General features: G+C 71.6%; 55 protein-coding genes, 5 tRNA genes, 1 other RNA gene and 3 pseudogenes (2 of these 64 only partly in view). 33 read left to right on the plus strand and 31 right to left on the minus strand.

From position 1 onward, the window contains the following. The 8 genes from purF to purS form a co-directional block, all read right to left on the minus strand. Positions 1 to 1121: the 5' portion of an amidophosphoribosyltransferase gene (gene purF, locus FDO69_RS07395; protein WP_104778954.1), read on the minus strand. The gene continues 409 nt to the left of window position 1, outside the view; 1121 of the gene's 1530 nt are visible here — the first part of the coding sequence; its start codon is at positions 1119 to 1121; its stop codon lies off the left edge, out of view. A 63-nt stretch (positions 1122 to 1184) separates the two neighbouring features. Beyond that, complete coding sequence (locus tag FDO69_RS07400) at positions 1185 to 1958, minus strand: META domain-containing protein (protein WP_104778955.1); 774 nt, start codon at positions 1956 to 1958, stop codon at positions 1185 to 1187. 37 nt (positions 1959 to 1995) lie between these two features. Beyond that, positions 1996 to 2793 carry a maleylpyruvate isomerase family mycothiol-dependent enzyme gene (locus FDO69_RS07405; protein WP_104778956.1) on the minus strand — a complete coding sequence of 266 codons (798 nt, stop codon included), beginning with the start codon at positions 2791 to 2793 and terminating at the stop codon, positions 1996 to 1998. 5 nt (positions 2794 to 2798) lie between these two features. Further along, positions 2799 to 3635, minus strand: a complete 837-nt coding sequence (locus FDO69_RS07410; protein ID WP_104778957.1) for a M23 family metallopeptidase — start codon at positions 3633 to 3635, stop codon at positions 2799 to 2801. Positions 3636 to 3651: 16 nt separating this feature from the next. Continuing rightward, positions 3652 to 4152 carry an ArsR/SmtB family transcription factor gene (locus FDO69_RS07415; RefSeq protein WP_104778958.1) on the minus strand — a complete coding sequence of 167 codons (501 nt, stop codon included), beginning with the start codon at positions 4150 to 4152 and terminating at the stop codon, positions 3652 to 3654. Positions 4153 to 4277: 125 nt separating this feature from the next. Continuing rightward, on the minus strand, positions 4278 to 6536 hold the full coding sequence (gene purL / locus FDO69_RS07420; RefSeq protein ID WP_104778959.1) for a phosphoribosylformylglycinamidine synthase subunit PurL: 2259 nt from the start codon (positions 6534 to 6536) through the stop codon (positions 4278 to 4280). Then, positions 6533 to 7213 (minus strand): phosphoribosylformylglycinamidine synthase subunit PurQ, encoded by a 681-nt coding sequence (gene purQ, locus FDO69_RS07425; protein WP_104778960.1) that lies wholly within the window; start codon positions 7211 to 7213, stop codon positions 6533 to 6535. The genes purL and purQ overlap by 4 nt, the downstream gene beginning before the upstream one ends. Beyond that, positions 7210 to 7473 carry a phosphoribosylformylglycinamidine synthase subunit PurS gene (purS, locus tag FDO69_RS07430; RefSeq protein ID WP_053669986.1) on the minus strand — a complete coding sequence of 88 codons (264 nt, stop codon included), beginning with the start codon at positions 7471 to 7473 and terminating at the stop codon, positions 7210 to 7212. The genes purQ and purS overlap by 4 nt, the downstream gene beginning before the upstream one ends. Positions 7474 to 7740: 267 nt before the next feature. On the opposite strand from purS, the gene FDO69_RS07435 reads away from it, so the two are divergent. The 8 genes from FDO69_RS07435 (at position 7741) to FDO69_RS07470 (ending at position 12500) form a co-directional block, all read left to right on the plus strand. Beyond that, positions 7741 to 8058, plus strand: a complete 318-nt coding sequence (locus FDO69_RS07435) for a histone-like nucleoid-structuring protein Lsr2 (protein ID WP_104779267.1) — start codon at positions 7741 to 7743, stop codon at positions 8056 to 8058. Between the two features lie 134 nt (positions 8059 to 8192). Further along, a tRNA-Gly gene (locus tag FDO69_RS07440) sits at positions 8193 to 8264 on the plus strand. 81 nt (positions 8265 to 8345) lie between these two features. After that, positions 8346 to 8418 (plus strand) — tRNA-Gly (locus FDO69_RS07445). A 138-nt stretch (positions 8419 to 8556) separates the two neighbouring features. Further along, positions 8557 to 9528 (plus strand): ABC transporter ATP-binding protein, encoded by a 972-nt coding sequence (locus FDO69_RS07450; protein ID WP_104778961.1) that lies wholly within the window; start codon positions 8557 to 8559, stop codon positions 9526 to 9528. Then, the gene (locus FDO69_RS07455) at positions 9525 to 10328 is read left to right on the plus strand and encodes an ABC transporter permease (RefSeq protein ID WP_104778962.1); all 804 of its coding nucleotides are present in this window, start codon (positions 9525 to 9527) and stop codon (positions 10326 to 10328) included. The genes FDO69_RS07450 and FDO69_RS07455 overlap by 4 nt, the downstream gene beginning before the upstream one ends. A 173-nt stretch (positions 10329 to 10501) precedes the next feature. Beyond that, a complete protein-coding gene (locus tag FDO69_RS07460; RefSeq protein WP_104778963.1) occupies positions 10502 to 11785 on the plus strand; it encodes a sensor histidine kinase in 1284 nt (427 codons plus the stop codon). After that, on the plus strand, positions 11782 to 12402 hold the full coding sequence (locus tag FDO69_RS07465; protein ID WP_104778964.1) for a response regulator transcription factor: 621 nt from the start codon (positions 11782 to 11784) through the stop codon (positions 12400 to 12402). Before FDO69_RS07460 ends, FDO69_RS07465 begins: the two co-directional genes overlap by 4 nt. A gap of 22 nt (positions 12403 to 12424) precedes the next feature. Beyond that, a tRNA-Gly gene (locus FDO69_RS07470) sits at positions 12425 to 12500 on the plus strand. Positions 12501 to 12582: 82 nt separating this feature from the next. Here the strand turns inward: FDO69_RS07470 and FDO69_RS07475 are convergent. The 6 genes from FDO69_RS07475 to ffs form a co-directional block, all read right to left on the minus strand. Further along, positions 12583 to 13482: a phosphoribosylaminoimidazolesuccinocarboxamide synthase gene (locus tag FDO69_RS07475; RefSeq protein WP_104778965.1), complete on the minus strand. Its 900-nt coding sequence runs from the start codon at positions 13480 to 13482 to the stop codon at positions 12583 to 12585. A gap of 69 nt (positions 13483 to 13551) precedes the next feature. Continuing rightward, positions 13552 to 15030, minus strand: coding sequence for a N,N-dimethylformamidase beta subunit family domain-containing protein (locus tag FDO69_RS07480; protein ID WP_104778966.1), 1479 nt, complete (start codon positions 15028 to 15030; stop codon positions 13552 to 13554). Between the two features lie 342 nt (positions 15031 to 15372). Beyond that, positions 15373 to 17430: a hypothetical protein gene (locus tag FDO69_RS07485; RefSeq protein WP_104778967.1), complete on the minus strand. Its 2058-nt coding sequence runs from the start codon at positions 17428 to 17430 to the stop codon at positions 15373 to 15375. 443 nt (positions 17431 to 17873) lie between these two features. Further along, positions 17874 to 19124: a phosphoribosylamine--glycine ligase gene (gene purD, locus FDO69_RS07490; protein ID WP_104778968.1), complete on the minus strand. Its 1251-nt coding sequence runs from the start codon at positions 19122 to 19124 to the stop codon at positions 17874 to 17876. 389 nt (positions 19125 to 19513) lie between these two features. Beyond that, positions 19514 to 22093, minus strand: coding sequence for a DNA polymerase III subunit gamma and tau (locus FDO69_RS07495; RefSeq protein WP_104778969.1), 2580 nt, complete (start codon positions 22091 to 22093; stop codon positions 19514 to 19516). Between the two features lie 129 nt (positions 22094 to 22222). Continuing rightward, positions 22223 to 22317, minus strand: an RNA gene (gene ffs, locus FDO69_RS07500) — signal recognition particle sRNA small type. 73 nt (positions 22318 to 22390) lie between these two features. On the opposite strand from ffs, the gene FDO69_RS07505 reads away from it, so the two are divergent. Next, positions 22391 to 22478 (plus strand) — tRNA-Ser (locus tag FDO69_RS07505). Between the two features lie 104 nt (positions 22479 to 22582). On the opposite strand, the pseudogene FDO69_RS41805 reads toward FDO69_RS07505, so the two are convergent. Next, positions 22583 to 22723: pseudogene (locus FDO69_RS41805) on the minus strand (site-specific integrase); the annotation flags it as partial. Between the two features lie 317 nt (positions 22724 to 23040). Here FDO69_RS41805 and FDO69_RS07520 point away from each other — a divergent pair. From FDO69_RS07520 to FDO69_RS07540, 5 genes are all read left to right on the plus strand, one after another. Then, on the plus strand, positions 23041 to 25467 hold the full coding sequence (locus FDO69_RS07520; RefSeq protein ID WP_104778970.1) for a helicase-associated domain-containing protein: 2427 nt from the start codon (positions 23041 to 23043) through the stop codon (positions 25465 to 25467). 92 nt (positions 25468 to 25559) lie between these two features. Then, positions 25560 to 25775 (plus strand): type II toxin-antitoxin system VapB family antitoxin, encoded by a 216-nt coding sequence (locus FDO69_RS07525; RefSeq protein ID WP_104778971.1) that lies wholly within the window; start codon positions 25560 to 25562, stop codon positions 25773 to 25775. Next, positions 25772 to 26194: a PIN domain nuclease gene (locus FDO69_RS07530; protein ID WP_053752750.1), complete on the plus strand. Its 423-nt coding sequence runs from the start codon at positions 25772 to 25774 to the stop codon at positions 26192 to 26194. Before FDO69_RS07525 ends, FDO69_RS07530 begins: the two co-directional genes overlap by 4 nt. A 343-nt stretch (positions 26195 to 26537) precedes the next feature. Then, the gene (locus tag FDO69_RS07535; protein WP_234387867.1) at positions 26538 to 26879 is read left to right on the plus strand and encodes a hypothetical protein; all 342 of its coding nucleotides are present in this window, start codon (positions 26538 to 26540) and stop codon (positions 26877 to 26879) included. 197 nt (positions 26880 to 27076) lie between these two features. Next, the gene (locus FDO69_RS07540; RefSeq protein WP_478131761.1) at positions 27077 to 27475 is read left to right on the plus strand and encodes an SCO4651 family lipoprotein; all 399 of its coding nucleotides are present in this window, start codon (positions 27077 to 27079) and stop codon (positions 27473 to 27475) included. A 66-nt stretch (positions 27476 to 27541) separates the two neighbouring features. Here FDO69_RS07540 and FDO69_RS07545 read toward each other — a convergent pair whose 3' ends face one another. The 6 genes from FDO69_RS07545 to FDO69_RS07570 all read right to left on the minus strand — a co-directional run bounded on the left by FDO69_RS07545 (position 27542) and on the right by FDO69_RS07570 (position 31645). Continuing rightward, on the minus strand, positions 27542 to 28249 hold the full coding sequence (locus FDO69_RS07545; RefSeq protein WP_324826348.1) for a restriction endonuclease: 708 nt from the start codon (positions 28247 to 28249) through the stop codon (positions 27542 to 27544). A gap of 148 nt (positions 28250 to 28397) precedes the next feature. Then, positions 28398 to 29396 (minus strand): type I glyceraldehyde-3-phosphate dehydrogenase, encoded by a 999-nt coding sequence (gene gap / locus FDO69_RS07550; RefSeq protein WP_104778973.1) that lies wholly within the window; start codon positions 29394 to 29396, stop codon positions 28398 to 28400. A gap of 134 nt (positions 29397 to 29530) precedes the next feature. Then, complete coding sequence (locus tag FDO69_RS07555) at positions 29531 to 30487, minus strand: GlxA family transcriptional regulator (RefSeq protein WP_104778974.1); 957 nt, start codon at positions 30485 to 30487, stop codon at positions 29531 to 29533. 209 nt (positions 30488 to 30696) lie between these two features. Further along, positions 30697 to 31077, minus strand: coding sequence for an amphi-Trp domain-containing protein (locus tag FDO69_RS07560; protein ID WP_104778975.1), 381 nt, complete (start codon positions 31075 to 31077; stop codon positions 30697 to 30699). Positions 31078 to 31142: 65 nt separating this feature from the next. Then, positions 31143 to 31367, minus strand: coding sequence for a hypothetical protein (locus tag FDO69_RS07565; protein ID WP_104778976.1), 225 nt, complete (start codon positions 31365 to 31367; stop codon positions 31143 to 31145). A 44-nt stretch (positions 31368 to 31411) separates the two neighbouring features. Further along, complete coding sequence (locus FDO69_RS07570) at positions 31412 to 31645, minus strand: hypothetical protein (protein WP_104778977.1); 234 nt, start codon at positions 31643 to 31645, stop codon at positions 31412 to 31414. 123 nt (positions 31646 to 31768) lie between these two features. Here FDO69_RS07570 and FDO69_RS07575 point away from each other — a divergent pair, with 123 nt between their 5' ends. Further along, on the plus strand, positions 31769 to 31990 hold the full coding sequence (locus tag FDO69_RS07575) for a hypothetical protein (protein ID WP_104778978.1): 222 nt from the start codon (positions 31769 to 31771) through the stop codon (positions 31988 to 31990). A gap of 448 nt (positions 31991 to 32438) precedes the next feature. Here the strand turns inward: FDO69_RS07575 and FDO69_RS07585 are convergent, their stop codons facing one another. Genes FDO69_RS07585 through FDO69_RS07595 form a run of 3 tightly spaced genes read right to left on the minus strand, consistent with a single transcriptional unit; the run spans position 32439 to position 35889 of the window. Next, complete coding sequence (locus FDO69_RS07585) at positions 32439 to 32924, minus strand: MSMEG_6728 family protein (protein WP_104778980.1); 486 nt, start codon at positions 32922 to 32924, stop codon at positions 32439 to 32441. 21 nt (positions 32925 to 32945) lie between these two features. Next, a complete protein-coding gene (locus tag FDO69_RS07590) occupies positions 32946 to 33395 on the minus strand; it encodes a DUF4383 domain-containing protein (RefSeq protein WP_104778981.1) in 450 nt (149 codons plus the stop codon). 13 nt (positions 33396 to 33408) lie between these two features. Next, entirely contained in the window at positions 33409 to 35889 is a 2481-nt protein-coding gene (locus FDO69_RS07595; RefSeq protein WP_104778982.1) for a SpoIIE family protein phosphatase, read from the minus strand. 149 nt (positions 35890 to 36038) lie between these two features. Here FDO69_RS07595 and FDO69_RS07600 point away from each other — a divergent pair, with 149 nt between their 5' ends. After that, on the plus strand, positions 36039 to 36953 hold the full coding sequence (locus FDO69_RS07600; protein ID WP_104778983.1) for a DUF72 domain-containing protein: 915 nt from the start codon (positions 36039 to 36041) through the stop codon (positions 36951 to 36953). Between the two features lie 101 nt (positions 36954 to 37054). On the opposite strand, the gene FDO69_RS07605 is transcribed toward FDO69_RS07600, so the two are convergent. The 4 genes from FDO69_RS07605 to FDO69_RS07620 all read right to left on the minus strand — a co-directional run bounded on the left by FDO69_RS07605 (position 37055) and on the right by FDO69_RS07620 (position 42224). Next, positions 37055 to 38863, minus strand: a complete 1809-nt coding sequence (locus FDO69_RS07605; RefSeq protein ID WP_104779269.1) for a copper resistance CopC/CopD family protein — start codon at positions 38861 to 38863, stop codon at positions 37055 to 37057. Positions 38864 to 39044: 181 nt separating this feature from the next. Then, the gene (locus FDO69_RS07610) at positions 39045 to 39524 is read right to left on the minus strand and encodes a cupin domain-containing protein (protein ID WP_104778984.1); all 480 of its coding nucleotides are present in this window, start codon (positions 39522 to 39524) and stop codon (positions 39045 to 39047) included. Then, a complete protein-coding gene (locus FDO69_RS07615; protein ID WP_104778985.1) occupies positions 39521 to 40129 on the minus strand; it encodes a GNAT family N-acetyltransferase in 609 nt (202 codons plus the stop codon). Before FDO69_RS07615 ends, FDO69_RS07610 begins: the two co-directional genes overlap by 4 nt. Then, positions 40122 to 42224, minus strand: a complete 2103-nt coding sequence (locus tag FDO69_RS07620) for a penicillin acylase family protein (protein WP_104778986.1) — start codon at positions 42222 to 42224, stop codon at positions 40122 to 40124. Before FDO69_RS07620 ends, FDO69_RS07615 begins: the two co-directional genes overlap by 8 nt. Before the next feature lie 81 nt (positions 42225 to 42305). Here FDO69_RS07620 and FDO69_RS07625 point away from each other — a divergent pair, with 81 nt between their 5' ends. The 4 genes from FDO69_RS07625 (at position 42306) to FDO69_RS41080 (ending at position 45005) form a co-directional block, all read left to right on the plus strand. Beyond that, positions 42306 to 43028, plus strand: a complete 723-nt coding sequence (locus FDO69_RS07625; protein ID WP_104778987.1) for a siderophore-interacting protein — start codon at positions 42306 to 42308, stop codon at positions 43026 to 43028. A gap of 356 nt (positions 43029 to 43384) precedes the next feature. After that, positions 43385 to 43978 carry an HhH-GPD-type base excision DNA repair protein gene (locus FDO69_RS07630; RefSeq protein ID WP_104778988.1) on the plus strand — a complete coding sequence of 198 codons (594 nt, stop codon included), beginning with the start codon at positions 43385 to 43387 and terminating at the stop codon, positions 43976 to 43978. Between the two features lie 464 nt (positions 43979 to 44442). Then, positions 44443 to 44781, plus strand: a complete 339-nt coding sequence (locus FDO69_RS07635; RefSeq protein WP_104778989.1) for a hypothetical protein — start codon at positions 44443 to 44445, stop codon at positions 44779 to 44781. Positions 44782 to 44867: 86 nt separating this feature from the next. Further along, positions 44868 to 45005: a hypothetical protein gene (locus FDO69_RS41080; RefSeq protein ID WP_159030595.1), complete on the plus strand. Its 138-nt coding sequence runs from the start codon at positions 44868 to 44870 to the stop codon at positions 45003 to 45005. Between the two features lie 119 nt (positions 45006 to 45124). Here the strand turns inward: FDO69_RS41080 and FDO69_RS07645 are convergent. Further along, positions 45125 to 45453: pseudogene (locus FDO69_RS07645) on the minus strand (helicase HerA-like domain-containing protein); the annotation flags it as partial. A gap of 223 nt (positions 45454 to 45676) precedes the next feature. Between FDO69_RS07645 and FDO69_RS07650 the strand changes: the two are divergent. Both FDO69_RS07650 and FDO69_RS07655 read left to right on the plus strand, forming a co-directional pair. Continuing rightward, positions 45677 to 45973 (plus strand): type II toxin-antitoxin system VapB family antitoxin, encoded by a 297-nt coding sequence (locus FDO69_RS07650; RefSeq protein WP_003999914.1) that lies wholly within the window; start codon positions 45677 to 45679, stop codon positions 45971 to 45973. A 121-nt stretch (positions 45974 to 46094) separates the two neighbouring features. Further along, a complete protein-coding gene (locus FDO69_RS07655; protein ID WP_104778991.1) occupies positions 46095 to 46712 on the plus strand; it encodes a LytR C-terminal domain-containing protein in 618 nt (205 codons plus the stop codon). 24 nt (positions 46713 to 46736) lie between these two features. Here the strand turns inward: FDO69_RS07655 and upp are convergent, their stop codons facing one another. Continuing rightward, positions 46737 to 47372, minus strand: a complete 636-nt coding sequence (upp, locus tag FDO69_RS07660; RefSeq protein ID WP_104778992.1) for a uracil phosphoribosyltransferase — start codon at positions 47370 to 47372, stop codon at positions 46737 to 46739. Between the two features lie 132 nt (positions 47373 to 47504). Between upp and FDO69_RS07665 the strand changes: the two genes are divergently transcribed. The 5 genes from FDO69_RS07665 to FDO69_RS07685 all read left to right on the plus strand — a co-directional run bounded on the left by FDO69_RS07665 (position 47505) and on the right by FDO69_RS07685 (position 50017). Continuing rightward, a complete protein-coding gene (locus tag FDO69_RS07665) occupies positions 47505 to 47738 on the plus strand; it encodes a hypothetical protein (protein ID WP_167526541.1) in 234 nt (77 codons plus the stop codon). Between the two features lie 276 nt (positions 47739 to 48014). Continuing rightward, the gene (locus tag FDO69_RS07670; RefSeq protein WP_104778993.1) at positions 48015 to 48572 is read left to right on the plus strand and encodes a tRNA adenosine deaminase-associated protein; all 558 of its coding nucleotides are present in this window, start codon (positions 48015 to 48017) and stop codon (positions 48570 to 48572) included. A gap of 56 nt (positions 48573 to 48628) precedes the next feature. Beyond that, positions 48629 to 49060, plus strand: coding sequence for a tRNA adenosine(34) deaminase TadA (tadA, locus tag FDO69_RS07675; protein WP_104778994.1), 432 nt, complete (start codon positions 48629 to 48631; stop codon positions 49058 to 49060). A gap of 45 nt (positions 49061 to 49105) precedes the next feature. Continuing rightward, positions 49106 to 49190: transfer RNA gene (locus FDO69_RS07680), tRNA-Ser, on the plus strand. 137 nt (positions 49191 to 49327) lie between these two features. Further along, entirely contained in the window at positions 49328 to 50017 is a 690-nt protein-coding gene (locus FDO69_RS07685) for a TIGR02391 family protein (protein WP_234387868.1), read from the plus strand. Between the two features lie 41 nt (positions 50018 to 50058). Here the strand turns inward: FDO69_RS07685 and FDO69_RS07690 are convergent. Continuing rightward, positions 50059 to 50313 (minus strand): annotated as a pseudogene (locus FDO69_RS07690) (tyrosine-type recombinase/integrase); the annotation flags it as partial. Here FDO69_RS07690 and FDO69_RS07695 point away from each other — a divergent pair. The 6 genes from FDO69_RS07695 to FDO69_RS07720 form a co-directional block, all read left to right on the plus strand. Next, positions 50313 to 50708, plus strand: a complete 396-nt coding sequence (locus FDO69_RS07695; protein ID WP_104778996.1) for a P-loop nucleotide/nucleoside kinase family protein — start codon at positions 50313 to 50315, stop codon at positions 50706 to 50708. The pseudogene FDO69_RS07690 and the gene FDO69_RS07695 sit on opposite strands and share 1 nt — an antisense overlap. A gap of 25 nt (positions 50709 to 50733) precedes the next feature. Further along, positions 50734 to 51621, plus strand: a complete 888-nt coding sequence (locus FDO69_RS07700) for an HNH endonuclease signature motif containing protein (protein ID WP_138430072.1) — start codon at positions 50734 to 50736, stop codon at positions 51619 to 51621. 481 nt (positions 51622 to 52102) lie between these two features. Next, positions 52103 to 52279, plus strand: a complete 177-nt coding sequence (locus FDO69_RS07705) for a hypothetical protein (RefSeq protein ID WP_104778998.1) — start codon at positions 52103 to 52105, stop codon at positions 52277 to 52279. Then, a complete protein-coding gene (locus FDO69_RS07710; protein WP_031105389.1) occupies positions 52279 to 52572 on the plus strand; it encodes a Dabb family protein in 294 nt (97 codons plus the stop codon). Before FDO69_RS07705 ends, FDO69_RS07710 begins: the two co-directional genes overlap by 1 nt. Positions 52573 to 52727: 155 nt before the next feature. Next, positions 52728 to 53741 carry a SigB/SigF/SigG family RNA polymerase sigma factor gene (locus FDO69_RS07715; protein ID WP_420878493.1) on the plus strand — a complete coding sequence of 338 codons (1014 nt, stop codon included), beginning with the start codon at positions 52728 to 52730 and terminating at the stop codon, positions 53739 to 53741. A gap of 268 nt (positions 53742 to 54009) precedes the next feature. Next, positions 54010 to 54766: the 5' portion of an RNA polymerase sigma factor SigF gene (locus tag FDO69_RS07720; protein ID WP_104778999.1), read on the plus strand. Its footprint extends 146 nt past the window's final position; the window shows 757 of its 903 coding nt (coding positions 1-757); it begins with the start codon at positions 54010 to 54012; its stop codon lies beyond the right edge, outside the window.

Consider the following 54766-nt stretch of genomic DNA (forward strand, 5'->3'; position numbering starts at 1 on the left):
AGGCGCTTGCCCTTGATGACTTCCTTCAGCGGGTTCAGCTTCAGGCGGATGCCCAGCTGGCGGATCGTCTGCGAGGGCTGGATGAACGTCCGGCCGACGTAGGCGTTCTTCACCAGGCCGGCGCCGAACGGGATGCCCGAGGCCTCCGCGTAACCGATGGCGGCGGGGGTGCCGGACTCCGGCGTCGCTATCACCAGGTCGGCCTCGACCGGGGCCTCCTTCGCCAGCTTGCGGCCCATCTCCACACGGGAGAGGTACACGTTCCGGCCGGCGATGTCGGTGTCGGGGCGGGCCAGGTACACGTACTCGAAGACACAGCCCTTGGGCTTCGCGTCCGCGAATCGTGAGGTCCGCAGGCCGTTCTCGTCGATGGCGACGAACTCGCCCGGCTCGATCTCGCGGACGTAACTGGCGCCGCAGATGTCGAGGGCCGCGGACTCGGAGGCGACGACCCAGCCGCGCTCCAGCCGGCCGAGGACCAGCGGGCGGATGCCCTGCGGGTCGCGGGCCGCGTACAGGGTGTGCTCGTCCATGAAGACGAGCGAGAACGCGCCCTTGACCTCCGGGAGGACCGCGTGAGCGGCCTCCTCGATGGTCAGCGGCTTGTCGTCCTCGTCGACCTGGGCCGCCAGGAGCGCGGTGAGCAGGTCGGTGTCGTTGGTCGCCGCGACGCGCGGGGTGCGCCCGCCTTCCTGCTTGGGCAGGTCGGCGACCATCTCGGCGAGCTGGGCGGTGTTGACGAGATTGCCGTTGTGGCCGAGCGCGATGGATCCGTGTCCGGTCGCGCGGAAGGTCGGCTGGGCGTTCTCCCAGACGGAGGCACCGGTGGTCGAGTAGCGGGCGTGACCGACCGCGATGTGACCCTGGAGCGAACCGAGGGAGGTCTCGTCGAAGACCTGGGAAACCAGGCCCATGTCCTTGAAGACGAGGATCTGTGAGCCGTTGCTGACCGCGATTCCCGCGGATTCCTGGCCTCGATGCTGGAGGGCGTAGAGCCCGAAGTACGTGAGCTTGGCGACCTCTTCGCCCGGAGCCCAGACACCGAAGACGCCACAAGCGTCCTGGGGGCCCTTCTCACCGGGGAGCAGGTCGTGGTTGAGTCGTCCGTCACCACGTGGCACGCCACCGAGTGTAGGCGAGGTCGACCACTGGTCCGAATTGGGGATACCGGACTTTCCGGTGGATCACCGCTCGGCGACCGCTCGCACGCTCGTCCCGTTTTCGCTGGTCAGCGTGAGGGTTTGGTGATCGACTCCGTACTTCAGCTTTCCGTCGAAAAGACGCAGCAGCTTCTTCTCGTCGTCCATGAGTGAGTCTTCGCACATCATTCGGGTCGTGGCCGGAGGGCCGAGGGTGATATGGCCGTCGCGGACCGTGGCCTTGGCGTTCACCTTGTTGCAGCCGAGCCTGCCGGAGACGGTGCCCTTCTTCTCGTCGAAGGTGAGGTGGGCCCGGCCGTCGGCGCTCGGGGTCGTGACGGTCCACTTGGTGCCGGCCAGCGGGGCGTCCCCCGCCTTGGTCAGGCGGACGGTGTCGCCCTGGCCGGTGGTCAGGGTGAGCCGGTCGTCGTCCGTCTTCGCCGTCAGCTCCTGGTCCGAGAAGGCCTTCGCAAGGGTCGTCTCGAACGCGACGGGCGTGCCCTCGCAGGCCATCTCGGTGGCCCTGGTCTTGCCGAGCCGGACGCGGTCGCCGTCGACCGTGGCCTCGGCGCTGAAGTTGTTGCAGCCGAGGCTGCCTTCGGCCCGGCCCTTGTCGATGGTCACGTGGGCGCCGGCCGGGGCCTTCTGCGTCCTGCCGTCCGCGGTGACGCTGTCCACGTTCCACCGCACACCGGTGATCGGCTTGTCGGCACCGACCGAGCCGCTGCCGCTGCCCGCCTTCTCGCTGCCACAGGCCGCCAGGAGCGGGACGAGCATGGCGGCGGCCGTCAGGGTCATGCGCTGCTTCTGCCTGTCCATGCCCCTTCGACGGGGGACCCGGGGGGATCGGTTCCCCTTAGCCCATCAGGGGCAGGCAGGCCGACAGGTCCGCCCGCTCCCCACTGGCGCTGACCTTGGCGTCCTGGAGCGCCGCCGCCCATGTGACCCGTCCGGTCGCCAGCCGGATCCAGGTCAGCGGGTCCGTCTCGACGACGTTGGGCGGGGTGCCCCGGGTGTGCCTCGGCCCCTCCAGGCACTGCACCACCGCGTACGGCGGCACCCGTACCTCCGTGGACCCGCCGGGCGCCTTCGCGGCCAGCGCGTCGGCGAGCAGCCGGGTGCAGGCGGCCAGGGCCTGACGGTCGTAGGGGATGTCCAGGCCGGGGACGGCGGCGTTGAGGTCGTCGGTGTGGACGACGAGTTCGACGGTGCGGGTGACGAGGTAGTCGGCGAGGGGCAGGGCGCCGGTGCGGGTGGGGAGCAGGCGGGTGCCGGGGGCGTGGGCGAGGCTCTTGGTGAGGCGCTCCGCCGTGCCCGCGTAAAGGGCGTCGAGGTCGGGGTTGGCCTCGGCGAGCTGCCGGGTGTCGTCGGCGATGACGGCGGCGCGGGCGGCGGTGGCGAAGGGCCAGTCGAGCAGGGTCAGGTCCCCCTTCGCCGGTTCCTCGCGGTCGAGGTTGCGGCTGACGGTCTCCACGGCCATGGTCACGTGCGCGGCCAGTTCCCGGACCGTCCAGTCGCCGAGCCGCGTGGGCAGGGCCAGCTGCTCGGGCGTGAGGCCGGCGACAGCGGCGCGTACGTGCCCGAACTGTGCGAGCACCGCCGTACGGATCTTGCCGGGGTCGTAGCTGCGGGTGCGTTTCCTGGCCGGGGGCATGGGGGTCAGCCTAGGGCGGCGCTCGCGGAGGGTGCCTGGAAGGTCTCCCCGTTGCGTGGCACGCCGATGCCGTTCCAGGTGAAGGGCACGCCCCGGGCCGCGTCCGGGTCCGGGCCGTCCATCAGCTGGAAGTGCAGGTGTGGCTCGGAGGAGTTGCCGGAGTTGCCGCAGCGGGCGATCGGTTGTCCCGCGCGGACGCGATCGCCCTCGCGGACGGTGAGGGAGCCGCGCTGGAGGTGGGCGTAGGCGGCGAAGGTGTCGTTGCCGAGGTCGAGGACGAGGTGGTTGCCGAGGATGCGGCTGACGCCCACGACCTCGCGCACCGTCCCCTCGAGGAGCATCAGGTACAGCAGCCCGGGCAGGGAGGTCCGGCTGAGGTGGTCGCGCTGCCGGCCTCGCGCACGGACGACTGTGGCGTCGGCGACCGCCAGGACGGGGGCGCCGTAGGCCGAGAAGTCTTGGGGGCCGCGGGCGAGAGGCCACAGCCACCCGAAGGGCGGGCGGGCACCCGGCTCGGGCTCGGCCAGGATGTCGATGGCGAACGTCTGGCCGTAGCTGTGCACGCCGTGGCTGGGTGTGCGGTCGGCCGGGCTGTTCAGCGCGGACCAGCGGCCGGTGACGGGCGGAGCAACCTCGACGGGCTCGCGGGCCGCGCGAGGCCTGCCCGGGGCACCGCCCCACCGGTTCGTCAGGAGGACGACGGCGTACGCCAGGACCACCGGTGCGAAGTTCCACCACCAAGGGCCGGCCGACATGCCGAAACCCAGGTCGGCGGCCACCAGGCCGAAGAAGACCAGCCACAGAACGCGGTATGTGACCATGCCGAGCTTGCGTGCGGACATCCTGTCCCCCGGTTCTCTAAGGGCGGGTGGTCGCCACGGCCACCAGGAGCGGTACGACCCGGCCCGGCGGGACCTCGTAGCGGCCCCGGCCGGTCGTGTGGAGCCAGCCCGTGGCGGTGAGCTGGCGCAGGTGGTGGTAGATCTGACCGGTCGTGCCGACCTCGTCCAGTGCGGCGAGTTCGGCGGCGGTGCGTCGGCCGCCGAGGATCTCGCGCAGCAGCCGGAGGCGGACCGGGTGGCCGAGGGCCGCGAACGACTCGGCGGCAGTGGTCCGGTCGTCCTCCAGCAGGTCCTCGGTGAGGGCGGCCATCTGCCAGTCGTACCGCTCGCCCGTCGGGAGGCGTACGGAGCCGGTGTAGAGGACGCCGCCGTCGGCGGCCCCTGCCTCCGACAGCTGGTCCTTCAGCCCGTTCAGGGCCCAGAAATCGCTCCCGTCGATGCGGGGGCCGGTGCGCTGGGTGCCTTCCAGGGCTGCCAGACGACGTTCGAGGTCGGCGACGCGTTGTTCCAGTTCCACTCCATAGAGATTACGTAAGTGCGTAATCCCGTGCAAGGGTGAGCGCGTACCGGGTGAGCGCGTAGCGGTCCGGGCACGGCAAAGCCCCCGCCCGGCGGACCGGGCAGGGGCTTCGGGGCTGTCGCCTACTTCAGCAGCGCCGGGATCGTGCTCTCGTGTGCCTCGCGCAGCTCGGTCAGGGGGAGGGCGAACTCGCCCTGGACGTCGACCGTGTCGCCGTCGACGACACCGATGCGGGTGACCGGCAGGCCGCGCGCACCGCACATGTCGTTGAAGCGGACCTCTTCCGAGCGCGGTACGGCCACGATCGCGCGGCCCGCCGACTCGGAGAAGAGGAAGGTGAAGGCGTCCAGACCGTCCGGGACGATCAGGCGGGCGCCCTTCTCCCCGAGCAGGGCCGACTCGACGACCGCCTGGATCAGACCGCCGTCGGACAGGTCGTGCGCGGAGTCGATCATGCCGTCCCGGGAGGCGGAGATCAGGATCTCCGCCAGCAGGCGCTCGCGCTCCAGGTCGACCTTCGGGGGCAGGCCGCCGAGGTGGTCGTGCACGACCTGGGACCAGGCCGAGCCGCCGAACTCCTCACGCGTGTCGCCGAGGAGGTACAGCAGCTGGCCCTCCTCCTGGAAGGCGACCGGGGTACGGCGGGCGACGTCGTCGATGACGCCGAGGACCGCGACGACCGGGGTCGGGTGGATGGCCGCCTCGCCCGTCTGGTTGTAGAGGGAGACGTTGCCGCCGGTCACCGGCGTGCCGAGCTGCTGGCAGGCGTCGGCGAGACCGCGCACGGCCTCAGCGAACTGCCACATCACCGCCGGGTCCTCGGGCGAGCCGAAGTTCAGGCAGTCGGAGACGGCGAGCGGCTTGGCACCGGTGGTGGCGACGTTGCGGTACGCCTCCGCCAGGGCCAGCTGGGCGCCGTGGTACGGGTCGAGCTTGGCGTACCGGCCGTTGCCGTCCGTGGCGATGGCCACGCCGAGGCCGGTCTCCTCGTCGATCCGGATCATGCCGGAGTCCTCGGGCTGGGCGAGGACGGTGTTGCCCTGCACGAAGTGGTCGTACTGGCTGGTGATCCAGGACTTGGAGGCCTGGTTCGGGGAGCCGACCAGCTTCAGGACCTGGTCCTTCAGCTCCTCGGCGGTCGCCGGGCGGGGCAGCTTGTTCGCGTCGTCGGCCTGCAGCTCGTCCTGCCAGGACGGGCGGGCGTACGGGCGCTCGTAGACCGGGCCCTCGTGGGCGACCGTACGCGGGTCAACGTCGACGATCTTGCCGCCGTGCCAGTAGATCTCCAGGCGGTCGCCGTCGGTCACCTCACCGATGACGGTGGCGATGACGTCCCACTTCTCGCAGATCTCCAGGAAGCGGTCGACCTTCTCCGGCTCGACGACCGCGCACATGCGCTCCTGCGACTCGCTCATGAGGATTTCCTCGGGCGAGAGCGTGGAGTCGCGCAGGGGGACGTCGTCGAGGGTGACGCGCATGCCGCCGGAGCCGTTCGAGGCCAGCTCGCTCGTCGCGCAGGACAGGCCCGCCGCGCCGAGGTCCTGGATGCCGACGACCAGCTTCTCGGCGAAGGCCTCCAGGGTGCACTCGATGAGGAGCTTCTCCTGGAAGGGGTCGCCGACCTGCACGGCCGGGCGCTTCGAGGGCTTGGCGTCGTCGAAGGTCTCGGAGGCCAGGATCGAGGCGCCGCCGATGCCGTCGCCGCCGGTCCGGGCCCCGTACAGGATGACCTTGTTGCCCGCGCCGGACGCCTTCGCGAGGTGGATGTCCTCGTGCCGCATCACGCCGATGGCACCGGCGTTGACCAGCGGGTTGCCCTGGTAGCAGGCGTCGAAGACGACCTCGCCGCCGATGTTGGGCAGACCCAGGCAGTTGCCGTAGCCGCCGATGCCCGCGACGACGCCCGGCAGGACGCGCTTGGTGTCGGGGTGGTCGGCCGCGCCGAAGCGCAGCGGGTCGACCACGGCGACCGGGCGGGCGCCCATCGCGATGATGTCGCGCACGATGCCGCCGACACCGGTGGCCGCACCCTGGTAGGGCTCGACGTACGACGGGTGGTTGTGCGACTCGACCTTGAAGGTGACCGCGTAGCCCTGGCCGACGTCGACGACACCGGCGTTCTCGCCGATGCCGACGAGCATCGCGTCGGACTGGGGGGCCTTCTCGCCGAACTGGCGCAGGTGGACCTTGCTGCTCTTGTACGAGCAGTGCTCCGACCACATCACCGAGTACATGGCCAGCTCGGCCCCGGTGGGCCGGCGGCCGAGGATCTCCACGACCCGCTCGTACTCGTCCTTCTTCAGGCCCAGTTCGGCCCAGGGCAGCTCGACGTCGGGGGTCGCGGCCGCGTGCTCGACCGTGTCCAGAGGCGTCCGGCTCATGCGTTGACCAGCTTCTTGAGGATCGAGGTGAAGAACGGCAGACCGTCGGTACGACCCGTACCGATCAGCGGCTCCACGGCGTGCTCGGGGTGCGGCATGAGGCCGACCACGTTTCCGGCCTCGTTGGTGACGCCGGCGATGTCCCGCTGCGAGCCGTTGGGGTTGAAGTCCAGGTACCGGAAGGCGACGCGGCCCTCGGCCTCCAGCTGGTCGAGCGTGTACGCGTCGGCGACGTACTGCCCGTCGTTGTTCTTCAGCGGGATGTGGATCTCCTGGCCGGCCGTGTAGTCGGTGGTCCAGGAGGTCTCGGCGTTCTCCACGCGCAGCTTCTGGTCACGGCAGATGAAGTGCAGGTGGTTGTTGCGCAGCATCGTGCCCGGCAGCAGGTGGGCCTCGGCGAGGATCTGGAAGCCGTTGCAGATGCCGAGCACCGGCAGACCGGCCTTCGCCTGCTCCAGCAGGGGCTCCATCACCGGCGAGAAACGGGCGATGGCCCCGGCGCGCAGATAGTCGCCGTAGGAGAAACCACCGCACAGCACCACGGCGTCGACCTGCTTGAGGTCCTTGTCCTTGTGCCAGAGGGCGACCGGCTCGGCACCGGCGACGCGGATCGCGCGCTGGGTGTCACGGTCGTCCAGACTGCCGGGAAAAGTGACGACGCCAATACGAGCGGTCACTTCGCGGCCTCCGCGACTTCCTCGACCCGGATCGTGAAGTCCTCGATCACGGTGTTTGCGAGGAAGGACTCCGCAAGATCATGAATGCGGGCGAGGGCGGCCTCGTCGACCGGCCCGTCAACTTCCAGTTCGAAACGCTTTCCCTGGCGGACGTCCGAGATCCCCTCGAAACCCAGCCGCGGCAGTGCGCGCTGCACCGCCTGGCCCTGGGGGTCGAGGATCTCCGGCTTGAGCATGACGTCGACTACGACGCGTGCCACTGGCACTCCCGGTGTGTGGTGCTGAGCAGGTTCCTTCAGACTACCCGTACAAAATTTCTACGCGCGTTGACTTGGAGGAAACTACGTGACCGTCATCACGATCCTGCATCGACGGACCCGCACGGGAAGTTTTCGGGAAAGATTCCGGATCGACACCCGAAACCTATTGCCTTCGGACACGTGGAAGGATTTAGTCGGGCTTCACAATGCATTGCCAGGCACGGTACAAATGAATTGGCATAGTGCCGCATGAAGGGACCGATATTCGTGGCGCAGAAGGTCGTGGTCACTCTCTCTGACGACATCGACGGCTCGGAAGCGGCGGAAACGATCGCCTTCGGACTGGACGGCAAGTCGTACGAGATCGACCTGAGCGAAGGCAACGCCGGAGAACTGCGGAAGGCGCTCGCGCCCTACGTCGAGGCCGGCCGCAAGCGGTCCCGCTCGGGCAAGGCGTACCGGCAGACGGAGGTCGCCCCCGACCCGTCGGCCGTGCGCGCCTGGGCGCAGGCCAACAAGATGGACGTCCCCGCGCGCGGGCGCATCCCCAAGAGGGTCTACGAGGCGTTCACCGCCGCCCAGTGACGGTCCGTCGAGCCCGGACCGATGCCCGGTCACCCGCCCCTCGCGGCAGCCGACTTGCGCAGCACCCCGGCTGATCAGCTAGAGTCTGGAGCACGCCGAGGGGCAAGGCCGAAAGGCCCAGCTCACGGAGATATGCGGGTGTAGTTCAGTAGTAGAACATCCCCCTTCCAGGGGGAAGGCGCAGTGTGCGATTCCTGTCACCCGCTCTGCATCGCCATACCGACCACCGTTGTGGATCAGGTAGGCTGGTGCCCGCACCGATCAGTGCAAGCTGGTCGGGAGCATGTGCGGACGTAGCTCAGTTGGTAGAGCGCAACCTTGCCAAGGTTGAGGTCGCGAGTTCGAGCCTCGTCGTCCGCTCGGAAATGAAGGCCCCGGTCCATCAGGACCGGGGCCTTCATCGTGTTCCGCCCGCACCTTTCGGCTTCTGACATTTGTCATGCCGAGTGATGACAGCGCGCACTGCTTCCGAGCCCGCACGGCCGGGACGCTTGAATCATGGAAACCAACGGACACGAACACGTGATTGAGGTCACTGACCTGCGACGTGTGTACGGGGGCGGGTTCGAGGCGGTACGCGGAATCAGCTTTTCCGTCCGACGCGGCGAGATCTTCGCGCTGCTCGGTACCAACGGCGCGGGCAAGACGTCGACCGTCGAACTCCTGGAGGGACTCGCGCGGCCGGCCGGCGGGCGGGTGCGGGTCCTCGGGCACGACCCGTACACCGACCGGGCCGCCGTACGGCCCCGGACCGGCGTCATGCTGCAGGAAGGCGGCTTCCCCTCCGAACTCACCGTCGCGGAGACCGCGCGCATGTGGTCGGGATGCGTGAGCGGGGCACGGCCGCCGGCGGAGGTACTGGCGCTGGTCGGCCTGGAGACGAAGGCCGGCACCCGGGTCAAGCAGCTGTCTGGCGGCCAGCGGCGCCGTCTCGACCTGGCGCTCGCTCTGCTCGGCGATCCCGAGGTGCTCTTCCTCGACGAGCCCTCCACCGGCCTCGACGCCGAAGGCCGCCGGGCCACCTGGGAGTTGGTGAGCGCGCTGCGCGACGGCGGGACGACGGTGCTGCTGACCACGCACTACCTGGAAGAGGCCGAGAACCTCGCCGACCGGCTCGCGATCATGCACGAGGGCCGAATCGCCACCAGCGGCACCCCGGCCGAGGTGACAGCCGCCGAGCCGTCGCGGATCTCCTTCGAGCTGCCCGACGGCTACCACGTCGGCGACCTGCCGCCCCTCGGCGAGCTCGGCGTGACCGGGCACGAGACCGACGGCCGCACCGTCCGGCTCCGCACCCGTGAACTGCAGCGCACCGCCACCGCACTGCTGGTGTGGGCCGAGCGGGCCCGGGTCGGGCTGCACCGCCTGGACGTGCGCTCGGCCTCCCTGGAGGAGGCGTTCCTCCACATCGCCGAGAACGTCTCCGCCGAGCAGGCCACGGGAACGACGACGAAGGAGTACGCGGCATGAGCGTCACACACCCGACGCCCCGCCCGGCGGTGGCCGCGACGACCCCGCTGAGCCGGATGACCGCGCTCGCCCGCGCCGAACTGACCCTGCTCGGGCGGACCCGGGGCGCGCTCGTGGCCGCCCTGTTCGTGCCGCTGGTGATGCCGGTCAGCGTGCGGTCGGCGGCGGAGGAGATGGACCTCGCCGGGGCGGGGCTGAGCACCGGCACGCTGGTGCTGCCCGCCGCGATCGGCTTCTCCCTGCTGTTCGCCGTCTACTCGGTGCTCGTCGGCGTGTTCGTCGTCCGGCGTGAGGAGCTCGTGCTCAAGCGGCTGCGCACCGGCGAGCTGCGGGACGCCGAGATCCTGGCCGGCTCCTCACTGCCGGCCGTCCTCACCGGGCTCGTGCAGTGCCTGCTGCTGACGGCGGGCTGCGTCGCCCTGCTGGACCTGCCCGCGCCGTCGGCACCCCATCTGGCCGTGCTCGGCCTGCTGTTGGGGTTCGTGATGTGCGCGGCCCTCGCCGCCGCCACCGCGAGTTTCACCCGGACCGGCGAGAGCGCCCAGGCCACACCCATGCCGCTGCTGCTGATCTCGATGATCGGCTCCGGCATGTTCTGGCCGCTGGAGCTGATGCCGGACCGGGTGGCCTCCTTCTGCGAGCTGCTGCCGCTGACGCCCGTCGTCACGCTGGTGCGCGGCGGCTGGACCGGCGACCTCTCCGCGTACGAGGCACTGGGCGCTCTCGCGACCGCCGTGGCCTGGATCCTCGTCGCGGTGTTTGCTGTACGGCGGTGGTTCCGCTGGGAACCACGGCGCTGACCGAAGACCGCGGTGCCGGCCGAAGACCGCGGCGTTGACCGAAGACCGCGGTGCCGGCCGAAGACCGCGGCGTTGACCGAAGATTGCGGTGCCGGCCGAAGACCGCGGCGTTGACCGAAGACCACGGTGCCGGCCGAAGACCGCGGTGCTGAACGAGGGGGAGTGACGGGCCGATGCGCATGCCGGGCAGGTGGTGGCGGAACAAGAGCACGCCGGAGAAGGTCGAGACGTACACCCGGTGGTCGTTCCACTTCTTCGCGGTGATGGAGTTCTTCTCCGTCGGGCTCACGTCCGTCCCCCCGCTCGGGGCGCGGCTCGGCGGTGCCACCATGTTGGTGGTGGCCGTGCACGCCGTCCTCTGCTTCGTGACCGTGTCCCGGGCGATCGACTGGACGCGCGGACGCAGGCCCCAGCCCACCGGACTGATGTGGACACTCGGCGCCGTTACCGCCGTGATCGCCGCCGCCGCGCTCGGCCTCGCCGAGCGCGGACCCGACCGCGAGGGCGTCGCCACCGCCGCCGGTGGCGTCTTCGGGGTGATCCTGATCTTCGGTCCCGGCATCATCGCGCTCGGCGTCCGCGACCGGCGGCGCGCGTTCGGCCTCTCGGGCGGTTTCGCGACAGGCACCGGGGTCGTGGCGTTCGCACTCGGCGCGTCCGCTCTCACGGCACTCTTCACGGCACTGATCGTGCTGGCCGGCGGCACGTTCATCGCCTTCACGGCCGTCTTCTCGGTGTGGCTGCTGAACGCCGTCTACGAGCTCGACGAGGCCCGCGAGACCCGGACCCGGCTCGCCGTCGCCGAGGAGCGGCTGAGGTTCGGGCGGGATCTGCACGACGTCATGGGGCGCAACCTCGCCGTGATCGCCCTCAAGAGCGAACTGGCCGTGCAGCTCGCCCAGCGGGGGCGGCCCGAGGCCGTGTCGCAGATGGTCGAGGTGCAGCGGCTCGCGCAGGAGTCCCAGCGGGAGGTGCGGGAGGTCGTGCGCGGCTACCGGGAGGCCGACCTCGGCTCGGAACTCGCCGGTGCGCGAGGGGTGCTGGCGGCCGCCGGCATCGACTGCACGGTCGCCGGGGTGCCCGCGGCCGGCCTGCCGCCCGCGGTGCAGTCCGCCCTGGGGTGGGTGGTCCGGGAGGCCGCGACCAACGTGCTGCGGCACGGGGACGCGCAACGGTGTGAGGTACGACTACGGGTGCTGGAGGGGCGGGTGGTGTTGTCCGTGGAGAACGACGGGGTGAGCGAGGCGGGGGCGGAGCCCGGGTCCGGACCGTCCGGCTCGGGGCTCGCCGGGCTGCGGGAGCGGCTGGCGGAGATCGACGGGACGCTGGAGGCCGGGCCCGTGGGACGAGGCCTGTTCCGGCTGACGGCGGAGGTTCCGCTGCCGTCGCCGCCCACCGCTTCCGGCGCCGCCCCGGCCGTCGCCGCCGCACGTTCTGTGAGCGAGGTCACTTCATGACGGCCGTGAAGCCCGTCCGGCTGCTGCTCGCCGACGACGAGCACCTCATCCGCGGGGCGCTCGCCGCGCTGCTGTCCCTGGAAGACGATCTCGTCGTGGTCGCCGAGGCGGCCACCGGGCCCGAGGCGCTGGCGATGGCCCGGGCGCACAAGCCCGATGTCGCCGTGCTGGATCTCCAGATGCCCGGGGCCGACGGTGTGAAGGTCGCCACATCCCTGCGGTCCGAACTGCCCGGCTGCAAGGTGCTCATCGTCACCAGCCACGGGCGGCCCGGACATCTGAAGCGGGCGCTGCAGGCCGGTGTGCGGGGGTTCGTGCCCAAGACCGTGAGCGCACAGCGGCTCGCGGAGCTCATCCGGACCGTGCACGCCGGGAACCGTTACGTCGACCCGGAGTTGGCCGCCGACGCGATCGCCGCCGGGGACTCCCCGCTGACCGCGCGGGAGGCGGAGGTCCTGGAACTGGCCGCCGACGGGGCGCCCGTCGCGGAGATCGCCGAGCGGGCCGCGCTGTCACAGGGCACCGTGCGGAACTATCTGTCGTCGGCCGTCTCGAAGCTCGGGGCGGAGAACCGGCATGCGGCGGTACGGCTCGCGCGGGAGCGAGGTTGGGTATAGTGGTTCTCGCGCCACGGCGCATGCGAACGTAGCTCAGTTGGTAGAGCGCAACCTTGCCAAGGTTGAGGTCGCGAGTTCGAACCTCGTCGTTCGCTCCATCGAGAAGCCCCCCGGTTCCGGCCGGGGGGCTTCTCCGTGTCCTGAGGACTGCGTCCTGGCTGCTGTGCCCTGGCGGCGGCCCTACGACCAGCTCGTGCCGGTCAGGCGCTCGTACGCCTCCACGTACTTGGCGCGGGTGGCGTCGACGACGTGCTGGGGCAGGGCGGGCGGGGGCTGCTCGCTCTTCCGGTCCCAGCCGGACTCCGCCGAGGTCAGCCAGTCGCGGACGAACTGCTTGTCGTACGACGGCTGCGCGCGGCCCGGCTGCCACTGGTCGGCCGGCCAGAAGCGGGAGGAGTCCGCGGTGAGGACCTCGTCCGCCAGGACCAGGTCGTCGCCCTCGAAGCCGAACTCGAACTTCGTGTCCGCCAGGATGATGCCCCGCTCCCGGGCGATGTCCCGGCCCCGCGAGTAGACCGCGAGGGTCGCCTGGCGCAGGCGGGCCGCGGTGTCCGCGCCGACCTGGCGGGCGACCTCCTCGTAGGAGACGTTCTCGTCGTGCTCGCCGACCTCGGCCTTGGTGGCCGGGGTGAAGATCGGGGCGGGCAGTTCACTGCCGTCGGTCAGGCCTTCCGGCAGGGCGAGGCCGCAGACCGTGCGGGTCTCGTTGTACTCGGCGAGGCCCGAGCCGGTGAGGTAGCCGCGGGCCACGCACTCCACGGGGACCATCCGCAGCGACTTGCAGATCAGCGTGCGGCCCGCCCAGTCGGCGGGGGCGCCGTCGGGCAGCTCCGTGCTCAGGACGTGGTTCGGGACCAGGTCGGAGAGCCGGTCGAACCACCACAGGGACAGCTGCGTGAGGATCCGGCCCTTGTCGGGGATCTCGGTCGGCAGCACCCAGTCGTAGGCGGACATGCGGTCGCTGGCGACCATCACGAGGTCGCCCGCCTCGTTCCGGTACAGCTCGCGCACCTTGCCGGTGTGCAGATGCACCAGGCCCGGAACCTGGATCGGCTCGGGCTTTTCGACGAATCCGGACACGGTTCCTCCCCGTGGTTCTGTCCAAGTGGCTCGATTCTCCCGTATACGAGCATGATCACGGACAGGGGGTCAGTCGCGTTTGCAGATGCGGTCCAGGAGATTGGCGGTGGCGCGCTGGATACGGCCGTCGACGTGTCCGGGCCGGTCCAGGGCCGGGGACCAGGCGAACGTTCCTGCTGCGAAGACCCAGGCGCCGGAGGGGGCCCGGTACAGGGACGTCTCCTGGTGGCGCGCGGTGCCCTCCTTGTCGGTGTACGGGGAGTGGGCGAGCAGCGTGCGCTCCTCGTGCTCGGGCAGCGCGGTGCGCGGGAAGTAGCGGTCGGCCTCGCCCGCCACCAGGTTCTCGATCTCGTCGCCCTCGTGCGCCCCGGTGGCCTCCCACAGCCAGTGCCCGGCGTTGCGCACGATCAGCGGGTGCGGCTCGGGGACGGGCCCGGCGTACTGGATGCCCAGGAGCTGCTGTTCCGCCCGGTCGATCTCCCGCCACAGCACCGGCTTGCCCGGCCCCTGGCGCTTGCGGCAGGTCAGCAGCCGGTCGGGCACGCCGGACGGGGAGGGGCCCAGCTCCACCTGCCAGTACATGGAGTTGGCGGAGAGGAAGACCAGCGAGGTTCCGGCGTCGCGGGCGCGCTCCACGGTGGTGCGCATGGCGGCAGACCAGTACTCGTCGTGGCCCGGGAAGACCAGACCGCGGTAGCGGGTGGGGTCGACACGGCCCGCGTGCAGGTCGCCGGCGTCGGCGTAGGCGACGTCGTAGCCGTAGCGCTCGGCCCAGCGGATGAAGTCGTAGGCGTGACCGACATGGAGGGGGAGGCCCGCGCCCGCGTACGGGCGGTCGAAGGAGACCGTCGTGGCGGCCTCGGACTCGCCGAGCAGCCGGCCCTTGTCGTCCCAGGCGTGGTAGAGGCTGGCGCCGGTACGGCCGTCCTCCGGGTAGAGGTTGTACGCCTGCCAGGTGATGTCGGGCAGCACGAGCAGCAGGTCGGCGGGCTGGTCGTGGCGGAGGGTGAAGGGGACGTGGGAGCGGTAGCCGTCGGCGGTGGTGAGGACGGCCACGTACGCGCCGATGTTCCAGTACGAGGGGACCTGCAGCCGCCAGGACAGCCACCAGTGGTGGCAGGAGACCGTACGGTCCGCGGTGAGCGGCGCGGGCTGGACGATGCCGGACAGACGCGGGCTGGTGGTGATCTTCGCGGCGCCGTCACCGCCGTAGTGGCCGATGCGGTAGATGTCGACGGCGAACTGCTGCGGTGGGTCGACGGTGATGTGGAAGTCGATGGCCTCGCCGGGCGCCACCGCGCCGGTGGAGGTGAAGCCCTTGATCTGACGGTTGACGTCGTCGGCCGCGCGGGGGCCGCCCGAGCGGCTGCCCTTCTTCGGCGGGTGGGGGGCGTCCTGGTCCACGTACCAGGGGACGACCTGGCCCGAGTCGTCGAAGTACGTCACGTTGCCGCGCAGCCACGGAACGGGGCCCTGCCCGAAGGGATCCGTCACGGCATGCGCCAGCGCTCCCGACTCCCAGCGGCGGATCTGCTCCTCCGAACCCATGATGGCTTCCCCTCCCCTTGGCCCCCGTGGTGATGCGTGCCGTGTGGCGTCGTGCTGTGTGGTGCGAGCCGGTGTGGCCTGTGCTGTGTGCGAGCCGGTGTGGCTTGCGCTGTGTGCGAGCCGGCGGCTTGTGCCTGGTGTGGTGCGAGCCGGTGTGGTTTCTGTGGTGCGGGCGGTTTTCCGTGGTGCATGCGGTCTGTGCGGCGCTTTCGCGCTTATGTGCTTGTCGTATGTCGCAAGCTCTTGCCATGCACGCGAACGGTCCCAGCACATCACATGACGCGCGCACTTCGTCACTGTTCGTTTCGAATTGGCCAGAACCGGAAGCAGGTGCTCCGATGGTCAGCCGAGGCGGACCGGCTTCTCCGGGCGTATGCCGAGCTGGGACAGCCAGACCCGCAGCGGGGTGGCGTCGCCGTCCTCGATGAGAGTGAGGACCTTGGGCGCCAGATCGGCCGTGCGCTCGCCGTCGACGAGGAGGGTCGGGCCGTCCAGCCAGTCCAGGCCCGGGGTCGCCCCGGCGGTGTCCATCGCGGCGCAGCAGACCATCGCGGTGAGGTGGTCGGCGAGCAGCTCTCGGGCGGTGCGCGGGGGCTGGAGGGGGAAGAGGGGGAGGGCCCGGTCGTCCCAGAGGGCGGCGAGGTCGGTGGTGGGGGACGGCGAGGCCGGCGTCGGGGTCCCCGCCGGGGAGGGAGCGGCTTCTTCCCTGGCCAGTTCGGCGCTGAGCCGGGCGGCGAGCGTGGCGCTGGGGGCCGTCGTACCGGAGAGGTCCTCGTCGTCGAGGGGTTCCGGTGGGGCGGTGGTGCCCGGAGTGGTGCTCGTGGTGCCTCCGGTGCCGGAATCGGGATGGGGTGTGCCGGGGGCTTCGGGCGGTGTGGTGTCCGGTCTGGAACCGGTCGGGTGTGCTGCGGGGTCCCCCGTCGGGTCGGCTGTCCGGGCCGCGGTCGGGTCCGTGGTCCGGGCCGGGGTCGGGTCCTTGGTCGGGGCCGGGTCCGTGGTCAGGGCCGCGGTCGGGTCCTTGGTCAGGGCCGGGTCCGTGGTCAGGGCCGGGTCCGTGGTCAGGGCCGCGGTCGGGTCCGCCGGGGGGCCGCCGGTTCGGGCGGTTTCGGTCGTACCCGCCGGGCCCGTGTCCGTGAGGTGGTCGAGGACGCGGGACAGGGTCGGGGCGTCGGTGGCGGAGGACGCGGAGCCGGTGGCGGGGCGGACGCCCATCGCGTCCAGGACCCGGTGCAGCCGGGCCGCGTCGAGGCGCCACTTGCGGTCCACGACCTCGTCCGGATACTCGCTCCAGTCCACCGGCGACCAGTCGGGCCCGGGCCCTGCGGGGCCGCCGTGGAAGAGGCGGGCGGCGAGGAGGGAGGCGGCTTCGTCGACCGTGCCCGGCTCCTCCAGCAGATCGCAGGCCGGCCGCTCACCCAGCCGGGACGCGAAGCCCTCGGCCAGGCGGTCGCGCCGGGACAGCTCCGTGAGCGCCGCGACCACACCGGCGTCCAGCCGGGACGGCCAGCGGCCCATCCGCCACGCGGGCAGCGCGACCCGGGTCAGCAGCCGGTCCCAGCCCGCGTAGGCCAGGCCCACCTGCTCCTGCGCGACGATCCGCAGCCCGTAGTCCACAGCCTGTGCACGCTCCGCGGCCGCGGCCGCCACGCCCCGCTCCATCTCGGCGGCATGGATCCGGCAGCTGCGCAGCAGAAGCCGGGCGACCCGGCCGACCCCGGCGAGCACCGCCCGCGACAGCGGGTCGCGGCGGGGCGCCGACGCCACGGCCACCGCGGCGTCCAGGCCCCGGACGAAGCGCCGGGCGGCGGCTATGTCCGGGTGGGCCGAGGGGCCCGTACCGGCGATGACCGGGGCGAGGACCGCGCGCAGCTCGCCGACCCGCATCCACCACAGGAACGGGGAGCCGATGACGAGGACCGGCGCGACGGGTTGCCGGCGCTGCGCCTGCTTGCCCGCCCCCGCTATGTCCTGGTGCTCCTCGACCGGCGGCGGGGCGTGGGACGGGTGGGTGCGGTCCTCCAGCCAGCTGTCGCAGTCCGGGGTGAGCGCTATCGCGGAGGGCGCGGGGACGTCGAGGCGGTCGGCGAGATCGCGCACCATCCGGTACAGGTCGGGGGCCGCCTCCTCGGTGACCGGGACGGTCGGGCTCATGGCGGGCCGGGCCCAGGCGACGACCAGGGCGATCCCGGCCGCGGCGAGCAGCACGAGGGCCGCGACCGGTGTCAGGACCGCACGGGCCGCGTCCCAGACGGGGCCCTCCAGGCGGTCACCGGCGGCGCCCGCGAGCAGGATCACGGCGACGGCGGCCGGCAGCAGGGCCACGGCCAGGGCACGACTGCGGATGCGCAGCACGGCCAGTGCGCGAACCCGCGCGACCTGCGCGCCTACTTCCACACCCATTCCGGTCACGACCGACCTCACCCCCTCCCCGTTGACCCGATGCTTGCCTTGCTCACTCCCCCACTGTGGCACCCGCCACTGACATCGCAATGCCGGTGGGCCAAGTGCCGGAACGCTTGCGCCGCACCCTAGTTGGGGCTCCGCGCCCCGTCAGCCGGATGCGGCATCGGTCACTCGATGGAATGGCTTTGGGGAAAGGCCGGTGACGGACAGCGAGCATCAGGCCCCCGTCACCCGCACAGTTCAGGCCATCGCTTCCCTGCATGTCTGGCCGCCCCTTCCCCACACGTCTGGCCGCTGCCTGCCCGGTGGGTGAGGCCACTGCCTCCCCCACACGTCGGGCCACTGCCTGCTCCATATGTCAGGCCCCGGATCCTGAGACGGATCCGGGGCCTGTGGGGTTCATCGGCGGCGGTGGTTCGCCTGCCGGGCGCGGGCGTCCGTTACGCGCCTGCCGCCTTCGCGGCGATGTCGGTGCGGTGCTGGGAGCCGTCGAGGCGGATGCGGCCGACGGCCGTGTAGGCGCGGTCGCGGGCCTCGGTGAGGTCCTTGCCGGTGGCCGTCACGGACAGGACGCGGCCGCCCGCGCTGACGACGGCGTCGCCCTCCTGCCTGGTGCCGGCGTGCAGCACGTACGCGTGCGGGGCGTCCTGGGCGGCGACCTCGTCCAGCCCGGTGATCGGGTCGCCGGTGCGCGGGGTGCCGGGGTAGTTGTGCGAGGCGACGACCACGGTCACGGCCGCGTCGTCGCTCCAGCGCAGCGGCTCCAGGTGGGCCAGGTTGCCGGTGGCGGCCGCCATCAGCAGACCGGCCAGCGGCGTCTTCAGCCGGGCCAGCACGACCTGGGTCTCGGGGTCGCCGAACCGGGCGTTGAACTCGATCACGCGGACACCCCGGGAAGTGATCGCGAGACCGGCGTAGAGCAGCCCGGAGAACGGCGTGCCGCGCCGCTGCATCTCGTCCACGGTCGGCTGCAGCACGGTCTGCAGCACCTCGTCGACCAGCTTCGGGTCGGCCCACGGCAGCGGGGAGTACGCGCCCATGCCGCCGGTGTTGGGGCCCTCGTCGCCGTCCAGGGCGCGCTTGAAGTCCTGGGCGGGCTGGAGCGGTACGACCGTCTCGCCGTCGGTCACGGCGAAGAGGGAGACCTCGGGGCCGTCGAGGTACTCCTCGATGACCACGCGCTCGCAGGCCGCCGCGTGGGCCCGGGCCGCTTCGAGATCGTCGGTGACGACGACACCCTTGCCGGCGGCGAGCCCGTCGTCCTTCACGACGTACGGAGCGCCGAAGGCGTCGAGGGCCGTGTCGACCTCTTCCGCCGTCGTGCAGACGTACGACCGGGCCGTGGGCACCTCGGCCGCCGCCATGACGTCCTTCGCGAAGGCCTTGGAGCCTTCGAGCTGCGCGGCCCGGCCGGACGGGCCGAAGACGGGGATGCCCGCGTCGCGCACGGCGTCGGCGACACCGGCGACCAGCGGGGCCTCCGGGCCGACGACCACGAGCTCCGCGCCGAGGCGGGTCGCGAGCGCGGTGACGGCGGCGCCGTCCAGGGCGTCGACCTGGTGCAGCTCGGCGACCTCGGCGATGCCGGCGTTGCCGGGCGCGCAGTACAGCGCGGTGACGTCGGGGTCGTGGGACAGGGAGTGGCACAGGGCGTGTTCGCGGGCGCCGCTGCCGATGACGAGGACCTTCACGGGGGTCAGCCTAACGGGAGACGCCGGCTTCTCCTTGTGCGGGCTTCCGAAGGGAGGGCGGATCTTGAGCTGGAGGTTCCTCCAAGACGGGCAGCCCCGGCCCGGCTGCCGTGGCGGGAGGTTCTGCGTGCGGGGCCGAGCTGTTCGGCCGAGGACCCGGGATGCGGGCTGTTCGGTCGTGGACGCCGGCGTTTGTTCGTGCCGGGCTGTTCGGTCGTGGACCCCGGGTGTTCGTTCGTGCCGGGCTGTTCGGTCGTGAACGCCGGGCCATGTGTTCGTTGGCCCGGAGTGTTCGTTCGTGCCGGGCCGTTCGGTCGTGGACGCCGGGCCATGCGTTCGTTGGCCCGGAGTGTTCGTTCGTGCCGGGCCGCTCGGTCTGAGCTCCGTGCTTATTCGTTCGTGAACTCCTCGACGACCGTCGCCCCCAGCTCCCGGACGATCAGCTCCTGGCCGGAGAGGGCCGACTCGTCGAGGTCCGGGTCGTCGTCCTCGGGGATGTCCTCCTCGACGGAGACGTGCCGCGGCCGCGGGGCGGACGGCTGGGGGACGGAGGCGGTCGCGGGGGCCGGGGTGGAGGTCGCGGCGGGAATGGGGCCGCTCGACTGCTGGGCGGGAGCGGCCGGAGGAGCGGACGGGGACGGGGCGGAGCGCTGGGCCGTGGCCGTGCCGCCGCCCGTGTTGTATCCACCACCCGCGTTGTATCCGCCGCCGGAGTTGTAGCCACCACCGCCGGAGTTGTGGCTGCCGGCGCTGGGACCGCCGGAGGCATTGTGGCCGCCACCACCGCCGAACCCGGAGGGGCCGCCCGGGGCCGGCGGTGCGGAGCCGCCCGACGGGTCCACGATCGCCTCGATCTTCCACTGGACGTTGAACTGCTCACCCAGCGCCTGCCGCAGCACGTCCTCGCTGCCGCTGCTCAGGAAGTTGTCCCGCGCGCCTGCGTTGACGAAGCCGAGCTGCAGGGTCGTGCCGTCGAAGCCTGTCACCTGGGCGTTCTGGCTGAGCAGGATCCACGTGAAGCGTCGGCGGTTCTTGACCGCCTCCAGGATGTTCGGCCAGAGCATGCGGGGGTCGAGACCACCGCCGCCCGTGGGAGCGGAACCGGAGACGGGGGCCGGGGTCGTCGGAGACGGAGCCGAGGGCTGAGCCGCCGGTTGGCTGCTGGGCGCGGAGGCGCTCGTCGGCGGGGTGTGGGCCGGCGCGGTGGTGGCCGGTGGGGTGTTCGAGGCGGGGGCACCCGAGGCTGCCGTGGGCCAACCGCCGGGGCGACGGCCGCCGCTTCCGGCGGAGGCGGCGGTGGGCCAGGCGCCGGGGGCGGGCTGGGCCGGGGCCGACGGGGCGGGTCCCGCGGGAGCGGAGGCGGCCGGGGCTTCGGCAGGGGTCCGGGCAGGGCCCGGCCCGTCGGGCTCGGAGGGCCCGCCGTGATGGCCGGGAGCGGGGGCATGAGCCGGGGGCGTGCCTGGTGCCGACGGCGGCGTCCCCTGGCCCACCGCCGAAGGGCCGGACCCGGTCGCAGGGGCGGAGCCTGCCCCAGGGGCGGAGCCTGCCGCGGGCGCCGTATGACTGCCTCCATCGGCACCACCACCGCCGCCGTTGCCCGGTGCTCCGGACGCACGGACCGCCGCGCGGGCCGCGGCAGGGCCACCGCCCGGTGGCACCGGAGCGCCACCGCCCGTGGGGGCCGGAGCGGCGCCGCCGCCCTGAACCGGAGCGGGGCCCGGCTGAACCGCGGGAGCAGCCGCTCCCCCGTGGCCCTCCGGACCGGGTACGTATCCCATGGCGGGCATGCCGGCGGGGCCTGCGGAGTAGTTCACGCCGCGCTCGATCCGGTCGAGGCGGGCCATGACGGAGCGCTCGTCTCCGTAGGCGGCGGGGAGCAGGACGCGGGCGCAGATCAGTTCGAGCTGGAGACGGGGCGAGTTGGCGCCGCGCATCTCGGTCAGGCCCTCGTTGACGAGGTCGGCCGCACGGCTCAGCTCGGCGGGGCCGAAGGTGCCGGCCTGGGCCTGCATACGCTCGATCACATCGGCGGGGGCGTCGATGAGCCCCTTCTCCGCCGCGTCCGGAACGGCGGCGAGGATCACCAGGTCGCGCAGCCGCTCCAGGAGGTCGGCGACGAAGCGGCGGGGGTCGTTCCCGCCCTCGATCACACGGTCGACGGCCTCGAAGGCCGCGGCTCCGTCTCCGGTGGCGAACGCCTCGACGACGGAGTCGAGGAGGGAGCCGTCGGTGTATCCGAGCAGGGCGGTGGCCATGGCGTACGTCACACCGTCCGCCGCGGCGCCCGCGAGGAGCTGGTCCATGACGGACATGGAGTCACGCACGGACCCGCCGCCCGCCCGCACGACGAGCGGGAGCACGCCGTCCGCGACGGGGATGGTCTCCTTCTGGCAGACCTGGCCGAGGTACTCCCGCAGGGTGCCCGGGGGGACCAGCCGGAAGGGGTAGTGGTGGGTCCGGGACCGGATCGTCCCGATGACCTTTTCGGGCTCGGTGGTCGCGAAGATGAACTTGAGATGCTCCGGCGGCTCCTCGACGACCTTCAGCAGCGCGTTGAAGCCGGCCGACGTGACCATGTGGGCCTCGTCGATGATGTAGATCTTGTACCGGCTGCGGGCCGGGCCGAAGAAGGCCTTCTCGCGCAGGTCACGGGCGTCGTCCACGCCACCGTGGGAAGCGGCGTCGATCTCGATGACGTCGATGGAGCCGGGGCCGTTGCGGGCGAGGTCCTGACAGGACTGGCACTCACCGCACGGCGTGGGCGTGGGCCCCTGCTCGCAGTTCAGGCACCGGGCCAGGATGCGCGCGCTGGTCGTCTTGCCACAGCCGCGCGGCCCGCTGAACAGGTACGCGTGGTTGACCCGGTTGTTCCGCAGCGCCTGCTGCAGCGGGTCGGTGACATGCTCCTGCCCGATGACCTCGGCGAAGGTCTCGGGGCGGTAGCGGCGGTACAGAGCGAGAGACGACACGCATACGAGGTTATAGGCGCCCAGTGACATCGGGCCCGTCCCGGACCCGGCCGGGAGATCCGGGCAGGGAGGCGCGGTCCAGGAAATCCGGTCCGGGGGAGGCCCCGTCGGGAGGCTCTGCCCGGGAACGCAGACGCCCCCCACGCACCCGCCAGAGCCAACCTACCCTTGCTGCCTTCCGGCCCTGGGGGAGTTCAGTCAGATAGCGCCGCGTGAGGGGCTGCGCCAAGGTTACCTGATGTCGGCGGCGGTGAACGAGTTCGCGAGCACTCCTCTCGGTCATGTAATGTTCCCAGCGGAGGATTCGCCTAGAGGCCTAGGGCGCACGCTTGGAAAGCGTGTTGGGGGCAACCCCTCACGAGTTCGAATCTCGTATCCTCCGCCAGTGCCTCACCGGGCACGATGTCGAAGGGCCCCACCGTTCGCGGTGGGGCCCTTCGACGTTGTCCGTCCCGGTTTCCGTCTCCGTTGGTTTCCGGGAGCTCCCACAGCGCGTCGCCCAGGCTCCCAACCCATGATCGAGTCGATCACGACGTCCGGGACGCCGAGGATGAGGAGCACGGTCGCTGCGGTGTGGCGAGCGTCATGGAGACGGCCGTCCCGCACGCCGGCGTCCCGCAGGAGCCGCTTCCGCGGCGTTGGTGGCGACATGCCCCCGCCGCTTGGCCTCACCGAGGGCGACTCGGATCGTCCGGTGAGCGCGGTGAGCGGTGCCGCCGGAACTCCCGGCTTCCCTGCATCCGCTGGTAGAAGCGCTCCAGGTGTTCCGGCTCCAGGCGGTCGAGCTTGTGAGCCCCGACGCCGGGGAGTCGGGCTGCGCCCGGGGGGCGCCGCGGCTCTGTCTTCGTACGACATCCGCGGATCATGGAACTGCGCCACCCTTGGCGTCGGCGCCGAAGCGGCTTCGGCCCGCCTGTGACGTTTCCTGTCTGTCGAGGTGCACCCTCATGAAGTCCCGATCGACGCTTGCGACCTGGCTGAGCGAACTCGACCGTTCCCGCCTGGCACGCGTACTCGCCATGCGGAAGGACGCGGCCTCCTCTCCGGAACCACGCTCGGTGGGGGAACTGGCGGACCGTCTCCAACGTCCGGGGTCCGTGGCACTCGTCCTGCCGCGACTCACGCTGCCGTGCTTGCAGGCCGCCGAGGCGCTGGCAGCCCTGGGAGCACTAGCGACCCGCGACAGCCTCGCGGAGTTGCTCGGCTCGACATCCCCTGCGGCGGTGCACGCGCTGGACGCGACCCTGGAGGCGCTGTCGGATCGGGCGCTCGTGTGGCCCGACGGCAACGAGGCACTCCGCATGTCTACGCCCTTGCGGCAGGCGTGGAGCACACCCCTGGGGCTTGACGCCACGCTGGAGGAGCTGCTGGCCGGCACCACCTCGGAGGAACTGCGCGGCATGCTGACGGTCCTGGGTATCAAGCCACCCGGCACCAAACAGCAGCGACTCGCAGCTCTGGTGGAGCATCACAGTGACGCGGAGCGGGTCGCCGCGCTGGTGGCGGGGGCACCGGCGGCCACACGGAAGTTGCTCGAGCAGAGCGCCAGGTCCACGCCGCGTCAGTCACCGTTCGTCGTGTTCGGGGCTCCTGGCCGCGACCTCCCACCAGGCGGCCGATGGGCACTCGACCGCGGGCTTCTGCTCCAGGACCGTCACCAGTACGGGCCCGTCCGGATGCCGGTCGAGGTGGCCCTGGCTCTGCGGGGATCCGATTGGCACGCTCCGTTCGAACCTCTGGCGCCCGCCCCACAGTTGGTGCCCATCACCTCGGCGGAGGTGGAGCGGGAGGCCGCGGTGGCCGCCACCGCGTTCGCGGCCCAGGCAGCCTCCGTCCTTTCGGCGTGCGCGACCGCCCCACCGGCTCGGCTGAAGTCGGGCGGGATCGGCGCGCGGGAACTGGCCCGGCTCGGCAAGGCCGCCCAAGCGGACGACGCCGTCGTACGCATCACTCTGGAGACCGCGTACGCCGCCGGACTGCTGGCCCGCGACGGCGATCGCGTACCTCCCACCGAGGCGTACGACGCCTGGGCCGAGCGGGAGCCCGCAGAACAACTCGCCGTACTGCTCCGGGCATGGCGGGACCTGCCGCTCACCCCCACCCGGGCGCGCGACGAAGACAGCAAGGCGCTTCCCGCGCTCGCCGGTGCGCCTGCCTGCGGCGGCTGTCTGCAAGCCCGCCACGGGCTGCTCGCCGCCGCGGCGGGGCTCCCGGCAGGACAGGGTGTGAAGGTCGCTTCGGAGCTGGGGCCGCTCGTGGCCTGGTACCGCCCGCTCGCCGACGACGCCTCGCCCGAGGAGACGGCACCGTTCAGCACCGTGATCCGCGAAGGCGAACTGCTGGGCGTGCTGGCACGGGGTGCGCTGTCCCCACTCGGTGCCCACCTGGCGGCCCACGCCGACGAAGAGCTCGACATCACGGCCCGGCGGCTGCTGCCGCCCGCGACCACGACGGCCCGGATCGGCGCCGACCTCACCGCCGTCGTCACCGGCACCCCGTCCGCGCGACTCTCGGCGCTGCTGGATTCGATGGCCGACCGGGAGACCAGTGGCACGGCGTCGGTATGGCGCTTCAGTGCCGGCAGTATCCGCCGGGCCCTGGACGCCGGCCGCACCCCGGACGACATCGCAGCCGACCTGGCCGGTAGCTCCGCCACGGCCCTGCCACAGCCGCTGACCTATCTCATCGCCGACACCGCGCGAGGTCATGGACGGGTGCGCATCGCCCCCGCGGCCTGTGTCATCCACGGCGACGAACCCGCGCTCCTGGCCGAACTCGCCGCCCACCGCGCACTGTCCAAGCTCGCCCTGCGGCAACTCGCCCCCACGGTCCTGGTCAGCGGCAGCCCACCGGCGACGACTCTCGCCACGCTCCGTGCCGCGGGCTACGCCCCGGTTGCCGAGACCGCCGCGGGAACGGTACGCATCGAGAAGCGCCCGCCGCAGAGGGCCGCCGCCGTCCCGCCCCCGCGAGGGAACGTCGGGCGGCGCGGCCCCCGGACCACCGCGACCCGCGCCTCGGACGTGCCCACCGACACCGGGATGGGCGCCCTGGCCGACCTCCTGCTCAAGGCCCCGCCGAGTGCACCGGAACCCGACCCGTTCGGCAGCGGGGTGCCTTTCGCGACGGACACCGAGGAGATCGTCGCCGGATACGCGAAGCACCTGTCGTACAGCGACGTCCGCCAGATCGCCCATGCCATCGACACCGGTGCGGCCATCACTGTCGAGTACATCGCCACCTCGGGCAACCGGACCGTACGGACCCTCAGCGACCTGGAACTCGACCCGCCCTACCTCGACGCGTGGTGCCACCTGCGCGAAGCGGAGCGCGTCTTCACTCTCTCCCGCATCCATGGCGTGATGCCCACGTAGGACTCGGTGGCCAGGCCGGGTGCCTGGGGTGCCACCCCCTGAGCACCTCACGAGATATATTTGAACCCACATTTGATATCAGGGAGGCACTCATGAGTCGGACGGTTATCGACCTGGACGACGACCTGGTCGCGGACGTGGCCAAAGCCCTCGGGACGAGCACCAAGAAGGAGACGGTCAACACCGCTCTTCGCGAGGTGCTGGAGAGTCGGCGTCGGGCCCTGGCTCTCGCCCGGCTGCGGACCGCAGCCGGGGACGGCGCATTCGATCTGGAGCTGTTCGAGAGCAAGGGTAACTACCGCCGGTGAACGCGGCCCAGTTCCTGATCGACACCAGCGCGCTCGCTCGGTTCATGCGCGAGGACGCGGAGCAGTACGGCTGGGACCAGGCGGCAGCCGCCGGGCTCATCGCCACCTGCCCGATCACCGAGCTCGAGTTCTTCTACAGCGCCCGGTCGGCCGCCGACAGGGCGCGCGGCATCGAGGACATGCGACTGATCTTCGGTTGGGTTCCCGTCGACGACCGCGCCTACGACCGCGCCTGGCAGGTCCAAGAAGCTCTCACCAAACAGGGAAAGCACCGCAGTGCGGGTGCGGTGGATCTCGTCGTCGCCGCGACGGCCGAGTTGCAGGGGCTCACCCTCCTGCACCGCGACCATGACTTCGCCTGCATCGCGGCAGTGACCGGCCAGGCCCTTCAGTGGTACGGCCCGGAGAGCGGCAAATAGCCGGGCGGTGGTTGCAGTCCTGGTTGCCTTCACCTCCGTACAGCACCGTTCAGAAGCCCCACCCACCACAGCTGCACCGCAGGTCAGAACGCTCCCGCACACCCCTGTACCCCCAGAGGAACATTTGGAAAGCGTGTTGGGGGCAACCCCTCACGCGTTCGAATCTCCTCCTCGCCAGAGCCTCACCGGGCACGATGTCGAAGGCCCCCGTTCGCGGTGGGGCGCTTCGACGTCGTCTGTCCCACTTTCCGTCTCTGTTGGCTGTCCGTCGCTTGCTTCGGGACCGGGAACACCCGACTTCGATGTTGGAAGGCGAAAGGATGAGCGGGTGAGTCTCATGGACATGAGTGAGCGCGAGTACTGGGCCTTCGTGTCCGAGGGCCCCGAGGCGTTCGTAGGGCAGGCCACACTCGCCCGCGTGGAAAGCTTCCTGATCGGCTACGACGCCCACGCCCGGCGGCACGGCGGCCCCGGGCTCGACGGCTGGCGTGACTGGCTGGTGGCCAAGCGTGGGCGGGAATGCAACCACGCTTGGATGGGTCTGGTCCGTCACCTCGCCCTCCCTGATGAACGCTGGCATCACTGGCAGCTCTCACCGGAGCAGGAAGAACGTGTCATCACGACACTCTTCGCGCTGCTCGACGAGTTCCTCTCGGAGCGCGAAGAGGAGCCGCACACGCTGTGACCTCTCCGCCTGCAGCTTTGCGCTCGCCGCGGCCTCGCCGATCACAGGATCGGTGACGGGATAACCTCGCGTGCCTGAGATGAGCCAATCGCGCTGATTTCGGGGGGAATCATGAAGGTTTCATCGCTTGGTTCCGTACCGCGCAGAATGGTCGGCGCGGCGTTCGCAGCTGTGCTGCTCGGTGGCGGAACGGTCGGCTGTGGAGGGGGCTCGCCGACGACTCCGCGCGTGCGGGCTCGTCCGGGGAGACGCCTGCATCGGCCGTGGCCAAGGCCGCGGACAACGCCGAGCGCATCAGGTCGCTCCACTACCGGGTCACCGGGACCGTGCCGGAGAGGGGCCGACTGGAGGCCGAGGCGTCCATGCGCACGGAACCGGCGGTCATGAAGATGACGATGAACACGGCCGGCCAGGGTGCGGGCGGTCGGATGCAGATCCGGTTCGTCGACAAGGCGATGTACGTCGGTGGGAGCGCGATCGACTCCGGGAAGCTGGGCGGCAAGAGCTGGTTCAGTGCCGACCTGGCCGTCGAGGCACCGCCCTCCGAGGACACCGCCGACCTCGCAGCTGCGGCGGACGAGGCGCAGACAGGCTGAACGACCGGGCTCCGCCCCCTCGCCGGCCGCCGGACAGCGGCACGAGGGCCCGCCATGCCGGACCGATCACCTGCCGTACGCCTGCTTCCAGCGCGCTCTGTGGCGGGAATCGCCCTGTCCCCGGCCGTTCACCCCGGTCAGGGACAGCAGGGAGGCCCCGTTGTTCCACAGGCCGAGGTGGTCTCGGTGCACGGCGAGGATGCCATGCTGCAGGGCGAACTTCTCGCTGGGGCGGCTGAAACGCGTGGTCGTGACGAACACGGCCAGGTCGGCCCCGAAGTGCACCTTCGCGCCCAGCAGATCGCGCAGTTCACGGCTCGCGATCGTGCTGGTCGGCGTATAGCGCTTGCACTGGACGACCACGCTCCGGCCGTCCGGGAGGCGGCCGACGACATCGGCGCCGTTGTCGTTGGCTCCGCCCACCCGCCGGACCTCTGTGCAACCGTCCCGCCGGCACAGGGCCGCGACCAGTTCCTCGAATTCGGTACCGGTCATCGCGTCCACCTCGGCGAGAGTCCGGTGCCCCGCCTTCACCGCCTCTTCGTGCCTCCAGAGGCGGTCCCGGCCCCGCACGAGCCGGTCCGTGCGCCACAGCCACCAGCCCGCCGCACCGGCGCCGAACACGACCAGCGCGCCGATGACGTACGGCCACACGGTCGACCAGAACAGCACCAGCAGGATCAGCGACAGACCACCGCCTGCCGCCGTCGCCTTCAGCCGCGCCGCCCGCCTCCTGCGGGCAGCCGCACCACGTCCACGTCCACGTCCGGCCACGATCGACGCCCCTCCCCGTACGTTCGTGTACGGCAGTCTGGGCACCCCGCGGCTGCGTCAGTAGGGCGCGAGTCGGCCATGGCCGGATCGCTCCGAGGCGGGGGCGCCCGGACCGTCGTGGGCCGCCCCCCGCCCGCCGGCAGTTGCCTCAGCTGCCCGCGAGGAGTTCCAGCGTGTCGATCACGCGGTTCGAGAAGCCCCACTCGTTGTCGTACCAGGCGACCACCTTGACGTGGCGGCCGTCGACGCGGGTGAGGGCCGAGTCGAAGATCGACGAGGCCGGGTTGCCGGTGATGTCGGACGACACGAGCGGGTCCTCCGAGTACTCGAGGACTCCGGCGAGCGGGCCCTCCGCCGCGGTGCGGTACGCCGTCAGCACGTCCTCGCGCGTCACGTCGCGGGCGACGGTCGTGTTGAGTTCGACGATCGAGCCCACCGGGACCGGCACGCGGATCGAGTCGCCCGACAGCTTGCCGTCGAGGTTCGGCAGCACCAGGCCGATCGCCTTGGCGGCGCCGGTCGTGGTCGGCACGATGTTGACGCCGGCGGCGCGGGCGCGGCGGGCGTCGCGGTGCGGGCCGTCCTGCAGGTTCTGCTCCTGCGTGTAGGCGTGCACCGTCGTCATGAAGCCGTGCTCGATGCCCGCGAGGTCGTCGAGCACCTTGGCGAGCGGGGCGAGCGCGTTGGTCGTGCAGGAGGCGTTCGAGACGATCGTGTGCACGGCCGGGTCGTAGGCGTCGGTGTTGACCCCGAACGCGAGGGTGACGTCGGCGCCGTCCGACGGGGCGCTGACGAGCACCTTCTTCGCGCCGGCGTCGAGGTGGGCGCGGGCGGCCTTGGCCGAGGTGAAGCGGCCGGTGGCCTCCAGGACGAGGTCGACGCCGAGCTCGGCCCACGGCAGCTGCGCGGGATCGCGCTCGGCCGTCACCCTGATCCGGCGGCCGTCGACGACGAGGGTGTCCCCGTCGACGGTCACCGGGCGACCGAGCCGGCCGGACGTCGAGTCGTAGGCGAGCAGCCGGGCGAGGGTGGCGGGCTCCGTGAGGTCGTTGACGGCGACGACCTCGAGGTCGGTGTCGCGTTCGAGCAGGGCGCGCAGCACATTGCGTCCGATGCGGCCGAATCCGTTGATCGCGATGCGCGTCATGGGTGGTGTGTCCCTTCGATTTCTCCGGTTCGCCACCAGCGTCGCGTCCGGCGTCCGCGCGGGACAGCGGCGGGATCGCCAGGGTTCAAAAGGATCGCGCCAGCACGCGCCCTTCCGTGCCGGGGGACGGGGGGCTATTCGCCGCGGGCGAAGGTGTGCCGGTACTCGCTCGGCGTGGTGCCGAGGATGCGCTGGAAGTGCAGCCGCAGATTCGCGCCGGTGCCCAGACCTACGTCGGCGGCGATCTGCTCGACGCTGCGTTCGGAACGTTCCAGCAGCTCACGGGCCACGTCGATGCGGGCGCGCATGACCCACTGCATCGGCGTGTACCCCGTGTCCTCGACGAAGCGCCGCGACAACGTACGCGCCGAGACCCCCGCGTGCCGTGCGAGCCCCTCGAGCGTGAGGGGCTCTCCGAGCCGGTGCAGCGCCCACTCGCGGGTGGCGGCGAACCGCTCCCCGAGCGGCTCGGGCACGCTGCGCGGCACGTACTGCGCCTGGCCGCCGCTGCGGTAGGGGGCGGCGACCAGGCGCCGGGCCGCGTGGTTCGACGCGGCGACTCCGAGGTCGCCGCGCAGGATGTGCAGGCACAGGTCGATGCCCGAGGCGGCGCCCGCCGACGTCAGCACGCTGCCCTCGTCGACGAACAGGACGTTCTCGTCGACCCGGACGAGCGGATGCTTCGCCGCGAGCGCCCGGGAGTAGTGCCAGTGCGTCGTGGCGCGTCTGCCGTCGAGCAGGCCCGTCGCGGCGAGCGCGAAGGCGCCCGTGGAGATGGCGGCGAGCCGCGTGCCCCGGGCGTGGGCCGCGATCAGCGCGTCGACGACGGTCCGCGGCGGGTCGTCGCGGTCCGGGAACCGGTAGCCGGGGATGAAGACGATGTCGGCCCAGGCAAGCACGTCCAGGCCATGGGCGACGTAGTACGACAGGCCGTCGCCACCGGTCACCAGGCCGGGCGCCGACCCGCACACGCGCACCTCGTACGGCATGCTCGCGCGGGTCGTGAACACCTGCGCGGGGATGCCGACGTCGAGCGGCTTCGCACCCGGAAGCACGAGGACGGCGACGCGGTGCAGACGGGAGGACGGCACCGGGACAGGGTACGAGGAGCAGCGCCGGGTTCCGAGCCGGGCGAAGGAGCCCCGAGCGAGGACCGAGCCCCGAGCCGAGGAGCGGGCCCCCGGCCGACGACCGAGCCCGGACCCGGCGACCGAGCCCGGACCCACCGACCGAGCCCGGACCCACCGACCGAGCCCCCAGCCGGCAGCCGAGCCCCCAGCGGGCGGCCGAGCCTCTCCGCTCAGGCGGATTTCGCGGCGGACCGCTTCGTGCTCCTGGTCTTGCCGGTGCCCGTGCCGCTTCGGCCCGTACCGCTTCGGCCCGTGCCCGCGGACGCCGTCTTCCGCCTGGGCTTCTCCCCAGGTGCGTCCGTGTCCGACCGCCTCGCCCGCGTCGGTGCCGTCGCCCACTTCAGCTCGATCTCCAGCTCGATCTCCCCGTCACCGATCTCCACCTCCATCTCGCTGCGGAGGTCGTCGGGGATCCGCAGGCCCAGCGTGCCGGGGCCGAGTTCCAGCTCGGCGTCCCCGCCTTCCCGCAGCGCGTCCGCGAGTGCCGTGAGCTGGTCGGCGGCCTCCTGGCGTGACAGGGAGCGCTTCTGCTCGAACTTGAGGTCCTTCATGGGGCCCTCCGATATGGCAGAAAAGGTGGATACCACCATCTTGGCGTGTTGCGTGGGCTCGCGCGTCAGCCACCCGTCTCCGGGCCCCAGTGCTCGGGCCCCACCCCGCGCCAGTCGATCCACGGCACCTCCGCCACGTCCGCCGGGTCGATCTCCAGGCCCGCGCGGCGGAGGAACTCCGCGACATCGGTCACGTTGTGGGCGAGGCCGAGGATCTCGCCGTCCACGCGCACACGGCGGCCACCCGAGGGCGACGGCGGGTGCACGATCACGCGAATCGGTCCGGACATGCCTTCAGGATCATCCGGGACGTACGGTCCCGCAGGCCGGGGCGTCACCGGGGGAGCCGCTCACGCACGTCCCCCGCCGCCCTTCCCAGCTCCCGCAGCTCCCACCACGCCGCCGGGCTGGGCCGTCGCCGCTGCCAGAAGGGGTGGAAGTAGGCCTGTGCCGACAGTCGGTACAGGCGCCGGCGCAGCTCGGTGCGGCCGGGCCGATCGGCGAGCTGCCGGTAGGTGGCACTCCACTCCCGTTGCGCCCGGACGAGGTCGTCGGGAAACGTTCGCATGGCCGAATTCAAGCATGTGTTCGATTTTTCAGGCCAGTGGAGCGCCTCGCTCACATATCGGTTCGGGCACCGGACGGAGACAGCCGCAGCGCGAACGGCCCGACTGGGCGCATACTGAGGTCAATGACAAAGCCTGCTGCTTCCAAGCGTCATTTGCCTACCAGCCCCTTCAAGGCTCCGGTCGCCCCCGCTCCCAAGCACTTCGCCGTGGGTGACCAGGTCACGCACGACATGTACGGGCTCGGCCGGGTCATCGGTATCGAGGACGGGATCGCCGCGCTCGTGGACTTCGGTTCGGCGCACATGCGGATCCCGACCCCGTACGCCAAGATGACCAAGCTGTAGGACCTTTGTGCCCGGTCGGGGCACGCCTGGCCCTGAGCTGGGCCAGTAACGGAAAAGAGACCTCTCATCGAACCGACTTCGCTGTTCTCCGCCGTGGAAGGGCAACCCAGCCGTTCCGGCGCGGCGTCGCCACCTCCGGCGACCAACCCGTTCCAGGCCCCGGACTTCGGGGAGGACGAGACCTTCCCGCTAGAGGAAGCACCGGAGATCCCGGCCGCGACCAGGCGTCCGGCACGCCGCAGGGCGGCTTAGTACGGGGCCCGGCACCACCCCGTATCGGGCTCCGTAACGGCCCGGCACCACCACCACCCCGTACCGGGCCCCTAACGGCCCGGCACCACCCCGTACGCCTGATGCCACCCCGACCGCCTGGTGCCACCTCGTACCGCCCGGTGCCACCTCGTACCGCCCGGTGCCACCTCGTACTGCCCGGTTCCACCCGCGCCCGTCAGTCCCGCAGTGCCTGCTCGCCCGCGCGGTCCGACGTCGGCCAGACGTACGGCAGGTCGTCGGGGACGCCCGGGAAGAGGACCGTGTAGGTCGCGGGGTCCTTGCGGACCAGGGCCGAGCGGTGGCTCTCGTGGAAGGGGTCGTCGCCGAGCCAGGGCGGGAGTTCGCCCTCGGCGGCCAGTCGGTGCTGGTCGCGGATCGGGGCACGGGGCCGGGTAGCCGCGAGGTCGGCCACGAGCGTCGCCGCGCAGGTGTCCTGGTGACCCTGTTCGCGCCAGACGCGGCAGACCTCCAGGCCGTAGCGCACCAGCGCCTCCTCGTAACCGAGCCACATCTTCACGGCCGGGTGGCGGCGCCACCCGTAGCCGGGGACGACCAGGCCGCGCAGGACCTGCAGCGCCTCGACCCGTTGTTTGCCGAGCCTGCGGCGGTCGAGGGCCAGGGCCGTGGCACGGAAGTCGGGGTAGGGCAGGAAGGTCTGCATGACGTCCTCGGTGGTCCTTGCCTATGCGTCGGTGCGCGTGCCGCGCCTGCCGAGGGCCAGGGCCAGGCCGATCATGGCGATGCCCAGGACGAAGTGGAGCCAGTCGTCCGCGGAGTTCAGCGGCACGAAGTTGGCGTCGCTGTCATGGCCGACGGACAGGCCGTACACCCACAGCACCAGGTAGACGGCACCGCCGACCAGCAGGTACGAGTACGCCCCGGCGGCCGTGCCCGCGAGGATCAAACCGGCGAGGCCGTAGGCCAGGTGCACGAGGTTGTGCAGGATCGAGACCTGGAACAGGCCGAACAGTTCGGCGCGCGACTCGTGGGAGGCGAACTCCAGCGAGCCGTAGTCGGTGGTGATGCCGGGGATGAAGCCCAGCACGCCGACCACGAGGAAGACCAGGCCGACCAGCAGGGCGGCTTGCTGGACGGGGGCGCGGGCGGCCCGGTGGGACGCGGGTGGGGTCATGGCCGGTGGCTCCTCACGCGGGGGTCAGGGTCTGTTCCGCCCAGATGGTCTTGCCCGCGGCGCTCTGGCGGGTGCCCCAGCGCTCGGTCAGCTGGGCGACGAGGAGCAGGCCGCGGCCGCCCTCGTCGTAGGTGCGGGCGCGTCGCAGGTGGGGCGCGGTGTTGCCGCCGTCGGAGACCTCGCAGATCAGGGTCGAGTCGTGGATCAGGCGGAGCTGGACCGGCGGCTCGGCGTGCCGGATGGCGTTGGTGACGAGCTCGCTGACGACCAGTTCCGTGACGAACACGGCGTCGGACAGCCCCCACCGCCCCAGTTGCTCCACCACGTCCTTGCGGGTCTGCGCGACCGCGGACGGGTCGGACGGCACCGCCCAGGTGGCGACCTGCCTCGCGTCGAGCGCGCGGGTACGGGCGATGAGCAGGGCCACGTCGTCGGCCGGTCGCGGCGGCAGCAGGTCGGCGAGGACCGTGTCGCAGAGGGCGTCCAGCGAGGCAGCCGGACGGCCCAGGGCCTCCCGCAGCCGGCTGACGCCGGTGTCGAGATCGCGGTCGGGGGTCTCGACGAGGCCGTTGGTGTAGAGGGCGAGCAGGCTGCCCTCGGGGACGACGATCTCGGTCGACTCGTACGGCAGGCCGCCCACGCCGAGCGGGGGCGCGGTCGGGAGGCCGACGAGTTCGACGGTGCCCTCGGGGCTCACCACGGCGGGCACGGGATGCCCGGCCCCGGCGAAGCAGCAGTGCCGGGTCACGGGGTCGTAGACGGCGTACAGGCAGGTGGCCCCCAGGTCGCCGACGGAGTGGGCCGAGCCCGTCGCGAGCCCCTCGGCGTCGCTCTCCTCCTCCCTGTTCAGGCGGGCGACCAGGTCGTCGAGGTGGGTCAGCAGCTCGTCGCAGGGCAGGTCGATGTCGGCCAGCGTGCGGACCGCCGTACGCAGTCGCCCCATGGTCGCCGACGCGACCAGCCCGTGGCCGACCACGTCCCCGACGACCAGCGCGACCCGCGCCCCCGAGAGCGGGATGACGTCGAACCAGTCCCCGCCGACACCGGCGTGCCCGCCCGCCGGGAGGTAGCGGGAGGCGACCTCGACGGCGGCCTGCCGGGGCAGCCGCTGCGGCAGCAGGCTGCGCTGGAGCGTGACGGCCGTGGCCCGCTCGCGGGTGTAGCGGCGGGCGTTGTCGATGCTGACCGCGGCCCGGGCCACCAGTTCCCCGACCAGGACCAGGTCGTCGTGCCGGAAGGGTTCCTGGTTGCGGTGCCGGACGAAGAAGGCGACGCCCAGGGTGGCGCCCCGGGCTGCCAGGGGCACGGCCATCACGGAGTGGATGCCGAAGGCACGGACCCGGGCCGCACGCACCGGATCGCGGGCGAGCCAGGCGCTGAACGCCGGGTCGGTCGTCTCGTGCAGGGCGGGCCGTCCGGTGCGCAGGCTCTCATAGGGCATCGAGCCGGCCGGGTAGGCGTCCACGGTGCCGGGTGGCACGGCCGACTCCGGGGCGCCCGGGGTCACCGACCTCAGGGCGGCCCGGCGCAGCAGCAGCGGCCCGTCCACCGGAACGGCCCGCGCGGGCGGCTCGGACACGTCGTCCAGCGCGGCCAGCAGGTCGACGCTGACGAAGTCGGCCAGGGCCGGGACGGTCACGTCCGCCAGCTCCTGGGCCGTGCGCGTCACGTCGAGTGTGCTGCCGATACGGCGGCCTGCCTCGGCGATCAGCTGGAGGCGCTTGCGGGCCCAGAACTGCTCCGTCATGTCGTGCGCCGCCAGGCAGACGCCCCGGATGGTGCCCTCGTGGTCGCGCAGGGCGGACAGGAAGACCGACCAGGCGTGCTCACGGCTTTCGCCGGAAGCGCGCAGGTAGTTCTCCTCGTACTCCGGCTCGCCGGTCCGCAGCACCCGTGCCATGTCCGCTTCCGCCCGTCGGCCGGCGTCGCCGTCGGAGATCTCGGACACGCGCAGGCCCCGCATCTCGTCCTCGGTGAGCGCGGTGGCGCGTTCCATGTCGGCGTTGGCCCGGCGCAGCCGCAGCCGGGTGTCGTAGATCGCCAGGGCGCAGCACGGGGACTGGGCGAAGCTCCAGCTCACGAGGGACTCGTCGAGACCGGCCGGTGACTGCCGGTCTGTGAGGGCGGAGACGACGAGCCAGGCGGGGCCGTCGGCGCCGGGCGGCCTGTGGTGGGCGAGGAGCCGGACCGTCAGCTTCCGGCCGTCCCGGTGCCGGAGCGCGACGTCGCCGTTCCAGCGGGGCAGTCCGGCGAGTGTGGGCAGGCCGCCCCGCACCGGGATCGGTTCGGCCAGCAGATCCGCGGCACGGCGGCCGGTCATCTGCCCGGCCGGGTAGCCGAGGAGCCGCTCGGCGCCCGCGTTCCAGCCGGTCACGATGCCGTGTTCGTCGAGGGTGACACGGGCCGTGAGGGAGGCGCCGACGAGGGCTTCGAGGGCTTCCGGTTCTGCTCCGTACGACCGGGTCGTCCGGCCGGCGGTGACGGGCTGCTCCATGATCGGTCATCTCACTCTCGGGGGAATCAGCCGTAACCCCGGATATGTACAGATATCAACCTGCTTACCCCGATTGCGCCGGGTCTCACCGTGCCACCCCCGCCGAGAAGCCGGGCCTGCCGCCGCCCCGCCCGGGTAACCGCTCCCCCATGGGTCAGATCCGCGTGGGCACGTGTTCCTGGACCGACCGGGCGCTGGTCGGCAGCGGCTGGTATCCCCCCGGGCGGCGGGACGCCGAGGGCCGGTTACGGCACTATGCCGAGCGGTTCCCGGTCGTCGAGGTCGACGCCTCGTACTACGCGCTGCCGGGCGAGCGGAACAGCCGGTTGTGGGCCGAGCGGACACCGGACGGTTTCGTCTTCGACGTGAAGGCCTTCTCGCTGCTCACCGGGCATCCCACCCGGCAGGCGGTGATGCCCGGGGGGCTGCCCGCCGAGCACCGGGACCCGGCGGTGCTCGACGCGGTGTGGGCCCGGTTCGCGGCCGGGATCGAGCCGCTGCGGGAAGCCGGGCGGCTCGGGAGCGTGCTGTTCCAGTTCCCGCCCTGGTTCCGGCCCGGTCAGCGGGCGGAGGCGTTCCTGCGGGACTGCGCGGAGCGGACCGCGGGCTGGCCCGTCGCCGTCGAGTTCCGGCATCCCTCCTGGTGGGAGCCGGAGCAGACCGAGGCGACGGCCGGACTGCTCGCCGGGCACGGCATGGCCGCGGTCGCCGTCGACATGACGCAGACGCTTGCGTCGTCCGTCCCGCCCGTCACTCCGGTGACCTCGCCCGGGCTCTCCGTCGTCCGCTTCCACGGCCGCAGCACCGCCTGGGGAACCGGCAGCAAGGAGGACCGGTTCCGGTACGCGTACGGCGAGGACGAACTCGCCGAGTGGCTGCCCCGCGTGCGACGGCTGGCCGAGCGGACCGAGCAGGTCCACGTCCTGTTCAACAACTGCTGCGGCGACGCGGCCGTCCGCGACGCCGAGACCATGACACGGCTCCTGGACCGGGACGGCCCGGCGGTGCGGCGCCCGGTGCCTCGGCAGACGACGTTCGCCCGTGAAGGTGCCGACACGGCTTAGGTGTCCGACGTTCGCCCGTGAAGGTGCCGACACGCCTTAGGTGTCCGGGGACGTCGGTGACACGCGTACTGGGTGCTTGAAACCTCTCGCGGACAGCACACCTAGGGCGCGATCCGCACCCGGCGCTCCACCGACACCTGATCGACGTCCGACACCCGCACGGTCGTCTTCATCGTCCAGTTCCCGGCGAGCGGCAGGTTGACGGAGTTGGTGCTCCAGTAGCCGCCCTGGTCGGTGAGTTCGGCGTCGATGGGGCCGACCTTCCGGGAGGGCAGGGTGAAGGTGATGCGGATTTCGGGGACGACCACCAGGCCCTTGTCGGAGCCGGCGGCCACGGCCTGGATGCCGTTCTCGCCGACGCGGGCCGGGTCCAGGGTGACCTGCACCGTGCCGCGTCCGCTCACCGATTCCGTGCCCGTGTCGTAGGGCACCGTGATCAGGGTGGTGGGCGGCAGCGCGCCCGCCGGGGCCTGCCGGGCCGCCTCGGCCTGGGCACGGGCCGGAAGGGTGCCCGTGAGCACGGTCGTGATCATCAACACCACCGCGGCGACGGCGACTTCCACCAGGACGGAGCGGTGCAGGCGGCGCCGGGTGTCCGGGTCGGCGCCGGACGCGGAAGGCTCCTTCGCCGCCTTGTCCGGCGTCTCGGGTTCCTCGGGGCCGTCGTGTCCCGCCGGTGCCCCGACCGGCTGCGGGACCCGCTCCTGGACTGCGGCCGTCCGGGTGACGGCCGCCGGGGCCGCGATCCGCGCCGTCCAGCGCCGCGAGTACCGGGCCGCCAGCAACAGCACGGCCACCCCCGCCATTTTGGCGAGCAGCAGACGGCCGTACGACGTGCCGGTCAGCGCGGAGAGGGAGCCGAGGCCGCGCCAGGACTGGTAGACGCCCGTGACGGCCAGGACGGTCACCGAGGCGAAGGCGATCCGCGAGAAGCGGGTTACGACCTCGACCATGTCGTCCGCCACGCCGTCGCCGGACGAGCGGCGCAGGGTCAGCAGCAGGGCCACGAGTCCGCCGAGCCAGACGCCGGTCGCCAGCAGGTGCAGCACGGACGACGTCATCGCCACAGGCACCTGGATCCCGGCGGAGGCGTGCTCGGCCGCTGCCCAGGTGAGGGCCAGGGCGGCGGCCAGGGCGGTGCCGATCGCCAGGGCGACGGGCCGCTCCTTCGGGTCACGGCGCCTGGACAGCCACAGCAGGAAGGCCGCGGTCAGCAGGAGAAGGACCAGCCGGGTGACCAGGGCCAGGCCCGGGCGGCCGGTCAGGGTACGGCCGAGGGCGGAGGCGTCGAACGCGGCGGCCGGGCCGGTGCCCGCCTCGTACGGGGCGCGCAGCAGGAGCAGGACGAGCGTCGAGCCCAGCAGCGTCCACCAGGCCGCCACCAGCGGCCGGCGCAGGGCGGAGGTGTCCGCCGGCCGGCAGAGCAGGGCGAACGCGGCCAGGCCGACCAGCAGCGCGGCCGCGAGGTAGGCGAGGTAGCGGGCGGCGTCGTTGAGGCCGCCGGTGAGCGGGTCCTCGGTCGAGCCCGTGTCGATCTGGACCGTCGTCGCCGAACGCTTCCCCACGGAGAAGGAGAAGGCGCCCGAGACGGGGTGGCTGTCGGCGGAGACGACCCGCCAGGCCACCGTGTACGTGCCCTGGGCGAGCTTGCCGGGCAGGCCGACCCGGGCGGTGTCGGAGCGGCCGTCCGCGTGCGTGGCCTCGCCGGCGTGGACTCGGCGCTGGTCGGGGCCGAAGACCCGGAAGGAGTCGTCGAGCAGGCCCACGGACTCGGTGAAGGTCAGGGTGACGTGACGGGGTGCCTGCTTGACGAGGGATCCGTCGTCGGGGTCGGTGCCGCGGAGGGCGGCGTGGGCGGAGGCGGGGACTGCTCCGGCGAGGAGCAGCACCAGCACGGTGCCGAGCAGCACCAGGGCTTGGAATCGCCGGGGATGTCCGGCATTGAGATCCTCGTTCCGCCGTTGGTCCACGTGGGTCTCCGGGGTCGGGCTGTGCGGCTACGAAGGGAGTACGGACAGGATCGGTGTAGTGCTCACCGGGCTGGAGAGGTCTGATGCTCACCGGGCTGGAGAGGTGGGGTGCTCATCGGGCTCAGGAGCCGGGCCTGGACAGCGCCGCGATCTCGTCGGCCACCGCCGGGTAGCGGGCCGTCAGCTCCGCGGCGTCCCCGTGCTCGTAGCCGTCGAACGTGAAACCGGGCGCCATCGTGCAGCCGAACAGGGTCCACCGCCCGTCCCCGCGCACCCTCCCACCCATCCACGTGCCCGCCGGGACCGTGAACTGGACGTGCTGGCCGTCGAGGACGTCCGGCCCGAGCACCACCGTCCGGGCGCCGCCGTCCGGGGCGAGCAGCAGGAGCTCCAGCGGATCGCCCCCGTAGAAGTGCCAGATCTCGTCCGTCGGCAGGCGGTGGAGGGCGGAGACGTCGTCCGCCGTCAGCAGGGCGACGATCGCCGTGCCCTCCGGCCTGCCGTCGGGTCGTTCGGGCCCGGCCCAGGTCTGGCGGAAGAGACCGCCCTCGCGCGGGATCGGCTCCAGGCCGTAGTGGGCGATGAGGTCCTCTGGGGTCACCCGGGGAACAGTATCTCCCGGTCGAGGAAGGCGAGCTGGGCCTTTTTCTCCGGCAGGTACACGTCCGGCAGGTCGATCTCCGGCAGCACCACCACCGGCCCGGGGGTGAAGCCGAGCGCCAGGAAACGGGCGATCGCCTTCTCGTTGCGCACGTCCGGGTCGACCACGATCCGCCGGCGGTCCAGGCCGGGCAGGACGTATCCGGCGATGGCCGCCACCAGCCGCGCGGTCCAGCCGGGCCGGGCACCGCCCGGGCCCGCGGGGGCGAGGAGCAGGTGGACGCCGATGTCGCCGGGGCGGACCTCGTAGCACTCGCTCACGCGGTCGGCCTCCGGCTCGTAGGTCTGGAGGAGGGCGACCGGCTCGCCGTCCCGGACGACGAGGTGGGCGTGGTGGGTGTCGAGCGTGGCCATGTGGGCGTAGACGTCCGCGACCTGTTGTTCGGTCAGCTCGGTCATGCCCCAGAAGGCGGCCCGGTCCTCGCCGACCCAGCGGTGGATCACGGCGGCATCGGCCCCGGGGTCCAGCGGCAGGACGCGGACGGTGCCGAAGCCGTCGGTCTCCTGCTCGTGGACGGAGGTGCGGCAGGCGTACGGGTCAGACATCGGTTTCCTTCTCCAGCCGGGTCCAGTCGGTGACGACCGGGACGAGGTCTCCCGCGAGCCAGAGGGGAAGCTGGTCGCGGTGGTGGGGCGAGCCGGGGACGCCCGAGGCGCCGAGCGGGACCACCCAGCGGCTGTCCTCGCGCCGGGCCAGGTCCCAGACGTAGCGGGCGGCCGGGCCCCGGGCGGCTCGGTCGGTGAGGCCCGGCACGCCCGAGGTGCACAGCACGCAGTCGTGGTCGCCGGACAGCCCCGGTTCGTCGTACGGCTGCTCCGGCTCCAGGGCCCGCCAGGGGGCGAGGCGGTGGGTGTCGCCCCAGACCCCGGCCGGCGGGCGCAGCGCCACGTCCTCGATCGCCGCGCGGACGGCCGCCGGGCGGTCGATTCCGTACAGGTCCTCGGCCCGCAGCAGGTGTTCGAGGGCGAAGCCGACCCGGGGGACGAGGGCGAGCCAGGGCTGGAACACCCCCGGGTACGCCGGTGGTGTGCTGAGCCCGGCGAACGCCGGGTGTGCCGCGAGCCGCCGTACGACCGCTCCGCGCACGGCCGCGTAGAGCGCGGCGTCGGCGCTGCCGGCGTCCATGCGGCGGTCCCAGCCGAGGAGGCGGTCCCGCAGGGCGGCGGCCCCGGGGGTGAGGGCGTCGAGGGCGGCGAGGTGGTCCAGGAGGGGGGCCGCGGAGCCCAGGTGGGTGTCGGTGTGGAGGACGGGCATGTCGTCGGCGGACCAGCGCTCCTTGCCCGCGAGCAGCGCGGCGATGCGGTCGGCGCGGTGCGGCGGGGCGAACTCGACGCCGAGCGGTTCGGCCGGGCCGCGCTGGTTGGCCATGACGGCGACGCCGTCGGTGAGCCCGGCCCGCGGTGACACGTGCCGGCCCTGCCACTCATGGCCGGGCTCCCAGGCGGGCACGATCCGCAGGGAGTTGGCCCCGGCGCGCACCGGCACCCGCCCGGCCACGCGGTGCAGGACACCGCCCTCGGTGTCGGCGGCCTGGACGACGTTGACCGGCTCGGCCCAGCGGTCGAGGGCCCGGTCCACGTCGGCGACCCGGCGGGAGCGCAGCAGCGGCAGCAGGGCACTGAAGCCGAGGTCGCCGGTGACGCGGGGCGGGTAGCGCAGGCTGATCGCCACGGGCACGCCGGAAGGACCGGAGTGTGCCGGGTCCAGCGGATCGCCGTCGATCCCCTCGGGACCGCCGATGATCACCGGGCCCCGGTCGGTCTCGATCACCTCGACCTCGACCGGCTCCGCGCCCGCCACCTCGACCGTCTCGGTGTGCCGGGCCGCCCGCCGCCAGACCCCGTCCGGGCCGAGGGCCTCCACCCCGGCGCCGGTGCGCCGCAGCCGCTCCCGGTAGAGGTCCTGGTAGTCGGCCATGGCGTTGGTGATGGCCCAGGCGACCGTGCCGGTGTGCCCGAAGTGGGCGATGCCGGGGACACCGGGGACGGCCAGTCCCACGACGTCGAACTCCGGGCAGGACAGGTGGATCTGCTGGTAGACGCCCGGATCCTCGATCCAGCGGTGGGGGTCGCCGGCGATGAGCGCCTGCCCGGTGACCGTCCGCTCGCCTCCGACCAGCCAGCCGTTGCTGCCGGAGGTGCCGGGGCCGTCGGTGGCGAAGAGGCCGATGGCGTCCGCGTCCAGGTGGGCGGCGACCTGCTCGCGCCAGAGCTTGGCCGGGAACCCGGCGAAGAGGATGTGGATGGCGAGCCAGACCCCGAGGGGGGTCCAGGGATCCCAGCGGCCGGGGGTGAGACCGGTGCGGGCGAACTCGGGGGCGGTGGCGTCGGCCAGCCCCTCGTTGACCCCGTCGACGTACGCCCGCACCCACCGCGCCGTCTTGGGGTCCCGTCTCTCCAGGTCCGCGAAGCAGCGTCGCCCGGTGTCGTCGAGCCGGGCCCGTCTCGCGAACCGGTCCCAGGCCAGGGCGTCCTTACCGAGGAACGACGCCGAGGTGCCCTGCGCCCGGTGGCGCTCGACCTCCAGCTGCCAGGCCCGGTCGCGGGCGGTGACGAGGCCCTGCGCGCGGGCGAGTTCGGCCGCGCTGTCCGCACGCAGGTGCGGAATGCCCCAGGCGTCACGGTAGATCTCGGTGGCCACGCTGTACCCCCAGTTCCCTTTAGGTTAGCCTTGCCTAAGTCAAAGCTGTGGCCGGAATCGTACGCGAGGGGCTGAAACGCGATGGGGCAGGGGCGGGGTTGGGAGGGCGCGGTCCTCAGACTGCTGCGCGCCAAGGACTTCGAGTTCACGGTGACGGACGTCGAGGACGTCACCCCGGACTACCGGCGGCTGCGCTTCACCGACGGCGGTCTGCTGGCCGCGACCGGAGTGCACCCCACCATGTGGGTACGGCTGTGGTTCGACAACGCCGGCAAGCCGCACCAGCGGGCCTACACCCTGGTCGACCCGGACGCCGAGGCCGGCACCTTCGGCCTGGAGTTCGCCCTGCACGAGGGCTGCGCCAGCGACTGGGCCAGGGCGGCGAAACCGGGCGACACCATCGAGGCGACGGTCCAGGGAACCGGCTTCGAGCACCCGAGCCCCGCGCCCTCGCACGTCTTCGCCGTCGGCGACCCGGCCTCCCTCCCGGCCATCAACTCCCTCCTCGGCGCCCTGGGTTCCACCCCGGCCACCGTCTGGTTCGAGGGCGGCGACGACGACCTGCCGTTCCGCGCCGACCCGGACCGGCACGAGCTCCGGAAGGTGCCCCGCCGGGACTCCGGCGCCCACCTGGTCGACCGGGTGAAGTCGGACCTGCCCGGCCTGCTCCAGGGCTCGGCCGACCCCTATGTCTGGATCGCCTGCGACACGACGACGACCCGGACCCTCGCGGCATACGTCCGCAAGGAACTCGGGCTGCCCAAGCAGCGGGTCCACGCCCTGGGCTACTGGCGGGCGACCTGAGCGGCGAGCGCACGCGCTGAGCTGCCGACAGGCGACCTGAGCGGCGGGCGCACGCACTGAGCTGCCGACGGGCGACCGGAGCAGCGGGCGCACGCACTGAGCTGCCGCCGGGCGACCTGAGCAGCGGGCGCACGCGCTGAGCTGCCGACGGGCGACCGGAGCAGCGGGCGCACGCACTGAGCTGCCGCCGGGCGACCTGAGCAGCGGGCGCACGCGCTGAGCTGCCGACGGGCGACCGGAGCAGCGGGCGCACGCACTGAGCTGCCGCCGGGCGACCTGAGCAGCGGGCGCACGCACTGCGCTGCCGGCGGGCGGCCTGAGCAGCGGGCGAGCCCGGCCCGGGGGATGATCGGGGCATGGACGTCACTCTTCACCTCGCCCAGGATCCCGAGGCCGACGCGCTGCTCGGCCGCAGTCCGCTCGCCGCGCTGGTCGGCATGCTGCTGGACCAGCAGGTCCCCATGGAGTGGGCGTTCAAGGGCCCGGCGACGATCGCCCGGCGGCTCGGCACGGACGACCTGGACGCGCACGAGATCGCCGCGCACGAGCCGGAGGCCTTCGCCGCGCTGCTCTCCGAGAAGCCGGCGGTACACCGCTACCCGGGCTCCATGGCCAAGCGGATCCAGCAGCTGTGCCAGTACCTCGTCGAGCATTACGACGGTGACGCCGCGGCCGTCTGGAAGGACGTCGGCACCGGCAAGGAACTCCTGAAGCGCCTCGCCGAACTGCCCGGCTTCGGCAAGCAGAAGGCCCAGATCTTCCTCGCCCTGCTGGGCAAGCAGCTCGGAGTGCGCCCCACGGGCTGGCGGGAGGCGGCGGGCTCCTACGGCGAGCCGGACTCCTTCCGCTCGGTCGCCGACATCACGGGCCCCGAGTCGCTGGTCAAGGTACGGGCACACAAGCAGGAGATGAAGGCAGCGGCGAAGGCGGCGAAGGCCTCCGGCAAGTAGACCCCGGCCCGGTAGGACCGGCCCGGTAGGACCGGCCCGGTAGGACCGGCCCGGTAGGACCGGCCCGAGCAAGGACGCCGACTAACCGGCCCGGTAGGACCGGCCCGAGCAAGGACGCCGACTAACCGGCCCGGTAGGCCCCGGCCCGAGCAAGGACGCCGACTAACCGGCCCGCCGACCGGTGCGGGCAGCGACCGGGGCGGCGACCCGGGGGGCGACCGGGGGGCGGCGACCCCGGGAGGCGGCGACCCCGGGAGGCGGCGACCCCGGGAGGCGGCGACCGGGGGGCGGCGACCGGGTCGGGCGCTTCAGCCGCCTGGTCCGTTCCGGGTGGCGGCCGCTTCTCACCCGGTCGCAGCATGGACCATGACCGAGCCACCGAGCGGCTCCCCCGCGTGGGCCGAGCGAGCGGATCTCGCCGCAGGCGGGATGGACGGCGTGGCCGCCGCGGGGAATGACCTCGCGTGACCCCCGCACCGCAGCCGGTCCCACGCGGCCCGCGTCGGCACGCCTGGTTGCGGGTGCTCGTCCTGCTGCTCGCCCTCCTCGTGCCGGGCGCCCACGCCGAGGCCCACTCGGGAGGGACGGCCCCCCTCTCCGGGGAGAACACCACCGTCGAGTGCGACCTCCTCGACACAGCCCTGCGCCCACCGGCCCGGGGCGTCCGCCGCGTGGCCGCCCCGCCGGCCCCGGCCCCGCTCCCGGGCCCCGAACCCGCGCACGCCGCACCTCGGCCCGTGCCCGTACCGCCGACCGCGCCGCACGCCCCTCGCCCCCTGCGTTCCGAAGTTCTGCGCTGCTGACAGAAAACAGGACCGGCCATGCCCCGGCCCGTCCGTCGTCCCGCACGGAACCAGCAAGAACGACGAGGAACGACGAGGAACCAGCCATGCTCCAAGACCCGTACGCGGTGTTGCGCGCCCTCCTGCGCGCGGAGGCCGCCCGCAGCGCCCCCAAGCCCCACTCCCAGCCGGACGCGCGGAAGCCACCGCAGCCCCCGAAGGGGAGAAGAGAAGACCGCGGCTGACCCCCCACACGGCGGAGGCGCCCCGACGCCTCCGCCGTTCCGATGTCTCCCCCTAACGCCTCCGCCCCCTAACGCCTCCGCCCCCTAACACCTCCGCCGTCCCTGACGCCTCCACCGCTCAGGGCCTTCTGGCCGTCGGGGGTGGAAGCCCGCAACGCGTGCTGGACACGGTTGCCGAGCCGGGCCAGGACCTCGGCCGGTACGTCCTTCGGGAACTGCGTCACGAAGGAGACCCCGACCCCTTTCGAGCGAATCAGGCGCACGGTCTGCGTGATCGACTCCAGGTACGCCCCGGAGGCCTCGTCGAAGAGCAGGTGCACCTCGTCGAGGAAGAACACCAGCCGCAGCTGTCGACGTCGCCGAGCTCGGGCAGATCATTGAAGAGATCGGCGAGCAGCCACATCAGGAACGTCGAGAACAGCTGAGGCCGCTCCTGTACGGCGCTCAGCCAGGCCGCTCCTGTACGGCGCCCAGCTCCAGGCCCTTGCTGTCGGCCAGAAAGACCGGCATGCCCTGGGCGGACACCTCGGGCGGCGGCCCACGGCACGGTCTCGCGGTCGGGCATATTCACGCCCCTGTTTCCGGTTCGTACCGCCTTGCGGGGTTTTTTTCAGCGTCGCACCTCGGCGCCATGGCTGCGCCCGGAAGGTCTTGACCGGTAGGCTTTCCGTGTGATCTTCAAGCGCATCGGAAACGGCCGGCCGTACCCCGACCACGGCCGGGAAAGCACCCGGCAGTGGGCGGACGTCGCGCCGCGCCCGGTCCGCCTCGATCAGCTCGTGACGACCAAGGGTCAGCTCGATCTGGAAACGCTGCTCGCCGAGGACTCGACGTTCTACGGCGACCTCTTCGCGCACGTCGTGAAGTGGCAGGGCGACCTGTACCTGGAGGACGGACTGCACCGCGCGGTGCGCGCCGCGCTCCAGCAGCGCCAGGTGCTGCACGCGCGCGTGCTCGAACTCGACTGATCCCCGGCGGTCGCGGGTTGACCCTTTCGGGTTCCACTGGGCGACGTCGAATGATCATCTAGTAGGCATCGTCGCCCAGGCGCACTACGCTGCGCTCATGAGCATGCTGACTCCCCCCGGCATGGGCGGCAAGTACCGCATCACGGGCAACAAGTACCCCAAGATGCGTCGGCCCCGGCGGCGCGGCAGGCTCGTCGTCCTGACCGTCGCGTCCGTCGTCGTCCTCGGTGTGGGCGGGTGGGGCACGCTGCAGCTCATCGACGTCTTCACCGGCGGCGGCAGAAAGGCTTCGGCGGCCGCCGACGGAACGGACTGCGGCGTCAAGACCAAGGCGAGCCCCTCGCCCAGCGCCAGGGCCCTGCCCGAGCCGCGCACGATCACCGTCAACGTGCTCAACGCCACCACCCGCGGCGGCCTGGCGAAGAAGACCGCCGACGAGCTCAAGAAGCGCGGCTTCAAGATCGGCGACGTGGGCAACGCGCCCCAGCAGTACGACAAGAAGGTCAAGGGCACCGGCCTGCTGCTCGGCCCCGGCGCCGCGCTCGACACCTCGTTGCCCGTGCTCGGCACCCAGCTCCCGGGCGCCGAACGGCGTACCGAGGCGGCCCGTAAGGGCGCTGCCGTCGACCTCGTCATCGGGGACGCCTTCAAGGAACTGGCGAAAAAGCCGGACGCCGACCGGGCGCTGACCAAGCTGGCCACGCCCGAGCCGGCGCCGACGTCGAAGAAGGGCTGCTGAACCACCCGGGTCCAGCTCGGGGACCTACTCGGCCGCCCCGTACATCCGGTCCCCCGCGTCTCCGAGGCCCGGCACGATGTAGCCGTGCTCGTTCAGCCGCTCGTCGACCGAGGCGGTCACCACCGTCACCGGCGTGCCCGCCAGCTCGCGCTCCATGATCTCGACGCCCTCCGGCGCGGCCAGCAGCACCACGGCGGTCACGTCGTCCGCGCCACGCCGGATCAGCTCGCGGATCGCCGCGACCAGCGTGCCGCCGGTGGCGAGCATCGGGTCGAGCACGTAGACCTGACGCCCCGACAGGTCCTCGGGCATCCGCGTCGCGTACGTGGAGGCCTCCAGCGTCTCCTCGTTGCGGATCATGCCGAGGAAGCCCACCTCGGCGGTCGGCAGCAGCCGGACCATGCCGTCCAGCATGCCGAGCCCGGCCCGCAGGATCGGCACCACCAGCGGCCGCGGGTGCGACAGCTTGACGCCCGTGGTCCGCGCGACCGGCGTCTGGATGTCGACCTGTTCGGTGCGCACGTCACGCGTGGCCTCGTAGGCGAGCAGGGTGACCAGCTCGTCGGCGAGACGGCGGAAGGTCGCGGAGTCGGTGCGCTGGTCGCGCAGCGTGGTGAGCTTGTGGGCGACCAGCGGGTGGTCGACGACGTGGAGACGCATGTCCACAACATTAACCGGGCGGGGTGCCCCGGACCGCACGGCAAGCCCGCTCTCCGGCCGTCACCCGATCACCGGCGTCAAACCGCCCGTCCGGGGGAAAGCGGAAGGGACGGACTAGGGGTGGTGAACCTGATGCCGGACCGGAAATTCCGAGACGATCCGCTGCCGAGCATGTGGCCGGGGACGGGCCTTACGCCCGACCGGACGGACGGGGCCGACGAGTCCGACGCCGAGCGGCGTCGGCGTCGCGCCCGGTTCCTGCGCGATCTGGCCGAGGCCCGGGCGCTGCGCGACCGCGTCCAGCCGCGCCGCGCCAAGACGGCCCGGCTGCGGCACGCCATGCGCATGCGCACCTTCCGCTGGTAGGGAACGGGTGAGGAAACCCCCGGCAAAGATCACGAACCGCGCGGAGATTGTCGCGAGTGACCGTGCGTGGAGCGGGGCAAAGCCGCGTACGATCCGCAGGTGGCGGCAACGGGCGTGCGAGCGGAACTGCCGGACACAGGGAGCCGAAGACGTCCCCTGAACGCCTTGTTTCTGCCACGATTCCGAGTGGGTGGGGCTCGGACGAGCACTCCCCGCCCGTAACCTCCGCCGGGGGGACCCCCAACCGGCACGCCTAGGACCAGTGGGAGAGTCACGGTGTACTTCGCCGCACTGCTCGCGCGCACCGAAGACGGGTGGGAAGCGAGCGACACAGAGCTCGACGATGTGGAAACCCTGTCGGATCTCGCCGACCTGGCCCGTGAAGCCTCTCCCGACGAGGACACGGTGCTCGTGCTCATCGAGCAGGAGGACGCCTGGTTCGGCGTCGTCCGCGTGGACGGCGAGGAAGACCCTCGCATCTACGTCTCGGACGCCGCCGCCGCTGCCCGCAGCAGCTACGGCGAGATCCTGCTGACCGAGCTGCTCGGCCGGGATCCGGACGACGGGGACGACCTCGACGCCCTCGATCTCGACGGCACCGAGGACGGTGAGTCCGACGCGGACGACGGGAACGACGTGGACGACGGGGATACCGAGGGCGGCTCCGCGGCCGCCGGCGCCGCCGAGTCCGTGCCGCACGGCCCGGTCGGCGACGCGCTGATCCTGGACGACCTCGGCGTGAGCGAGACGGACCTGCGGCTGATGTCGACGGACGCCGTCACCGAGATCGCCGAGTCCCTGGGCGCCTCGGAGACCCTGGAGACCGTCCGCTGACCGGTCGTGGCAGCGCGGGAGGGCCGGACCCGGTCCGGGACCCCTGGCGGCCGGCGATGCGACGCGCCCTGGACGAGGCCGCCGAGGCCGTCCGGGGCGGGGACGTCCCCGTCGGCGCCGTCGTCCTGGCCCCGGACGGCACGACCCTGCTCGCGGCCGGCCACAACGAACGCGAGGCCGGCGGCGACCCCACGGCCCACGCGGAACTGCTCGCCCTGCGGCGGGCCGCGGCCGCCCTCGGCGTGTGGCGGCTGACCGGCTGCACCCTCGTGGTGACGCTGGAGCCCTGCACGATGTGCGCGGGCGCGATCCAGCAGTCCCGCGTCGACCGGCTCGTCTACGGCGCCCGCGACGAGAAGGCCGGCGCGGCAGGATCCCTCTGGGACCTCGTCCGCGACCGGCGGCTCAACCACCGGCCCGAGGTGATCGAGGGCGTGCTCGCCGAGGAGTGCGCCGGGCTGCTCACCGAGTTCTTCCGCGGCCGATGAATACCGATTTCAAAGCAGGCGGCTCCTTGCTGTAAGGTCTCCCTCGGTAGCGTGTCCGAGCGGCCGAAGGAGCTCGCCTCGAAAGCGAGTGTGGCGCAAGTCACCGAGGGTTCAAATCCCTCCGCTACCGCAGGTAGATGAGGGGCCCGGTCCGTTGGACCGGGCCCCTCATCGGCTTCCGTCTCAGTTTCCGTCTCAGTCGGCGCTCTCCGATCCTGTAATGGAATCCAGCTGCCGACGCCTAATGCCACCTTCTACCCTGCGTAGATGGATCGTGACTGGATGCATCAGCGACTTGAAGTCTTCGACGAGCTGGCCGGCAAGTATCTCGCCTCCCGCAAGATTGACGGCCTCGGGGACGCGTCGCTTCATGAGCAGCTGCACAGGGCCGAACCCACGATCAACCAGATCTTGAGGTGTCTGGATCCCCAGCTATCCATCGACCTTGACCAGTCGCCATACCTCGCTAAGAACCACGCCAGTCGCGCCCTGGGCATCCTCGAAGACATGGACGACTGGGCAGCTCGGCTGACACCTGACGCCCCGTCACTTCCGGCTGACCAGTTTCATCCCTGGGTGTGGGATGCGGCTCGCACTTTCTGGGAGTCCAAGCACTACAGGGCAGCAGTCCATGCCTCCGCAACGTCGATCAACGCCCATCTCCAGAACAAACTCGGCCGGCGCGACCTCTCAGACGTCAAGCTTGTTCAAGAAGCATTCAGCGACAAGCCGCCGGAGCCCGGAAAGCCACGGCTCCGGACACCAGGTGATCCGACCGACATCGGTGTCCAGACGCGTCAGCGCGGTGCGCTGCTGCTTGGCCAGGGAGCGTTTTCCGCCCTTCGGAATCCGGCCGCGCATGAGACGGGGGACCTGCCAGAACAGGAAGCGTTGGAGCAGTTGGCCACGCTCAGCGTCGTCGCGCGACTCATTGATCAATGCAACGTGGTCGCGTAACCCGGCTGGGGGCAGGCCGTTAGGGGCCCGCCCCCACTGGCTTACTTGACCGGTACGAGCGCCCCGGCGGCCCCGTCGTCGCCGTCCGGTCCGTCTGCGGCCGACTTCCAGATGAGTCCGTCGACCTGTCGAGCGACGTCGTTGCGGACGGAGTCCACCATGTGTTGGTACCGCGCGGCCATGGCCGTGGTGGACCAGCCCATGAGTCCCATGACGGCCCGCTCGGAGACGCCGAGGATGAGCAGGACCGTGGCGGCGGTGTGGCGGGCGTCGTGCAGGCGGCCGTCTCGGACGCGTGGACTTCCCCCGGGGCGTCTTCCCCACCCTTGAGCGGCCCGTCCTCGAAGACGTGGCGGCCGACCTCCGGGAGCAGCTCAAGGCAGGGCACGATGTCGTCGTTGATCACGTCTTCTGGACCCCCGAGGACCGGGCTAATTGGCGAGCGATCGCCGCCGACGCCAGCGCGACTCCGGTACTCGTCTACCTGGCGGCCAGCCATGACGAGCTGTGGGCGAGGATCAGCAAGCGCAATGAGTTCCACGCGAACGATCCCAACTCGATCTACTTCTCGGAGAGCGACCTACAGCGGTACCGCACTCGTTTCATCCCGCCTCAGGCAGACGAACCACACCTGCTCTACGAGGGCGACCCTGCGACCGTGATCGCAGCTCTTGAGGGCTCCCGCTCGTGACACTTGAGAATCTATCGTCGGTCGCGTGAGTGACTTCAGCCCTGGTGCCCCTCTGTGCAAGCTGCTGTTCGGTCGCGCGACGAGCTGTGCGTACCCCGATTGCTCAGAGCCCTTGGTTGAGGAGCATCGAGGACTGCTGAGTATCAACGTGGAGGTGGCTCACATCCGCGCGGAGAAGCCTGGGGGGCCGCGGTTCGATGCGAACTTCATCGAGGTCAACAGCGAGCCGAACCTGGTGCTTCTGTGTCACAAGCATCACAAGTGGGTCGACCGCCACCCGGACGCCTACCCCACCGAAGAATTGCTGATCTGGAAAGAACGTCAGGCGGCCCAGGGCCGTGGTGGCGGTCTGAGTGCAGAACAGCTAGATCAGGTCGTCAAGGCGTTCACGACGCCGAAGGCCGAGGCGGAGGCGGTCGGCATGATCAGCGCCGGGGGCGAGAACATCGTATCCAAGATCGAACACCTCCCGGAGTTCCAGCTGCTGAACGCCGACCCCGAAGCGCGATACCTCGGCGTGCGCATCTCCAACGTGGGGGCAATCGGGTTCGGGGTCGATGCCGTCGGCTATGAGATCGACATCCACGCGCCGGCCCCGCTGGTCTACGGCTTCCCTGCCGAGCACATCCGCCACCAACCACCGAGGCGGCTGGAGCCACAGACGAACGCGGTCTGGATTGTCGACCCTGAAGTGGTCTGCAACGGCATCAGACTCGTGATGAAGACGGTGAAGGTGTACGTCCCTGCGCGGTTCCGTGCGTTCGGCCACCTCGGTTCCGGAGGTCGAGTACTCGGGCCGTGGGTGTCCGCTCTGTACCTCCCTATCTGGAGGGACCAAGTAACTCAGGAGTGGCTGGACGGCTTCGCGGCACAAGCGGAGCAGACGCGCGCGAAACTTCGACCGAAACCTTAAGAAGAGGAACGTGCAGGTCAGCCGGGCGGTGCTCCGTCTCAGTTTCCGTCTCATTCAGCCTCGGTCGGGGCCGTCCAAAGTGGTTCACACGGCGGGCGAGGAAGCCGGAATGAACGAGGTGGAACGGCTCTGAATGCCTGTCTGACCAGCACGAACAGACCTCGAAAGCGAGTGTGGCGCAAGTCACCGAGGGTTCAAATCCCTCCGCTACCGCTTGTGGACGAAGGGTCCGGCTCATTGAGCCGGACCCTTCGCGCGTCTCCGCCTCTTCTCACCTCCCGGTCTGCTGGGCGAACTGCTACCACGCAACGATCTTGGGCTTGGACGTGTAGCCGTTGATGCCCTCTACCCACGAGGCGAGCGCCGCCGAAGCAGGCTGTGCCGGGCCGCCGTGATCGTCGTGCGATCAGGCCCTTCGTGTGATCGGACCTTCGTGCGATCATGTGCGCTGCATGGGACGCCAGTGACATGGGAGGCCGCGATGGCGGTGAACGCGAAGAAGGTCGCCGTCTACGTCGTCGTGGTCTTCGTGATGTACGTGATCGTCACGGACCCGAAGAAGGCCGCCGACTACGTCCAGATAGGGTTCCAGGGCATATCGGACGCCGCCGGGGCTCTCGGCGATTTCGCTACGTGGGTTGCGAACGGAGCAAAGTGATGATCCGCCACCTGGTGCTCTTCAAGCTCAACGAGGGCGTCGAGCGCGACGACCCCCGGGTCGTGAAGGGCGTCGAGGCCTTCCGCGCGCTCGGCGACAAGATCCCGGAGCTCCGCTTCTGGGAGCTCGGCTGGAACGTCAGCGACCGTCCCATCGCCTACGACTTCGCCATCAACTCGGCCTGCGACGACGCGGACGCGCTGCGGCGATACGTGGAGCACCCGGACCACCAGGCCGGGGTCGCGCTGTGGCGGGAGTTCGCCACGTGGGTGATCGCTGACTACGAGTTCTGAGACCGGCTCCGAGACCGGCCGCTTCCGCCCCCTGTCGCTTCGACAGGGGGCTCTTCCGTTGGACGAGTTGATTCATGCGGCTTTCATCACTCAACACGTAGTTATGGGGTGCTTGCACACAGAGTGCATGTCTTGTGATGCTATGACCGCTTTTGATGGAAGAGTTGGCGGATCAGGACGATGACGAGGTGGAGTTGACCGTGCTGGCCAGTACCGCACCTCAGGCACCGTCCCCTCAAGCGCCACCCTCGTCCCCTCAAGCGTCACCCTCGTCCCCCCAGGCACCGCCCACGCCCCCTCAAGCCTCGGCCCCTGAGGGAGCGCCCCCTCAGGGAGCGCCTCCCCAGGGAGCACCCCCTCAGGCGGCATCGCCGGAAGGCGCTCCGGCCGCGCCCCAGCGGAGCAGCCGCGGCGCCGACACCCGGGCCCTCACCCAGGTCCTCTTCGCACAGCTCAAGGAGCTCCAGCCGGGCACCCCGGAGCACGACCGCGTACGCGGGGCGCTCATCGAGGCCAACCTCCCGCTCGTGCGCTACGCGGCCGCCCGGTTCCGCTCCCGCAACGAGCCGATGGAGGACGTCGTCCAGGTCGGCACGATCGGGCTCATCAACGCCATCGACCGCTTCGACCCGGACCGGGGCGTGCAGTTCCCGACGTTCGCGATGCCGACCGTCGTGGGCGAGATCAAGCGGTACTTCCGCGACAACGTCCGCACCGTGCACGTGCCGCGTCGGCTGCACGAGCTGTGGGTGCAGGTCAACAGCGCGACGGAGGACCTGACGACGTCCTTCGGACGTACACCGACGACCGCTGAGATCGCCGAGCGGCTGCGCATCACCGAGGACGAGGTGCTGTCCTGCATCGAGGCCGGGCGGTCGTACCACGCGACCTCCCTGGAGGCCGCGCAGGAGGGCGACGGGCTGCCGGGGCTGCTGGACCGGCTCGGCTACGAGGATCCCGCCCTGGACGGTGTGGAGCACCGGGACCTCGTCCGGCATCTGCTCGTCCAGCTGCCCGAGCGGGAGCAGCGGATCCTGCTGCTGCGGTACTACAGCAATCTCACGCAGTCCCAGATCTCCGCGGAGCTCGGCGTCTCACAGATGCACGTGTCGCGGCTACTCGCGCGTAGCTTTCAACGATTGCGGTCTGCGAACCGTATCGACGCGTAACCGCAAACGTGAGCGAGAGGTCACCGCGGGGAGGGAATCGCCCATCAGGGCCGTTCCCGGCGGTTGAGAGCCGATAAGCCGTCAGACCCCTTGTTTGCAGGGCGTATTCGCGTCTCAGATGTCGACATGTCACTACAGCGTGTTGCCGACATGTGACATTCTGCGGGAAGCGCGTTTGCCGGAGCTTCGGCTCCGGTATTCAGGTGAAGGCTGCGTTCCTCAGACGGGAGCGTCCGCCGCGACCGTCCCGCGACCCAAAGGGGGTGGCATGTCCGCAGAACAGGGCAGCTCGAAGGTGCTCACGCTCGCGGAGAGCGAGTCAGCTCCCCATGCTCTCGACTCACTCGGCTCCATCGATGAGGCTCCGGCCCTCGTGGCCGAGCCCGTCCCGGTCCTTCCGACCGCGGGCCCCATCGACACCCGCACCCTGTCCCGCTCCCTGTTCCTGCGGCTGGCCGCGCTCGACGAGGACAGCCCCGAGCGTGCGTACGTCCGTGACACGCTCATCGAGCTCAATCTCCCGCTCGTGCGGTACGCCGCCGCGCGGTTCCGGTCCCGGAACGAGCCGATGGAGGACATCGTCCAGGTCGGCACGATCGGGCTGATCAAGGCGATCGACCGGTTCGACTGCGAACGGGGCGTGGAGTTCCCGACGTTCGCGATGCCGACGGTGGTCGGGGAGATCAAGCGGTTCTTCCGGGACACGTCCTGGTCGGTGCGGGTGCCGCGCCGGCTGCAGGAGCTGCGGCTCGCTCTGACCAAGGCCAGCGACGAGCTCTCGCAGAAGCTGGACCGGTCGCCGACGGTGGCCGAACTGGCCGCTGTGCTCGGGGTGTCCGAGGAGGACGTCGTCGACGGGCTGGCGGTGGGGAACGCGTACACCGCGTCCTCGCTGGACTCGCCGGCGCCGGAGGACGACGGTGGCGAGGGGTCGCTGGCGGACCGGCTGGGGTACGAGGACACCGCGCTGGAGGGTGTGGAGTACCGGGAGTCGCTGAAGCCGCTGCTGGCGAAGCTGCCGCCCC

Source organism: Streptomyces tibetensis, assembly GCF_007655005.1.
GTDB lineage: Bacteria > Actinomycetota > Actinomycetes > Streptomycetales > Streptomycetaceae > Streptomyces > Streptomyces tibetensis.

Excerpts from the sequence above, each read along its gene's own strand:
- FDO69_RS07450 (WP_104778961.1), top strand. The coding sequence starts at position 8,557 with ATGGAAACCAACGGACACGAACACGTGATTGAGGTCACTGACCTGCGA.
- FDO69_RS07410 (WP_104778957.1), bottom strand. The coding sequence starts at position 3,635 with ATGTCCGCACGCAAGCTCGGCATGGTCACATACCGCGTTCTGTGGCTG.
- FDO69_RS07460 (WP_104778963.1), top strand. The coding sequence starts at position 10,502 with ATGCGCATGCCGGGCAGGTGGTGGCGGAACAAGAGCACGCCGGAGAAG.
- gap (WP_104778973.1), bottom strand. The coding sequence starts at position 29,396 with ATGACGCGCATCGCGATCAACGGATTCGGCCGCATCGGACGCAATGTG.
- purL (WP_104778959.1), bottom strand. The coding sequence starts at position 6,536 with ATGAGCCGGACGCCTCTGGACACGGTCGAGCACGCGGCCGCGACCCCC.
- FDO69_RS07560 (WP_104778975.1), bottom strand. The coding sequence starts at position 31,077 with ATGAAGGACCTCAAGTTCGAGCAGAAGCGCTCCCTGTCACGCCAGGAG.
- FDO69_RS07630 (WP_104778988.1), top strand. The coding sequence starts at position 43,385 with ATGGACGTCACTCTTCACCTCGCCCAGGATCCCGAGGCCGACGCGCTG.
- FDO69_RS07615 (WP_104778985.1), bottom strand. The coding sequence starts at position 40,129 with ATGTCTGACCCGTACGCCTGCCGCACCTCCGTCCACGAGCAGGAGACC.
- FDO69_RS07685 (WP_234387868.1), top strand. The coding sequence starts at position 49,328 with ATGGATCGTGACTGGATGCATCAGCGACTTGAAGTCTTCGACGAGCTG.
- FDO69_RS07565 (WP_104778976.1), bottom strand. The coding sequence starts at position 31,367 with ATGTCCGGACCGATTCGCGTGATCGTGCACCCGCCGTCGCCCTCGGGT.
- FDO69_RS07480 (WP_104778966.1), bottom strand. The coding sequence starts at position 15,030 with ATGGGTTCGGAGGAGCAGATCCGCCGCTGGGAGTCGGGAGCGCTGGCG.
- FDO69_RS07625 (WP_104778987.1), top strand. The coding sequence starts at position 42,306 with ATGGGGCAGGGGCGGGGTTGGGAGGGCGCGGTCCTCAGACTGCTGCGC.
- FDO69_RS07485 (WP_104778967.1), bottom strand. The coding sequence starts at position 17,430 with ATGGGTGTGGAAGTAGGCGCGCAGGTCGCGCGGGTTCGCGCACTGGCC.
- FDO69_RS07520 (WP_104778970.1), top strand. The coding sequence starts at position 23,041 with ATGAAGTCCCGATCGACGCTTGCGACCTGGCTGAGCGAACTCGACCGT.
- FDO69_RS07705 (WP_104778998.1), top strand. The coding sequence starts at position 52,103 with ATGGCGGTGAACGCGAAGAAGGTCGCCGTCTACGTCGTCGTGGTCTTC.
- FDO69_RS07665 (WP_167526541.1), top strand. The coding sequence starts at position 47,505 with ATGCCGGACCGGAAATTCCGAGACGATCCGCTGCCGAGCATGTGGCCG.
- FDO69_RS07400 (WP_104778955.1), bottom strand. The coding sequence starts at position 1,958 with ATGGACAGGCAGAAGCAGCGCATGACCCTGACGGCCGCCGCCATGCTC.
- upp (WP_104778992.1), bottom strand. The coding sequence starts at position 47,372 with ATGCGTCTCCACGTCGTCGACCACCCGCTGGTCGCCCACAAGCTCACC.
- FDO69_RS07590 (WP_104778981.1), bottom strand. The coding sequence starts at position 33,395 with ATGACCCCACCCGCGTCCCACCGGGCCGCCCGCGCCCCCGTCCAGCAA.
- FDO69_RS41080 (WP_159030595.1), top strand. The coding sequence starts at position 44,868 with ATGCTCCAAGACCCGTACGCGGTGTTGCGCGCCCTCCTGCGCGCGGAG.
- FDO69_RS07465 (WP_104778964.1), top strand. The coding sequence starts at position 11,782 with ATGACGGCCGTGAAGCCCGTCCGGCTGCTGCTCGCCGACGACGAGCAC.
- FDO69_RS07455 (WP_104778962.1), top strand. The coding sequence starts at position 9,525 with ATGAGCGTCACACACCCGACGCCCCGCCCGGCGGTGGCCGCGACGACC.
- FDO69_RS07585 (WP_104778980.1), bottom strand. The coding sequence starts at position 32,924 with ATGCAGACCTTCCTGCCCTACCCCGACTTCCGTGCCACGGCCCTGGCC.
- FDO69_RS07595 (WP_104778982.1), bottom strand. The coding sequence starts at position 35,889 with ATGGAGCAGCCCGTCACCGCCGGCCGGACGACCCGGTCGTACGGAGCA.
- FDO69_RS07575 (WP_104778978.1), top strand. The coding sequence starts at position 31,769 with ATGACAAAGCCTGCTGCTTCCAAGCGTCATTTGCCTACCAGCCCCTTC.
- FDO69_RS07600 (WP_104778983.1), top strand. The coding sequence starts at position 36,039 with ATGGGTCAGATCCGCGTGGGCACGTGTTCCTGGACCGACCGGGCGCTG.
- FDO69_RS07405 (WP_104778956.1), bottom strand. The coding sequence starts at position 2,793 with ATGCCCCCGGCCAGGAAACGCACCCGCAGCTACGACCCCGGCAAGATC.
- FDO69_RS07525 (WP_104778971.1), top strand. The coding sequence starts at position 25,560 with ATGAGTCGGACGGTTATCGACCTGGACGACGACCTGGTCGCGGACGTG.
- FDO69_RS07535 (WP_234387867.1), top strand. The coding sequence starts at position 26,538 with ATGAGTGAGCGCGAGTACTGGGCCTTCGTGTCCGAGGGCCCCGAGGCG.
- FDO69_RS07655 (WP_104778991.1), top strand. The coding sequence starts at position 46,095 with ATGGGCGGCAAGTACCGCATCACGGGCAACAAGTACCCCAAGATGCGT.
- tadA (WP_104778994.1), top strand. The coding sequence starts at position 48,629 with ATGCGACGCGCCCTGGACGAGGCCGCCGAGGCCGTCCGGGGCGGGGAC.
- FDO69_RS07710 (WP_031105389.1), top strand. The coding sequence starts at position 52,279 with ATGATCCGCCACCTGGTGCTCTTCAAGCTCAACGAGGGCGTCGAGCGC.
- FDO69_RS07570 (WP_104778977.1), bottom strand. The coding sequence starts at position 31,645 with ATGCGAACGTTTCCCGACGACCTCGTCCGGGCGCAACGGGAGTGGAGT.
- FDO69_RS07715 (WP_420878493.1), top strand. The coding sequence starts at position 52,728 with ATGGAAGAGTTGGCGGATCAGGACGATGACGAGGTGGAGTTGACCGTG.